Source organism: Helicobacter bilis, from assembly GCF_001999985.1.
In the GTDB taxonomy this organism is placed as follows: domain Bacteria; phylum Campylobacterota; class Campylobacteria; order Campylobacterales; family Helicobacteraceae; genus Helicobacter_A; species Helicobacter_A rappini.
This window is the reverse complement of record NZ_CP019645.1, coordinates 1,901,419-1,959,089: the sequence shown is the minus strand read 5'-3', so window position 1 is coordinate 1,959,089 and position 57,671 is coordinate 1,901,419. Positions and strand designations below refer to the sequence as shown.

The 57,671-nt window shown below is 36.0% G+C and carries 49 protein-coding genes and 2 pseudogenes (1 of these 51 running past the window's edge); 30 read left to right on the top strand and 21 right to left on the bottom strand.

What is annotated here, in order from left to right; genetic code table 11:
* Positions 1–362 precede the first annotated feature (362 nt).
* Complete coding sequence (locus XJ32_RS08900) at positions 363–1,106, top strand: portal protein (protein ID WP_254422337.1); 744 nt, start codon at positions 363–365, stop codon at positions 1,104–1,106.
* Between the two features lie 427 nt (positions 1,107–1,533).
* Here the strand turns inward: XJ32_RS08900 and XJ32_RS08895 are convergent, their stop codons facing one another.
* The gene (locus XJ32_RS08895; protein ID WP_167619998.1) at positions 1,534–2,247 is read right to left on the bottom strand and encodes a hypothetical protein; all 714 of its coding nucleotides are present in this window, start codon (positions 2,245–2,247) and stop codon (positions 1,534–1,536) included.
* A gap of 279 nt (positions 2,248–2,526) precedes the next feature.
* On the bottom strand, positions 2,527–3,654 hold the full coding sequence (gene alr / locus XJ32_RS08885) for an alanine racemase (protein ID WP_077389171.1): 1,128 nt from the start codon (positions 3,652–3,654) through the stop codon (positions 2,527–2,529).
* 176 nt (positions 3,655–3,830) lie between these two features.
* Here alr and nikR point away from each other — a divergent pair, with 176 nt between their 5' ends.
* Positions 3,831–4,301: a nickel-responsive transcriptional regulator NikR gene (gene nikR / locus XJ32_RS08880; RefSeq protein ID WP_077389169.1), complete on the top strand. Its 471-nt coding sequence runs from the start codon at positions 3,831–3,833 to the stop codon at positions 4,299–4,301.
* A 216-nt stretch (positions 4,302–4,517) separates the two neighbouring features.
* Here the strand turns inward: nikR and XJ32_RS08875 are convergent, their stop codons facing one another.
* The 5 genes and pseudogenes from XJ32_RS08875 to petA form a co-directional block, all read right to left on the bottom strand.
* Complete coding sequence (locus XJ32_RS08875; RefSeq protein WP_077389167.1) at positions 4,518–5,255, bottom strand: non-canonical purine NTP pyrophosphatase; 738 nt, start codon at positions 5,253–5,255, stop codon at positions 4,518–4,520.
* Between the two features lie 496 nt (positions 5,256–5,751).
* Positions 5,752–5,847 (bottom strand): annotated as a pseudogene (locus XJ32_RS13435) (cytochrome c1); the annotation flags it as partial.
* A gap of 459 nt (positions 5,848–6,306) precedes the next feature.
* A pseudogene (locus tag XJ32_RS13430) lies at positions 6,307–6,702 on the bottom strand (c-type cytochrome); the annotation flags it as partial.
* 83 nt (positions 6,703–6,785) lie between these two features.
* Positions 6,786–8,018 (bottom strand): cytochrome b, encoded by a 1,233-nt coding sequence (locus tag XJ32_RS08865; RefSeq protein ID WP_077389163.1) that lies wholly within the window; start codon positions 8,016–8,018, stop codon positions 6,786–6,788.
* 9 nt (positions 8,019–8,027) lie between these two features.
* Positions 8,028–8,543: a ubiquinol-cytochrome c reductase iron-sulfur subunit gene (gene petA, locus XJ32_RS08860; RefSeq protein WP_005217860.1), complete on the bottom strand. Its 516-nt coding sequence runs from the start codon at positions 8,541–8,543 to the stop codon at positions 8,028–8,030.
* A gap of 197 nt (positions 8,544–8,740) precedes the next feature.
* On the opposite strand from petA, the gene XJ32_RS08855 reads away from it, so the two are divergent.
* Positions 8,741–9,502, top strand: a complete 762-nt coding sequence (locus tag XJ32_RS08855; RefSeq protein ID WP_077389161.1) for an NAD+ synthase — start codon at positions 8,741–8,743, stop codon at positions 9,500–9,502.
* 112 nt (positions 9,503–9,614) lie between these two features.
* Here XJ32_RS08855 and XJ32_RS08850 read toward each other — a convergent pair whose 3' ends face one another.
* The 3 genes from XJ32_RS08850 to obgE form a co-directional block, all read right to left on the bottom strand.
* Entirely contained in the window at positions 9,615–10,190 is a 576-nt protein-coding gene (locus XJ32_RS08850; protein ID WP_077389159.1) for a toxin-antitoxin system YwqK family antitoxin, read from the bottom strand.
* Positions 10,165–10,725, bottom strand: coding sequence for a toxin-antitoxin system YwqK family antitoxin (locus tag XJ32_RS08845; protein WP_077389157.1), 561 nt, complete (start codon positions 10,723–10,725; stop codon positions 10,165–10,167). The genes XJ32_RS08850 and XJ32_RS08845 overlap by 26 nt, the downstream gene beginning before the upstream one ends.
* Before the next feature lie 161 nt (positions 10,726–10,886).
* Positions 10,887–12,116, bottom strand: coding sequence for a GTPase ObgE (obgE, locus tag XJ32_RS08840; protein WP_077389155.1), 1,230 nt, complete (start codon positions 12,114–12,116; stop codon positions 10,887–10,889).
* Positions 12,117–12,664: 548 nt separating this feature from the next.
* Between obgE and XJ32_RS08830 the strand changes: the two genes are divergently transcribed.
* From XJ32_RS08830 to prpD, 5 genes are all read left to right on the top strand, one after another.
* Positions 12,665–14,578 carry a propionyl-CoA synthetase gene (locus tag XJ32_RS08830; protein ID WP_077389151.1) on the top strand — a complete coding sequence of 638 codons (1,914 nt, stop codon included), beginning with the start codon at positions 12,665–12,667 and terminating at the stop codon, positions 14,576–14,578.
* Complete coding sequence (prpB, locus tag XJ32_RS08825; protein WP_077389149.1) at positions 14,575–15,450, top strand: methylisocitrate lyase; 876 nt, start codon at positions 14,575–14,577, stop codon at positions 15,448–15,450. Before XJ32_RS08830 ends, prpB begins: the two co-directional genes overlap by 4 nt.
* Before the next feature lie 30 nt (positions 15,451–15,480).
* Positions 15,481–16,635, top strand: a complete 1,155-nt coding sequence (prpC, locus tag XJ32_RS08820; protein WP_077389147.1) for a bifunctional 2-methylcitrate synthase/citrate synthase — start codon at positions 15,481–15,483, stop codon at positions 16,633–16,635.
* Between the two features lie 330 nt (positions 16,636–16,965).
* Positions 16,966–17,088 (top strand): hypothetical protein, encoded by a 123-nt coding sequence (locus tag XJ32_RS13230; protein WP_258554202.1) that lies wholly within the window; start codon positions 16,966–16,968, stop codon positions 17,086–17,088.
* Positions 17,085–18,539: a 2-methylcitrate dehydratase gene (gene prpD / locus XJ32_RS08815; RefSeq protein WP_077389145.1), complete on the top strand. Its 1,455-nt coding sequence runs from the start codon at positions 17,085–17,087 to the stop codon at positions 18,537–18,539. Before XJ32_RS13230 ends, prpD begins: the two co-directional genes overlap by 4 nt.
* Positions 18,540–18,759: 220 nt before the next feature.
* Here the strand turns inward: prpD and XJ32_RS08810 are convergent, their stop codons facing one another.
* The 4 genes from XJ32_RS08810 to trpA all read right to left on the bottom strand — a co-directional run bounded on the left by XJ32_RS08810 (position 18,760) and on the right by trpA (position 22,409).
* On the bottom strand, positions 18,760–19,530 hold the full coding sequence (locus XJ32_RS08810) for an FkbM family methyltransferase (protein WP_005218738.1): 771 nt from the start codon (positions 19,528–19,530) through the stop codon (positions 18,760–18,762).
* Between the two features lie 304 nt (positions 19,531–19,834).
* A complete protein-coding gene (gene aroC, locus XJ32_RS08805) occupies positions 19,835–20,920 on the bottom strand; it encodes a chorismate synthase (RefSeq protein ID WP_077389143.1) in 1,086 nt (361 codons plus the stop codon).
* Between the two features lie 19 nt (positions 20,921–20,939).
* Complete coding sequence (locus tag XJ32_RS08800) at positions 20,940–21,494, bottom strand: phosphatase PAP2 family protein (protein ID WP_077389141.1); 555 nt, start codon at positions 21,492–21,494, stop codon at positions 20,940–20,942.
* A 144-nt stretch (positions 21,495–21,638) separates the two neighbouring features.
* Positions 21,639–22,409, bottom strand: coding sequence for a tryptophan synthase subunit alpha (gene trpA, locus XJ32_RS08795; RefSeq protein ID WP_077389139.1), 771 nt, complete (start codon positions 22,407–22,409; stop codon positions 21,639–21,641).
* A gap of 255 nt (positions 22,410–22,664) precedes the next feature.
* Between trpA and hemE the strand changes: the two genes are divergently transcribed.
* Positions 22,665–23,690 carry a uroporphyrinogen decarboxylase gene (hemE, locus tag XJ32_RS08790; RefSeq protein WP_077389137.1) on the top strand — a complete coding sequence of 342 codons (1,026 nt, stop codon included), beginning with the start codon at positions 22,665–22,667 and terminating at the stop codon, positions 23,688–23,690.
* Positions 23,691–23,743: 53 nt separating this feature from the next.
* Here hemE and XJ32_RS08785 read toward each other — a convergent pair whose 3' ends face one another.
* Positions 23,744–24,517 carry a lipid A deacylase LpxR family protein gene (locus XJ32_RS08785; RefSeq protein ID WP_254422336.1) on the bottom strand — a complete coding sequence of 258 codons (774 nt, stop codon included), beginning with the start codon at positions 24,515–24,517 and terminating at the stop codon, positions 23,744–23,746.
* Positions 24,518–25,638: 1,121 nt separating this feature from the next.
* Between XJ32_RS08785 and XJ32_RS08780 the strand changes: the two genes are divergently transcribed.
* The 11 genes from XJ32_RS08780 (at position 25,639) to XJ32_RS08735 (ending at position 39,597) form a co-directional block, all read left to right on the top strand.
* Positions 25,639–27,612, top strand: coding sequence for a motility associated factor glycosyltransferase family protein (locus XJ32_RS08780; RefSeq protein WP_077390274.1), 1,974 nt, complete (start codon positions 25,639–25,641; stop codon positions 27,610–27,612).
* A 600-nt stretch (positions 27,613–28,212) separates the two neighbouring features.
* On the top strand, positions 28,213–29,781 hold the full coding sequence (locus XJ32_RS08775; protein WP_155761500.1) for a DEAD/DEAH box helicase: 1,569 nt from the start codon (positions 28,213–28,215) through the stop codon (positions 29,779–29,781).
* The gene (locus tag XJ32_RS08770) at positions 29,771–30,574 is read left to right on the top strand and encodes a pseudouridine synthase (RefSeq protein WP_077389135.1); all 804 of its coding nucleotides are present in this window, start codon (positions 29,771–29,773) and stop codon (positions 30,572–30,574) included. Before XJ32_RS08775 ends, XJ32_RS08770 begins: the two co-directional genes overlap by 11 nt.
* 388 nt (positions 30,575–30,962) lie before the next feature.
* On the top strand, positions 30,963–31,178 hold the full coding sequence (locus XJ32_RS08765; RefSeq protein ID WP_254422335.1) for a PBECR2 nuclease fold domain-containing protein: 216 nt from the start codon (positions 30,963–30,965) through the stop codon (positions 31,176–31,178).
* Between the two features lie 11 nt (positions 31,179–31,189).
* Complete coding sequence (locus tag XJ32_RS13225; RefSeq protein WP_302475931.1) at positions 31,190–31,318, top strand: hypothetical protein; 129 nt, start codon at positions 31,190–31,192, stop codon at positions 31,316–31,318.
* Positions 31,319–31,377: 59 nt separating this feature from the next.
* Complete coding sequence (locus XJ32_RS08760) at positions 31,378–31,608, top strand: hypothetical protein (RefSeq protein WP_077389133.1); 231 nt, start codon at positions 31,378–31,380, stop codon at positions 31,606–31,608.
* A gap of 11 nt (positions 31,609–31,619) precedes the next feature.
* A complete protein-coding gene (locus tag XJ32_RS12970; protein ID WP_254422334.1) occupies positions 31,620–37,316 on the top strand; it encodes a putative barnase/colicin E5 family endoribonuclease in 5,697 nt (1,898 codons plus the stop codon).
* A gap of 74 nt (positions 37,317–37,390) precedes the next feature.
* A complete protein-coding gene (locus XJ32_RS08750; protein WP_077389131.1) occupies positions 37,391–37,798 on the top strand; it encodes a hypothetical protein in 408 nt (135 codons plus the stop codon).
* 81 nt (positions 37,799–37,879) lie between these two features.
* On the top strand, positions 37,880–38,344 hold the full coding sequence (locus XJ32_RS08745; protein WP_254422333.1) for a PKD domain-containing protein: 465 nt from the start codon (positions 37,880–37,882) through the stop codon (positions 38,342–38,344).
* Between the two features lie 481 nt (positions 38,345–38,825).
* The gene (locus XJ32_RS08740; RefSeq protein ID WP_155761499.1) at positions 38,826–39,173 is read left to right on the top strand and encodes a hypothetical protein; all 348 of its coding nucleotides are present in this window, start codon (positions 38,826–38,828) and stop codon (positions 39,171–39,173) included.
* Entirely contained in the window at positions 39,124–39,597 is a 474-nt protein-coding gene (locus XJ32_RS08735) for a hypothetical protein (protein WP_167619996.1), read from the top strand. The genes XJ32_RS08740 and XJ32_RS08735 overlap by 50 nt, the downstream gene beginning before the upstream one ends.
* Before the next feature lie 194 nt (positions 39,598–39,791).
* Here the strand turns inward: XJ32_RS08735 and XJ32_RS08730 are convergent, their stop codons facing one another.
* The 4 genes from XJ32_RS08730 to XJ32_RS08715 all read right to left on the bottom strand — a co-directional run bounded on the left by XJ32_RS08730 (position 39,792) and on the right by XJ32_RS08715 (position 43,788).
* On the bottom strand, positions 39,792–41,156 hold the full coding sequence (locus XJ32_RS08730; protein ID WP_077389125.1) for a tetratricopeptide repeat protein: 1,365 nt from the start codon (positions 41,154–41,156) through the stop codon (positions 39,792–39,794).
* Positions 41,157–41,183: 27 nt separating this feature from the next.
* Positions 41,184–41,603 (bottom strand): YkgJ family cysteine cluster protein, encoded by a 420-nt coding sequence (locus XJ32_RS08725; protein ID WP_005218166.1) that lies wholly within the window; start codon positions 41,601–41,603, stop codon positions 41,184–41,186.
* A 188-nt stretch (positions 41,604–41,791) separates the two neighbouring features.
* Entirely contained in the window at positions 41,792–43,147 is a 1,356-nt protein-coding gene (locus XJ32_RS08720) for a UDP-N-acetylmuramoyl-L-alanyl-D-glutamate--2,6-diaminopimelate ligase (protein ID WP_077389124.1), read from the bottom strand.
* Complete coding sequence (locus XJ32_RS08715) at positions 43,144–43,788, bottom strand: hypothetical protein (RefSeq protein WP_077389122.1); 645 nt, start codon at positions 43,786–43,788, stop codon at positions 43,144–43,146. Before XJ32_RS08715 ends, XJ32_RS08720 begins: the two co-directional genes overlap by 4 nt.
* A 291-nt stretch (positions 43,789–44,079) precedes the next feature.
* Here XJ32_RS08715 and XJ32_RS08710 point away from each other — a divergent pair, with 291 nt between their 5' ends.
* The 8 genes from XJ32_RS08710 to XJ32_RS08675 all read left to right on the top strand — a co-directional run bounded on the left by XJ32_RS08710 (position 44,080) and on the right by XJ32_RS08675 (position 53,682).
* On the top strand, positions 44,080–45,012 hold the full coding sequence (locus tag XJ32_RS08710) for a ribose-phosphate pyrophosphokinase (RefSeq protein WP_005218173.1): 933 nt from the start codon (positions 44,080–44,082) through the stop codon (positions 45,010–45,012).
* A gap of 14 nt (positions 45,013–45,026) precedes the next feature.
* Complete coding sequence (locus XJ32_RS08705; protein ID WP_077389120.1) at positions 45,027–45,926, top strand: LPP20 family lipoprotein; 900 nt, start codon at positions 45,027–45,029, stop codon at positions 45,924–45,926.
* A 106-nt stretch (positions 45,927–46,032) separates the two neighbouring features.
* On the top strand, positions 46,033–46,698 hold the full coding sequence (locus XJ32_RS08700; RefSeq protein ID WP_174566018.1) for a Crp/Fnr family transcriptional regulator: 666 nt from the start codon (positions 46,033–46,035) through the stop codon (positions 46,696–46,698).
* A 28-nt stretch (positions 46,699–46,726) separates the two neighbouring features.
* Entirely contained in the window at positions 46,727–49,138 is a 2,412-nt protein-coding gene (gene hsdR, locus XJ32_RS08695; RefSeq protein WP_077389118.1) for an EcoAI/FtnUII family type I restriction enzme subunit R, read from the top strand.
* Positions 49,138–50,628, top strand: a complete 1,491-nt coding sequence (locus tag XJ32_RS08690) for a class I SAM-dependent DNA methyltransferase (RefSeq protein WP_077389116.1) — start codon at positions 49,138–49,140, stop codon at positions 50,626–50,628. The genes hsdR and XJ32_RS08690 overlap by 1 nt, the downstream gene beginning before the upstream one ends.
* Positions 50,629–50,637: 9 nt before the next feature.
* Positions 50,638–50,922, top strand: a complete 285-nt coding sequence (locus tag XJ32_RS08685) for a hypothetical protein (protein ID WP_077389114.1) — start codon at positions 50,638–50,640, stop codon at positions 50,920–50,922.
* Complete coding sequence (locus XJ32_RS08680; protein WP_077389112.1) at positions 50,912–51,172, top strand: type II toxin-antitoxin system RelE family toxin; 261 nt, start codon at positions 50,912–50,914, stop codon at positions 51,170–51,172. The genes XJ32_RS08685 and XJ32_RS08680 overlap by 11 nt, the downstream gene beginning before the upstream one ends.
* Entirely contained in the window at positions 51,169–53,682 is a 2,514-nt protein-coding gene (locus XJ32_RS08675; protein ID WP_077389110.1) for a restriction endonuclease subunit S, read from the top strand. Before XJ32_RS08680 ends, XJ32_RS08675 begins: the two co-directional genes overlap by 4 nt.
* Before the next feature lie 66 nt (positions 53,683–53,748).
* On the opposite strand, the gene XJ32_RS08670 is transcribed toward XJ32_RS08675, so the two are convergent.
* Complete coding sequence (locus XJ32_RS08670; protein ID WP_437339611.1) at positions 53,749–55,005, bottom strand: cation diffusion facilitator family transporter; 1,257 nt, start codon at positions 55,003–55,005, stop codon at positions 53,749–53,751.
* Between the two features lie 163 nt (positions 55,006–55,168).
* Positions 55,169–56,578 (bottom strand): Mur ligase family protein, encoded by a 1,410-nt coding sequence (locus tag XJ32_RS08665; protein WP_077389108.1) that lies wholly within the window; start codon positions 56,576–56,578, stop codon positions 55,169–55,171.
* Positions 56,579–56,701: 123 nt separating this feature from the next.
* Here XJ32_RS08665 and XJ32_RS13360 point away from each other — a divergent pair, with 123 nt between their 5' ends.
* Positions 56,702–56,839, top strand: a complete 138-nt coding sequence (locus XJ32_RS13360; RefSeq protein ID WP_004087262.1) for a hypothetical protein — start codon at positions 56,702–56,704, stop codon at positions 56,837–56,839.
* Positions 56,840–57,030: 191 nt separating this feature from the next.
* Positions 57,031–57,671, top strand: the beginning of a protein-coding gene (locus XJ32_RS13355; protein WP_367635180.1) for a type ISP restriction/modification enzyme. 2,365 nt of this gene lie beyond the right edge of the window; only the first 641 of its 3,006 coding nucleotides appear in the window; it begins with the start codon at positions 57,031–57,033; its stop codon lies beyond the right edge, outside the window.

Here is a 57,671-nt window from a genome sequence, read left to right as displayed (position 1 = left end):
AACACACAAAAAAACATGGTGCATAACAAAACTTGGTAAAAAGGCTTTTTGCGTGAATTTTACATGACTAGATAAGCTAAAAATCACAACAAAAGAATCCATTTTATTGCAACAAATCGAGTTTGTGAATAAAAAAGTGGTTTTTTTGGTATCGCCTTTGACAATTTTATTAACAATCACAAATATGGGTAGAGGGCATTTATATAGGTGCTTAAATAAGCTTGAAAAGATGAGGGTATTGCAATAACTGACTACCACAAAGATGCAAGAGAACAAGATTTTTTAGAAATTCACAACAAAAACAAAGCATAACGCAAACAAAGGATTATCAAATCAATAAGCAAAAATGCGATTTAGACTTAATGTGTGGAATATGTGCTGCTGAAGTATGGCTTAGTGAGAGTGAAATAGATAATGATTTAAAAATAACAATTAAGCATATACCAATAAATGCTTTATATATTGACCCTTATTCACAAAAAGAAGATGGAAGCGATTGTAAATACTATCATAAAGTGCTATATAACGATAAAGATGATATGATAGAGTTATATGGAAAAAGAGAATATGATATTATAAATAATGTAGGCATGAATGCTTACAGAGAAAGGGTAAGATACTTTGAAAGCTTTGTGCTAAATCCTAAGACACGCAAATATGATAGGTTTATATGGGATAAAACAGGCATTATGCAGACTGATACAAGCATATTTGACTTAAGACATTGCCCTATTGTGATAAGAAAGCTATATGTAGATTCTGCAAATGCCTTTTATGGAATCTTTAGGAATGTAAAGCCACACCAAGACTATGTAAATTTTGCAGAAAATAGAATGGCAAATATGCTAGGCTCTCAAAAGATACTCTATGAGATGAGTGCTGTGGATAATGCTGAAGAGTTCAGTAAGCATGTAAGCTTAGATAATGCTGTTGTAGGTGTGCGAGATGGGGCATTAAGTAGCTCTAAAATACAATTTCAAAATCACTCAAATGATGTAGCAAGTCTAAGCTCAAAGAGTAACGAGCATAGACAAATAGCAAGAATGCAGGCAGGTTTTAATATAGTCAGGCAATTGATTACCCTCATAACACTCTTTTGCTTCTAAAAACTCATTATAGCTTTCTTGTAAGAGATTGAGACTTTCTTTAAGACTTTGTAACAGCTTATCATGTGTTTCATTTGTTTTCATTCCGTATTAATCCTTTCTTTGATTAATATTCATCTTTGATTATACATTCATAAGATTAGCCTTTAAAATAGCTAGTCATTATCACTACAAGATAACTCCTAGCTATTTTAAAGGCTAAAACTATTAAAGCCATAATGCAACCTTAAAAATCTAGTTTGCTTTTTGCAAGGATTTATACCTTGCATTCCATTTTCCTTTCTCTGTTGTTATGTTACCATCTCTTGTCATGTTGCCTTTTCCCTTGTCATGTTGAGCGATAGCGAAACATCTAAACCTTATGCAAACTTACATAAAGGCTGCTAGACTTTGCAAAGCAATCCATTCACAAAAAGCAAAGCCGACATTAAGAAGCTTCAGTCCCATCTTCTTCATAGTCGTTATTATCAGTATTTATCGTATCACTATATCCTTGTGGCATACCTACACTACCTAACATAAGGGTATTACCACTACCCTCTAAGTTTGCTTCAGGTGTAGGCATACTACCTTGTGTGGTAGGATTAGAATCATTACTGCCATTACCTAAGCTTGATTGTGGCATATCTTCAATCCCTCGTGGCTTTGTGCTAGAGTTAACACCCATAACCATACCTTTCCCAGCACCCCCTTGTATCAATGCTCCACCATCGCTTTTATCTTGCACCATATCAAGCCCTTCGTGCTTCATTGGTCTATACTTTGAGTAATCTATCGTAGGGGCTACTTCACCACTACCACCCCAAGCTTTATCAACACTTGCGGCTAATTGATTATTAGCTAACTCATATTTTTGCTGCTTTTCTAACTCTAAGTTAAAATTCTTTTTAGCTAAAACCATTTGCTCTTTCATCTGCTTGTTTGCTTCTATAGTATTGTATATATCCATACCTAAACCAGCTACACTTGTTAAAGCTTGAACGGGTGCGGCAAACTTGCCTACCTTATCTAAACCTTGAGATAGCTTAGATACATCATTGGTTTTGTTACCAGCTTTTACTAGAGAATTCCAAACCTTTTGAACACTTTTACCAATAGATTTATAATCTTTATTATGTAGTTTTATATGCCTTTTAAGCACATAAAACCTAACTTTAAACATGAGTAATGTTTTTATGCGTCCTTTTTTAGAATACATTCAAAAAAAAATACACATAAGACGCAGACAAAAATGTGTTGGGTATATTATAAGGTATGCTTTGCATACAAATATTAACATGCATAATCTAACATCTATTCCCGCACACACTCAACAATCCAAACAGCATCAATGCTTATTTTGCAATATTTATTTTATTTACACAAACAACACATATTATTAATCAATCAATGCATGAGTTAATAAAGTAAATATCTTACACTATACATACACCCTTGCGACGCGTTTTGATACTGCACAAATAAGCTCATAATTAATCGTGCCTATGTGTGCGGCTAGCTCATCTACGCTAAGAATATTGCCAAAATCATCATAGCCAAACAACACAGCACAATCTCCCACTTTCACTTCTTCTATATCACTCACATCAACCATGCATTGATCCATGCAGATATTACCTATAACCCTTGCTCTTTTACCGCGTATTAGAACTTCTGCTTTATTAGATAAAAGTCGCATATATCCATCAGCATAGCCCACTGGTAATGTAGCGATTTTAGTTTTCTTATGTGTGATAAAAGTGCCACCATAACTCACACATTCGTTCGCATCAACCTCTTTGATATGCACGATATGCGCTCTAAAACTCATAACAGGTTTTAACTCTAAGCCTTGCATATCCACTGCAAAAGATGGCTTTAAACCGTAGGCAATGATACCAAGTCTTACCATATCTAAATGCGTTTTACTCGCATTCATGATACTTGCACTATTAGCACAATGTAGCAGTGTATCCTCATGCTTAGGAAGCAAAGATACAAAAGCACAAAATCGTTCATACTGCAGATTCAAATATCCCAAATCACAATCTGCACTCGCAAAATGCGTAAAGATACCACGTATAAAAACATTTGAGAGTTTTGCTATTTCATGGATTTCATTGAGACTTTTTGAATCGCATTGATAGCCAATTCGATTCATACCAGTATCAAGCTTGATATGTATTTTTGCTTGTTTATTCTGTCTTTTTGCACTTTTATTTAGCTCTCTTGCCATTTCTATATCATATACGCATAGCTCAATATCATGCTTAATCGCCTCATCAACGACAGAAGGTGGCGTATATCCCAAGACTAGAATCTTAGCCTGTGTTAAATGCTCTCTTAGCTCCATTGCCTCATCAAAAGTGGCAACACCTACTTGATAGATTCCGTGTGTTAGGGCGAGTTTTCCCAACTTTAATGCACCATGCCCATACGCATCAGCCTTTAAGACTAACATTAAATGTGTGCGTTGTGGCACATATTCGCGTATCAGTTTTAGATTATGTAGAAAATGGTCTGTATGAATATTTGCATAGACATAACGCTTTAAATCTTTATGTGCCATTGTGTTGCTTTCGTGGTTTGATAATATTTTGTAATTTTACTTAAAACTTTGCTAAGTGTTGTTAGCTTTTCATTTGTAATATAGCTATGAAATATTTAATTTATATAGAGTTTGCTATAATTATGCAAGTTTTTGAGTGATTTTATAAACTAGATTCTAAATAAAATGAGATAGATATGCGACAAGTAAAGAGTGAAAAAACACAAGAAAATAAAGATTCAATTATTCGTTTTTCTGTATCCCTACCATCTGGGTTGCTTGATGAGCTTGATAGTAAGATTACGCAAAATGGCTATACTTCGCGTTCAGAACTTATCCGCGATATGATACGCGAAAAGCTAGTCGATGAAAAATGGGATAAGGGCGAGAGTGAGGGGACAAAAGAGCATTTAGGCGTGTTGGTGCTGATTTATGATCACCATCAAAGAGGGCTAAATCAAAAAAAGAATGAAATAGAACATAATAATCATTTAGTGCAAATTGTCTGCACAACGCATGTGCATGTCGATCATCATAATTGCCTTGAAACCATTATCCTTAAAGGCAAGAAAGAAGATATTGAAAAGCTATGCATAGAGATTGGTGGATTACTTGGGGTTAAATTTGCAAAACTCACACGCACTGCAAGTTTTATAGAGCAAATGTAGTTTTTGTGTTGTGTATCTTTGTTTGCGATTCTGTATTTAAAGAGATAGCATATTATGGAGATATAGAAGTCTTGGAATAATAACATAAAACTAATCGAGATTCCATAAAGTTGTATCCCAGCATATCACAACCCATTGTTAAAATATGCAACTAGAATTCAGAAAATATACATTAGATTCCATAGCCTACTCAAAGATTAAGACAAAACTTTTAATCTACTGAAAACATGCCAAAAATGCTTTTAATAAGGATTGTATAGCTTGTCCGCGGTGTGAAATCTTTGTTTTTTGTTCTAATGGGAGTGTGGCAAGGGAGTGTTGCAAAGATTCTAAAATTGTTATTTTGTTATTAGTGTTATTGGTAGGCAATGTGAAGTCAAGCATTAGAATCTCATCTTGTGAGAAATCTCTATAAAACATAGAATCATATCCAAATCCATGCGTTCCGCTCTCTTTAATCGCTACAATGCCATGACATTGTCCGCTGACAACATTTTGTATATTTTTTTGCTTTGCTTCATCGTGTATAATGTAGGCAATGCTGCATTGAAAATAGGCTTTGCTACCCCAGATTCCATGCTCTTTTAATGCAGCTTTTAGGGCTTCTCTATTATCCGCATCACTTGAGTTTCCACATTCTGTATTGCCATTTTGCATATGTGCATATCGTGCAGAAAATATACCGGGCAACCCTTGTAGTGCTTCTATGCATAGTCCGCTATCATCAGCGATAACAATGTAGTGTTGGGGTATATTTGCATGTGTTTGTAGTATGTGATAGAGTGCTTCTGCTTTAATCATTGCGTTTGCTTCAAATGTCTCTCCGCACTCAATAGGATCAAAGTCTAATATACCCAAATCGTTTGGGGTTAGAATCTCTGTGTTTAAGGCATGTTTAAATTCTTGTTGTTTATGCTTATTATTTGTAGCTAATATTACATAGGGGATATTCATAGGGTTTTCCTTGCTAAGGCTATTATAGCCTTAGACTTAAGTAGGGATTAGTTGGATAGAATCTTAATTAGTGTAAGTCTCTCCAAATCTTGCTTTTCCACATATATGCAAGGGCTGAGAGTAATACAAAGAAGCCAATGATCCACAATCCAAGAGAATCTCTTTGAGCTTTTTTGCTATCGCCGATTGTCTCAAGGTAGTTTATAACTTGTGTTTCTGCCTCTTTTGTAAGACCTACTCTAGGCATTGCCTTACCTTGTGGCATTACGCCCATATCTTTTGCCATATTTGTGTAATCTTCAGCACTTTGCCATGAATCTTTCATAGAATTTTCAGGCAATTTAATACCATAATAAACTGCATCTCTAGCATTTATCTCTTTGATTTTTGCTTTTCTGTCATTCTCACTTAAATCAGCAGGCAATGCAGCTTTCTCTTCATCTTGCTTATTTTTTACCAATTTATTAATAATTGCTTGTTGAATGTCAATCAAAGGCACTTTTTGCGGATTATTAATAAATGCGGCTAACTCTGTGCGACCTTTTGCCCTAATCATCATGGATAAATCAGGTGGTGTATTGCCTAAATACGCCTTAATCATTTCAGAATCTGTTGCTGCATGAAGCCCTGCTTTATTAAAGCTAGATTCTAAAAGTGAAGCGTTAAGCACACTTAAAGCACCACCAAAGTCTTCAAAAGTCTTCGCGTTGATAGCGTCATTTTCATCATTAAGCTGGTCTTCACTCATATCTTTCTTTTCTTTTGCCTTAGCCATACCAAGCAGGGCACTCATAAACGCTTTGTCTTCATCATTAAGAGATTCTATGAAATCTGCTTCTTCTTTGCCTTCACCTTGTTTAATAAGAGATTCTATCTTTGCGTTATGGTTAGCAAAAAACATAGAATCATATTGATTCTTATCATACACAGCGCTATGACACCTGCTACATGCTTCTACAAACACTTCTTTATCGCTCAAGCTTTTAGGTGCGATCGACTTAAGATAGGCTACAACATCAGCGATTTCAGTATCACTTATCGCACCATTAAACGCATTCATAGGATAAGATTCTTTACCTTCATTAGATGCGTCGCATTTCTCGAGCGCTTCATTCTCTAAGCCATCGCATGAAACTGCAAACTTAGATTCCAAGCGTGTAGCACGCACTGGGTCTTTAATAAAATGTGCTAGATAAGTAGAATCATAAATAAGCCCTGCATTTGATAAATCAGGGGGCAATACACCGCCTTCGCCTACTAGCTGTAAAGTCTTTGGATTTCTTATATTAAGATCTGCATCTGGTTGTGAATTAAGAGTATGACAGCTCGTACATTGTGCTGCAAATACACTTTTACCATTCTCAACATTACCATTTGCTACATCTATATTACCAAGCTTTTCTAAATCTTTAAAAGCATAATCACTAGCCGCAGTGGGCGGGTGCATTGCATGGTGTGCTAAAGGCTCAACGCCATAATACATAACGCCTATAATAAAGGCAACTATAATAAATATCTTAAACTCTCTCATTATTCACCGCCTTTTTTATTTTCTGCCATAGTTACCATAGGCAATACGATAAAAAGCAACACAAGGAAGCTAACAGAGGCAACTAAGCCAATGTATTTTGCATTACCATCTGGTGGCAACTTCCCATATACAGTAAGCACTATCAAGTCAATGATAAGTAAGATAAAGAATATAAGGAATCCGGGTCGCTTATGTGCAGGTTTTACAACATTACTTCTATCAAGCCAAGGAAGTAGCAAGAATACAACTTGTGCGATACCAAAGAATACTAAGCCAAGATTCGCACTAAAGAAGATACCACGCAATACTTCATAACTCCATAAGAAATACCACTCTGGATAAATGTGGGCTGGTGTTGCCAACTGATTTGCACGCTCAAAGTTAATGGGATCCATAGCAAAATCAAAATGATAACAAGCTAGGGCAAAGAATAGAATCATAAATAGCGATATGATAAAAATATCCTTACATAAGAAATCAGGCCAAAAGCGGATAACCTTAGCTTCTTTCTTATTTCCTGCCATGTATTTTTCTGCTTCTGCTTCAAAGTCGATTTCTTCACCCTCTTGATTATTAACATGCGGTTTTCTCAACGCATAAAAGTGCATAGCAATAGCACCCATAATAACTACTGGCAATAAAAACACATGTAGCATAAAGAATCTTGTAAGTGTAGAATCTGCTACGACATAGTTACCACGCACCCATTCTACAACATCGCTACCAATTAAAGGGATACCACCAAAAAGATTTGTAATAACCGCAGCCGCCCAATAGCTCATCTGTCCCCATGGAAGCATATAGCCACTAAACGCTTCAGCAGAAAAGATAACAAAAAGCACCATACCGCTAATCCAAATCATCTCACGACCATTCTTATAAGAGCCATAATAAATAGCCACAAACATGTGAATGTAGATAATCACAAATACCATACTAGCCGCAACAGCATGGATATGTCGCCATAGCCAGCCAAATGCAACTTCCTGCATAATCGTATAATTTACAGAATCATAGGCAAGATTTTCATCAGGCTTATAATACATAAGCAAGAAGATTCCACTTACAACAAGCATGGTAAAAAGTGCGGTTAAAACCACACCCATAGCCCATAGCCAGTTAATATTTTTTGGAATCCAATATTTTGTCATCATTACTTCAATAAGCTTATTAGTCCCAAGTCTTTGGTCAAACCAATCAGCTAGATTTTTCGCTTTTTTTACTTGTGCCATACATTCTCCTTACGCATTACCTGAAGCTTTTAGCATTGCTTCATACTCTGTGCCACTCTCACCTAATATTAAAGTCGTATCGCCTTTAATCGCAAAAGGAGGAATGTCAAAAGGTCTAGGTGGTGGTGTCCCCTCGATATTCACACCATCACCGGTAAATTGTCCGCCATGGCATGGGCAATGAAAAAGATTCTCATTAGCTTTCCAGTTTGGAATACAGCCCAAATGCGTGCAAATCTTAATACCTATGCAATAATACTCACCAGCTAACTCAAAATCTCTAGCAGGTGAAATCTCATCGCCAGACTTCTTTTTCATAATATATACAGGCTTACCACGCCATTGTGTATCGCGTATCTCACCCTCTTGCATACCCGCAACATCAACGGTGGTAAAACCAGCTGAAACTACGCTAGGTAATGGATCCCAAGTTTTTTTCATAGCAACAAGTGCAGCGATAGCACCAGCACCAGCTACACCGCCAAGTGCCATGCCAAGGAAATCTCGCCTTTTCACATCAGCCATTATCTTCTCCTTCAAAGAAATAAACAAATCTCAAATTCTTGCCTTTGCGTAGAAAAAACGCAAAAAAACTCTAATATTCTAATAAAAAAACACTTAAAGCAATATTATATTCGCATACTTATTTGAGAAAAATTGTTAAAATGGCGTATTTCTTAACTTAAAATCATTTTCATTATTTATTACAATAAAGGATTTACATGCAAAAGCTTACACAAAAGACTCTAGATTCTATATTCACATTTTTACAAAATGAAGTTAGCAATCGTGGCTTTAAGCAAGTAGTTATTGGGCTTAGTGGTGGTATTGATAGTGCGGTTGTTACGCTTTTATGTCATAAGGCTTTGTGTGGTAATACTAAGGCTTTGCTTATGCCCTCAACAAGTTCTAGCAAGGAAAGCATTGAAGATTCTATACTTTTGTGTGAATCTTTTAAGATAGATTATGCCATTTTGCCAATTAAAGATTTTGATTCTCTTTTTTGTAATCTTTATAAGGATCACACAAGGCTATCTCGTGGTAATTTCTGCTCTAGAATGCGTATGGCAACACTCTATCACATCGCACAAATGGAGCAAAGATTAGTCATAGGCACAAGCAATAAGACAGAGATTATGCTAGGCTATGGCACGATATTTGGCGACTTAGCATGTGCGATAAATCCAATAGGCAATCTCTATAAAACACAAATCTATATGTTAGCAGAACTCTTAGAGATTCCAAGACAAATTATAGATAAAGCCCCAAGTGCTGACCTATATGCAGGACAAACAGATGAAAATGAGCTAGGATATAGCTATGATGAAATAGACCCATTCTTAGAATCTTATGAAAAAGTTAGGGGAGATATAACAAATCTCACACAATATAATAAAGACATGATTACTTCTTTACATAAACGCATACAAAATAATGCTTTTAAACAAAACATGCCTATGATTTTTAGGGATTTAGAGTATTGATATATGGCAGTTTTGTATTATAAAAACAATGCTAAAGCTATTTTGCTGGATATTTTATCATCGCAATTCATTCTCATATATGGCATATGAGTGGCTAAATGGATTACAAGGTTTATTGACAAAGAGTGTGCCAATTATTTATTTCATCTTTTTCGATGTCGTTTTTAACTTTTGTTAAATGTGAGTTTGTAAGAGCTTTACCACTCATACATTTTCCATTTACAAGTTTTCCTTTTTGAGCGGTGATTTGCCATAAAAGTTTATGTTCTGTTACATATTTCCCTTGCACGAGTTTATTTTGAAGGGTATAGTATTTTATGATTCCATTTGCCTTATCATCTAAGAATGGAATCTCAGCCACTAATTTTCCATTTCCATAATACCATTTTTGTATTCCTTGTTTTTTACCATTTGAGTATGTGGTTGCTAATTGAATGTTGCCATTTTCATAGTATTGCTTACTACTTCCATGAAGCCTACCATTTTTCCATGCTGCTTCCCACCAAAGCATACCATTTTCATAATACCATTTTTCTACGCCCTCCCTCTTATCATTTTTATATGGTCTTTCTGTTTCAAGATTACCATTTTCATAATACCGCCTTGATATACCTTCAATTTTTCCATTCTTATATGGCATTTCCCCTTCTACTTTTCCATTCTCAATAATATCTCTTATAAATACCATCAATATTCATATTACCATTTTTATATGGTGTTTGTGTTTTAATATTACCATTTTCATAATAATCTTTTTCTATGCCTTCTTTCTTACCATTTTTATATGGGATTAACTCGTAACTACCATTATAGCTATATATCTCTTTATACATACAACCCTGCATTCTCTCTTCTTCTGTTATACAAGTTTGTGTTTCTTTTTCTGTGTTGATTTCGTTATTTGTAGAATTGCTTATGGAATCATTTATAGAATCTTTTGTTTCACCACTTTTATTTGAATCTGTGGTTTCACTATCGCTATGACACATTTCGCTAACACCCGCTTTACATGCGTAGTAGTCGCCATTGCTTGAATCATGTATATTATAATAAAGTTTAGATAAAGTATTACATGCCTCTTTGTTTCCATTATCACAAAGCTTTGTTAAAAGTGTGTCATATCTTTTTAAACAACTCTCACCATAATCACACATTATCGCATCACTTGCTACATCAGCATAGCTAAATATAGCTAGACTTAAAAATATTACTACTCTTTTCATATCAGTCCCTTTAAAATTAGAATCTTTCAAATCTTGTTGTAATAATCTTACTAAATAAGACTAAGGCAACAAGATTCTATTGCAATCGACAGGAATTATATTATAAATTTTAGATTCTATTATGCCATATCTGCTTTACAACCCACACAAGATGACTAGCTTTACCCAATCCCCTGTAATGCAAAGTAAAGCAAAGTTTTTAGAGATTCTAAATTACAATGCGTAGCACTTGATATAGGCAGAATGAAAAGCGGGGGTTTTAGTGATGAGTTGCCTTTGCCTTTTTCATTATTGATACAATTTTCTTCTTTGCTTGTATCATCTTTTATAGAATCCATAGAGATTCCATTCTCTATAAAGTCAAGCAGTGGTTGTGAAATATAGGCTTTTGTTTGCAATTGTAAGTTTTCGTGTTGTTTAAAAGAAAAGTCGCAAAAACTCTCATATAACTCCACATCGCTTTTTGTAAAAGCTATCGCATAATATCTATTTGCAAGTTTTGGAGCGTAACATAAAAGCTCGTTGTAAAGCACACTAAATTGATTTAGCAAAGACTTATGTGCTAAGTCCCGTGTGGCAAATAAAGATTCTATATCAGAATCTTGTGGCATTGTTGTATCAATATCTTGTGCCATATTCATAGTAAAATATGAAGAATCAAGCATAAATAGTAATAGCTTTGTGCGTTCTATATGTTGTAAAAATTGTAAGCCAAGCCCTTTGCCTGTGCTAGCCCCCTGTATTAATCCCGGAATATCAGCGATAACAAATGAATGCAAATCGTCAATATCCACTACACCTAGATTTGGGATAAGCGTAGTAAAGGCATAATCAGCGATTTTTGGTCGTGCGTTTGTGATTGTGGAAATAAGGCTTGATTTGCCAACATTTGGGAATCCAACAAGGGCTATATCAGCGATTAATTTTAGTTCTAAACGCACTTGCAAGGATATGCCCGGTAGTCCTTTTTGTGCATAAGTTGGGCGTTGATTACTCGCATTTTTAAAGTGTGTATTGCCAAGCCCACCTTTACCGCCACTAAGTAATTTTACTTTCTCTCCATCTATGAGTAAATCAAGCAGTATTTCATTATTTTCTTCATTAATTATTTGTGTGCCGGGTGGGACTTTAATGACTATGTCTTTACCCTTTTTTCCATTGCAATTTTTACCCATACCGGGCATTCCATTCCCAGCTAAAAACTTTTTGTGTCCGCGAAATTTTGCAAGTGTAGTTGTGTTTTTATCCACTAAAAAATACACATCACCACCACGACCACCATCGCCACCATCAGGACCGCCTTGAATGACAAATTTTTCTCTTCTAAAGCTAACCGCACCAGCCCCACCATGTCCAGATCCAATAAAAATTGATACACTATCAACAAACATAAGTATTCCTTTTTTCTATATTGTTACAATATGTTACTATAAAATTTTACCTTTTATCACATAAAATTATATCCATTTTATATGTATCATTTGCAATGACAAATAAGGTTGTAGCGGTAATTTATCGCAATTTTCTTACAATATCTCTCATGGATAATTTTTAACAAATAAAAAATTTTATACAAAATAAAAAGCAATTATTGACAAAAATGTTAAAAATTAGATAAATTAGAATAAAGGCATAAAAAAGCAATAAAGTTATGAAAGTAGGAATATAAAGGACAGATATGTGTTGCATTTGTGTTTTAGATAGTATTTTTTGTAGAAAAATATTCAATACTTTAAGTAGAGCTTCTAATTTTAACCCACTTTATATTATAAAAATTTGTATCATAACTTTTTTATTACAAAATTCTTTCTCGCAAAATAAATTTTCTGTTAATCACCATTTTTCTTTACATAAAATATTTTTATTTGATAAGAATCAGTTTGTAGCCATGCTATCAAATCTGCGTAAAAACCTTTCATCTTACTTAAAGGAGATATAGATGTCGGTATATGAAGAAGTGTATAAACAATCCATTGAAAATCCAGAAGCCTTCTGGGCAGAAGCTGCTAAAAAAGTGCATTGGTATCACGAATGGGATAAGGTGCTTGATGTTGTGAATGATCATTATCGGTGGTTTGTCGGTGGGTGTATGAATACCTGCTACAACGCCCTTGATTTGCATATAGAAAATGGCAGAGGTGATCAAGTGGCTTTGCATTACGACTCGCCTGTAACGGACACAAAAAAGTCTTACACCTATAAAGAATTACGCAAAAGAGTGGCAAAAACCGCTGGAATCTTAGTCAATAAAGGCGTGGTAAAAGGCGATAGAGTGCTTATCTATATGCCTATGATTCCAGAAGCAGTGATTGCAATGCTTGCTTGTGCTAGGATTGGGGCGATTCATAGCGTGGTCTTTGGTGGATTTGCCGCACACGAGTTGGCAGCTAGGATTGAGGATGCAAAGCCACGCGTTATTATGAGTGCTTCTTGTGGTATTGAAGTCTCTCGCGTGATTAAGTATAAGCCAACACTTGATGAAGCGATAAAAAGCTCTAGCCATAAGCCTACCACTTGTCTTATTTGGCAACGCCCACAAGAGAGGGCGAATATGCTACCTTGGCGTGATGTGGATTGGGCAAGTGAAGAGGAAAAAACAGATCCTGTTGAGTGTGTGCCTGTTGATGCGACTGATCCGCTTTATGTGCTTTATACTTCTGGCACGACTGGTAAGCCAAAGGGCGTTATCCGCAGTAATGGCGGGCATTCTGTGGCGATGAAGTGGTCAATGGATAATATCTATAACGCAAAGCCCGGCGATGTATTTTGGGCGGCAAGTGATGTAGGCTGGGTTGTAGGGCATAGCTATATTGTCTATGGCACTTTGATGAATGGCTGCACGACTATTGTATATGAAGGAAAGCCGGTTAAAACGCCAAATCCGGGAGCATTCTGGCGAGTGGTGCAAGAGTATAAAGTCAATATTTTGTTCTCCGCACCAACGGCATTTAGAGCGATTAAAAAAGAAGATTCTAAAGGTGAATGGCTGAAAAAATATGATATTAGCTCACTTAAGGCAGTCTTTGTCGCTGGAGAGAGATGCGATAGCGATACGCTAAAATGGATTGAAAAGCTTGTTAAAAAGCCAGTGATTGATCACTGGTGGCAGACAGAAACCGGCTGGGCAATCGCGGCAAATCCGCTAGGATTAGAGCAAATGCCTGTAAAGCCCGGCTCTCCCACAAAGCCAATGCCCGGATTTAATCTCAAAGTCCTAGATGAAGAAGGTAAAGAGTGCAAGGCTGGTAAGCTAGGCAATCTTGTGATTAAGCTGCCCTTGCCCCCTGCGTGTCTAATGGGAATCTGGGGCGATGATACAAGGTATAAAAACTCCTATCTTAATCACTATCCGGGCTACTATCTCACCGGCGATAGTGGCTACATTGACAAAGATGGCTATGTGTTTGTAATGGGGCGAATGGATGGCGTTATCAATGTCGCAGGACACAGACTATCAACTGGCGGTATGGAAGAAGCCATTGCTAAGCACCCAGATATTGCAGAATGTGCGGTAATTGGCGTAAATAATGAGTTAAAGGGCGAGATCCCACTAGCCTTTGTCGTGCTAAAAGATGGGCTGGAAAGAGATACACAGAGCTTATGCGAAGGCATTGTGCAGCTTGTGAGAGAAGAGATTGGTGCGGTGGCTTCATTGCATATTGTAGCGGTAGTAGCACGACTACCAAAGACTAGAAGTGGTAAAATCCTGCGCGGCACAATGCGTGATATTGCTGATGGCAATGAATGGAAAATACCTAGCACGATTGAAGATTCTAGTGTGCTGCCAGAGATTGAGAAAGCATTGGCAAATCTTGGCTATCCAAAATCTAAAACCATAAAGGAGGCAAAATGAAAACAGCAGGACAAAAATTTAGAGAAGCATTAAAGGAAAATAATCCTTTGCAAATCATAGGTGTGATTAACGCCTACTCTGCTATACAGGCACAAAAAAGCGGCGCAAAGGCTCTTTACTTAAGCGGTGGGGCATTAGCGGCGATGAGTTTAGGTGTGCCTGATCTTGGCATTAGCTCACTAGAAGATGTCTGCATTGATGTGCGCCGCATTACAGCAGTGAGTGATTTGCCCTTGCTTGTAGATGCGGACACTGGCTGGGGTGGGGCATTTAACATCGCTAGGACGATTAAAGACTTAACGCGAAGTGGAGCAGCGGGCTGCCACATAGAAGACCAAGTCGCGCAAAAACGCTGCGGACACCGCCCAAATAAAGAGCTTGTAAGCAAAGAAGAGATGTGTGATAGGATAAAAGCGGCGATGGACGCAAAAATAGATTCTAGTTTTGTGGTAATGGCAAGGACTGATGCCCACGCAAGTGAGGGGCAAAACGCAGCGATTGATAGGGCGTTAGCTTATGTAGAAGCAGGGGCGGATATGATATTTGCTGAGGCAATCCACACGCTAGAAGAGTATAAGCAATTTACTGATGTGATAAAAGTGCCAGTGCTAGCAAATATCACAGAGTTTGGCAAGACGCCTTATTTCACAAAAGATGAGCTAGCAAATGTAGGAATCTCTATGGTGCTTTACCCCCTATCAGCAGCAAGGGCGATGAATAAGGCGGCATTAGCGGTTTTCAAAGATATTATCAACAATGGCTCACAGAAAAATAGCATAGATTCTATGCAAACACGCGATGAGCTGTATGAAATGCTTGGCTACCACGAGTATGAGCAAAAGCTCGATACACTCTTTAAAAGCAAAAAATAACCACACTAAATCTAAAGAAAAGGATAGAAAATGGCAGCACCAACGGAAAAAGTGGCAAAAAAAGTCGGCGGCTTAGCAGGGATAAGCGCAGGAGAATCCGCTATCTGCACTTGTGGCACAGGACACGGGCTAAATTACAGAGGATATGATATTTATGATTTAGCCGAGCATTGTGAGTTTGAGGAAGTGGCATATTTGCTATTAAAAGAAAAGCTTCCTAATAAGGCAGAGCTAGAATCGTTCAAAAAGGAGCTAATAGCCGCACGAAGCTTACCAAAAGAGCTAAAAGAAGTGCTAAAGCTTCTGCCAAAAGACGCACACCCTATGGATATTATGCGGACAGCTTGTTCTACGCTTGGCTGCTTAGAGCCTGAAGAATATGATGTATTTAAAGCATCTTTTCCAAATCAGCAGAGAATTGGCACAAGGCTTTTAGGGATTTTCCCAAGTGTGCTGACTTTCTGGCATCATTATCACACAAGCGGCAAGGAGATAAGCACAGAATCTAAGCAAGATTCTATCGCCGGGTATTTCCTAGAATCCCTGCACCAAAAAGAGCCAAAAGAGCTATGGGTAAAGGCTATGCACGCTAGTCTAATCCTGTATGCAGAACACGAGTTTAACGCCTCTACATTTACCGCAAGGGTGATTACTGCGACAATGTCTGATGTGTATGCGGGAATCACAGGGGCGATTGGGGCGTTAAGGGGACCACTGCACGGCGGAGCGAATGAAGCGGCGATGGATTTGATAGAGGAGTTTAAAACACCAGAGCAAGCAACGCAGGGGATTTTAGACAAACTTGCTAGAAAAGATAAGATTATGGGCTTTGGACATCGCGTATATGTGGAGAAAGACCCACGAAATGTGGTGATTAAGGCGTGGAGTAAAAAATTGAGTGATGATGTGAAAGACACAAAGGGGCTATACCCCATAAGTGAAGCGATAGAAAAGGTAATGTGGGAGCAAAAGAAGCTTTTCCCTAATCTTGATTTTTATAGCGCAAGTGCGTATCACTTTATGGGGATTCCCACGCCGTATTTCACGCCGATTTTTATCTTTTCACGCACGGCAGGGTGGCTGGCACATATTTTTGAGCAAAGGGGGAATAATAAGTTAATTAGACCTAGTTCGCAATACACAGGACCAGAAAACAAAGCGTTTATCCCTATGGATAAGCGTTAATCTTTTGCGTGCTTTTGCGGGAGTCTGCGGCGTGGGCTTGCTCATTACCACTCAAGGTAAATCCCTTCGCCCACGCCTTGACAACCCACAAAATCATCACAAAATCTTTAACGCTTAGGAGTGCGGTTTTGCTACTTAGATGGTTTGTATTTTGCCGAGTGGGAATCTAACTATTTGGCTTGGCAATCAGTGGCGGTGAATCTAGAATCTAGATTCTAAAATAACATAAATAGCAGAGTTATTTGATTTGAAAATTTTCTGCTACGCCTTGATTTTGCGAGGAAAAATCGTGGTTTTTGCGTTAGACGGGTTTGACTTCGTCTGCACCAAGTGAGCCAACGAGAAGCTACCTTAAGCGGTAGTGCCGAAGTTGGCGAACGCAGAATCCGCGATTTTAACCGCAAAGGCAAGGCGGACATAATTTTTAACTTTACTACAAGGAGAACACAATGAGTGCCGATATGGGAACATTGGATACCAAACGACCGGAGTTTGATGAGCTGCTAACAAAAATTGCGCGCTATGCGTTGGAGTATAAAATTAACTCCCCTTTAGCCTATGATACAGCGAGATACTGCCTTATGGATACCATAGGCTGCGGACTTTTGGCATTAAACTTTCCAGCTTGCACAAAGCTTCTAGGACCTGTTGTTGAGGGCGCGGAGTTTCGCCCTTTGGGAGCAAAGATCCCGGGGACTAGCTATCAGCTAGAGCCAGAGCGAGCGGCGTTTAATGTAGGAGCAATGGTTAGGTGGCTTGATTTTAATGACACTTGGTTAGCTGCAGAGTGGGGACACCCAAGCGATAATCTAGGGGCGATTTGGGCGGTAGCTGACTATCTAAGCCGCAAAAATATTGCTGAAGGCAAAGAGCCTTTGAAAGTCAAAGATGTGCTAAGTGCGATGATTAAAGCTCACGAGATTCAAGGTGTGTTAGCGTTAGAAAACTGCTTTAACAAAGTGGGGCTAGACCACGTGCTGCTTGTTAGGATCGCTTCTACTGCTGTGGCGTGTGCTATGCTTGGTGGGAGCTTTGAAGAAGTGCGAAACGCAGTAAGCCACGCATTCATTGATGGCGGGGCGTTGCGGACATATCGCCACGCACCAAACACAGGCTCACGCAAAAGCTGGGCGGCAGGAGATGCAAGCTCAAGGGGCGTAAATCTAGCCTTGAAAGCCTTAAGCGGAGAAATGGGCTATCCAAGTGCGTTGAGTGCGGAGTTTTGGGGATTTGAAGATGTGAAAATGAAAGGCAAAAAGCTCACTATCCCGCAAGAATTTGGCAGCTATGTAATGGAAAATGTGCTGTTTAAAATCAGCTTCCCAGCGGAATTCCACGCGCAAACGGCGGTAGAATGCGCGTTGAAACTGCATAATGAAGTCAAAGACAGACTAGATTCTATTGAAAAAATTGTAATCACCACTCAAGAATCTGGACATAGAATCATTAACAAAGTCGGCGAGCTTGCAAACCCTGCTGATAGGGATCACTGCATTCAGTATATGGTGGCTGTGCCGCTTGTGTTTGGGCGACTAACCGCTGAAGATTATGAAGACTCTGTGGCGAGTGATACACGCATTGACGCCTTGCGGAATAAAATGGTAGTAGAAGTCGATGATCGCTATACACGCGAGTATTTAGAGGCGGATAAACGATCAATCGCTAATGCGGTGCAGATTTTCTACAAAGATGGCAGCAAGAGCGAAAAGGTGGAAGTAGAGTATCCTATCGGGCATAAACGCCGAAGAAGTGAGGGTATCCCTGTGTTAGTGGCGAAGTTTGAACGCAATATCGCCCTAAAACTTAGCCCCAAAAAATGCGAACAGATTAAGGCAGTGTGTGAAAATCAAGCCAAGCTAGAATCTATGGCGTTTAATGAATTTAGTGATTTATTTGCGTTGTAGTTTTTAGCTGTTTTAGCTGAAGTTAATAGCTAGATTCTAAATCCACTTTAATGAAATAGAATCTAATTGGCAGGACAATAGAATCTCATATATTTTAAGAAGATTTTATTGCTTGTAAAAACTTTCCGTATCTAGTTTTTATAGTTTGGAATCTTAAAAGCTTTAATTGGTCTATTTTTGCCATGAAGGCAAAACATAAGAAAATACTAAAAGCATAGAATCAAATCCAATCCAAAAACACATTTTTTGCGGATTTTTCTTCTATGCTTTGTTTAAGTTTTGCTAGTTTTTCTTCCCCATCACTAAAGAATCTTTCGTGCGTCTCACAAGCAATGTAGCCTATATATTTATGTAAGTCTTGTCCTAGTAAAGATTCCATAATGTCAAATTCACTTCCCTCCACATCAAGCTTTAAAAAACTTATCTTGTTGTGCTTTGGCAGGATATGCTCTTTAATATATTGACTTAAGTCAATGACTTCTACTTCATAGGATTTTTGCGTATGATTCACGCTTTCTACAATGCGATTTCCCTGCGACAATTCACCACATTCATCAATCAAAAATTGCGTTTGGTAATTTCTATTTGAAACCGCTTGATTATGTAATATCACATTTGGGTTATCCCTATATTTGTTCTGTAAAAAAGCAAAAAGATATTTGTTTGGCTCAAAGACATATACAATCGCACCGCAATGCAGGGCAACATCTGTAAATACACCAATATGCCCACCACAATCAATGCAAATTTCCCTTTGTGCTATTCCATCGTTGCTGTAAGCATTGCCATACACATACATTTGATGAAAAATCTCCCAGTAATGCCTTGGCATATAGGCATTATGCATCATAGCATCAAGCTTTCCTAAACCATTTGGATCAGCTAAGGCACGCAAGATAAGCTCACTATAATCTTTGTTAAAGTCTATTAACTTCAAAATATCTTTTTTGCGTGCAGGCTTGTTGCGTTTGAGTGTATCTAAAAAACCCATAATAAAAACTCCTAAATTCAAAATTGCGTGATAATACAAAAAAAAAAAAACGATTTATTAACAAAAATGAATATTGTAAAAATTCGTTAATTGCGAGGATATTATTATAATTGTGAGAAGTAAAATGAGTAAAAATACATAAATTAAGACAAATAATGACAACATATAAAATTTAAATAAATATTCAAAGGATTGTTTATAAAAGATTTAAAATAGCTGCAGTATGGAGTATAACAAGACCTTACATGCTCCATAATCATATAGGGGCATGTATTTCGTGGAATAGTCGTTCAATAAACTAAACTCACCCATAAATCTTTTTAAGATTCTCTAGTTTTGCACTCATATTAAGTAGCAACATATCAGCCAAGACAAGGGCAACAATACTCTCACACACTACACTACCCCTTACACCAACGCATGGGTCATGTCTGCCTTGCAACTTTATATCTACTTCATTATTATATATATCTATTGTTTTTTGCGCACAAAATATGCTAGGCGTGGGCTTGAAATGCACTTTAATGATAATGTCATTCCCATTTGAGATACCACCTAAAATCCCACCAGAATTATTACTCATAAAACCATTTTTATCCATATAGTCATTATTTTGAGAGCCATACATCTTTGTAGATTCTATACCGCTGCCTATCTCTACTGCTTTTACCGCATTAAGCCCCATAAGATCCCTTGCAAGTATAGAATCAAGTTTATAGGAAAGCGGCTCTCCTAGTCCAATAGGCACATTAAAAACAGAGAATAAAGCACTTGCACCCACACTATCACCCTTTGCTTTTGCACTCAAAATCTCTTCTTGCATGGCTTCTTCTTTACTTTTATCAAGGGCGAATATAGCACTCTCTCTAGCACTCATAAAATCATCTCGACTAAAATTCTTCTTAGCTGTGCCTATGTTACCTACATGCGTAATACCACTTAGAATCTCAATATTAAACTCCCTTAAAAGCAGCTTTGCTAACCCACCAGCAAGCACTCGCGCTACACTCTCTCTAGCACTACTTCTGCCACCACCACGATAATCTCTATGTCCATACTTATGATAATAGGTAAAATCAGCATGAGATGGGCGAAACACATCTTTAATCTTTGTATAATCTTTGCTACGCACATTCATATTAGGGATAAAAAAGCCAATGGGAGTCCCTGTGCTTCTGCCCTCAAATACACCACTTAGAATCTGAAAAGCATCATCTTCTTTTCTTGGTGTTGCAAACTTGGACCCGCCCTTTCTTCTTGCAATCTCAGATTCTAAAAACGCATAATCAATAGTTATGCCAGATGGCATACCACTCACAATGCCACCAATACCCTCGCCATGACTCTCCCCAAAAGAGCTAAATTGAAATAAAATACCATTAGAATCCATAACTTTCCTTATATATTAATTACGCATTGCGAAAATATGGAATCTTTTGCAATACAACAAGAACGCTATAAGTTATAACTAAGCTAAAAATCCCACCAGCAATAACCTGTATAGTCGTATGCCATAGTGTTAGCACCCTTGATGGTGGCACTAAGATAGCAAGTAGGGCTAAAAATATAATCCATCTTTTGCTATAAAATCGCAAGGCAAATCCCACGGCAATAAATGCCGCGGCAGTATGTCCGCTTGGAAAACCATTATAATCATATATGCTAGGTGTCCCATTAAATGCGTATGGGCGAAGTGATATTGAAGCATATTCTGTATTATGAGATGCCAACTGCATAAACCCAAATTTTATCGCATAAACAACGCCAACAACAAAGGCAGCTGCAATAGATAGCATAATCACGCGTTTTATATTTTTTTCATACACTAAAATAATAATGCCCAAATAAAGTGCTAAAAATTGAAACACATCGCCATATAACTCCACATCATACACAAATAGCACACATGCTACAACTAGCACAATAAACATAAATTTGAGTTCATTATTTTTCTTTTCTGTCATTTCATATCCATTTTGTAGAAATTTGCATATTGTATGCTATTTGCGTAAATTATATAATAACTGCCGATTCAGCACCTCCAAATTCAAATAATTCATTTTTATTCTTCATCGTGCGGTGAAGATGCACTGCATAAAGGGATAGAACTACTCACACGCTAAAAGCTTTTGCGTGGAATCTTGTAAAATCTCCAAAAGATTCTCGCTATCTTGATTCTTATTAATAATATCAACAAAATAACTCCCCGCAACAACACCATAAACTTTATGTTGCAATAAGGTAAGCTGACTTGCATGATTAATACCAAAACCAACCATAATTGATTTTTCTTCTAATGCACAGATTTCAGCCACATCTTCTATATACTCAAGAACTTCCCTATTGATGAGTGTTTGACCCCCTGTTAATCCATTGCGTGCAATGACATAAAGAAATGGCGCGAGTGTTTGACTTGCGATTTCTCTCACACGCTTTTGTGATGTAAGCGGAGCGATTAACTCAATAAAATATATGTTGTGTTCCCTGCATAACTCCCTCATGCCAAAATCTTCTTCACCAAAGCCAAAATCTGGGATAATAACACCATAAGCACCACATTTTGCAAGATCACTCACAAACTCTTTTACTCCATACTGCAATACAATATTTGCATAAGTCATTGCAAGTATGCGCTTTGAAGTATTTTTCACAAGTGTATCAATAATGGTAAATCCATGCTGAGGGATAAATCCATGACGCAAACTATAATCACTCGCACTTTGTATTAATACGCCATCTGCATTACCATCAGAAAATGGAAACTGCACTTCCAAATATGTTGCACCTCCCCGCAAAATCCCCGTTGCCGCACGAATACATGAATGTGTGTCGGGGTATCCAGCGATAACATGCCCCATAAGTTCTAATTTTTGATTCACCTTGTTTCTCCAAGATTTTGTAAAATATCCGCGTATTATAGCAAATATTTTTGTATTTGTTACGATGTATTATCTATAGTATGCCTGCATTAAGATTTTTATCAATACTAGCAAATAGGTAAAGAATCCGATCGCTACCTAAGAGATATTTTATGAAGATTCTGATTAGTTGCTTGAAAAACAATGTCTATTATATTAACCGCCTACACATATTCACACATTACAATATGTCAAATGCTATACTAAGGATTCTAAATGATTTTTATTGACGCATGTTTGAGAAAAAAAACGCCCTATACACCTATATGGATGATGAGACAAGCAGGACGCTATTTAGATGAATACAAAGCGACAAGAAAGAGGGCTAAAAATTTTATTGATTTATGTCAAAGAGTGGATTTAGCCACAGAGGTTACACTACAACCTATCGATATTTTAGATGTGGATGCGGCGATTTTATTCAGCGATATTTTAGTTATTCCTTATGAAATGGGGCTTCCTTTAGAGTTTAAAGAGGGGTTTGGACCACAATTTTTACAAACAATTACTGATGAAGAGAGTTTAGGTATGCTAAAGTCAAACGCACATACTAGACTTTCCTATGTGTATGAATGCGTAGATTCTGTGCGAAAAAGATTAGCAAAAGATAAAGCATTGATTGGCTTTAGTGGAGCGCCATGGACCCTTGCTACATATATGATAGAGGGACATGGCAGTAAAAGCTATGAAAAAAGTAAAAAAATGTTGTATCAAAATCCAAAACTCTTACACGCTTTATTACAAAAACTCACAGATGAGATAAAGCAATATTTAAGTATGCAGATAAAAGCTGGGGCAAATGCAGTTATGCTTTTTGACTCATGGGCGAATGCGTTAGAAAAAAGCAAATATTTAGAGTTTGGCTGGTTTTATTTGCAGGATATTGCAAATTATCTTAAGGCTACATTTCCACAAATTCCACTTATCGCATTTCCTCGCGGTGTCGGTGCATTTTTAGAATCTCTTCACGGCAAGTTTGATGTATTAGGCATTGACTGGCAGATTGATATGAAAGAGGCAAAAGAAAAGGCAGGCGATCGCTTTGTATTGCAAGGTAATCTTGAGCCCGCAAGGCTTTATGACTATTCTTCTATGAAGGAGGGGGTTATCTCTATCCTTGAAGTTATGCGTAATTCTGGGCATATCTTTAACCTTGGACATGGCATGATTAAAGATTTACCGCGTGAGAATGCAATATCCTTAGTGAAACTTGTAAGAGAACTATCGAGTAAATATGCCTGATGAAGATCCTATGATAGAGAGTTTTTGAGAAAAAAGCTTTATATGTAAAAGTTTTACAAAAAGAATCTAAAATCATCATTCAAACTCATTGAGCCTATATGATTTGAAGTAGCTTTTTGTATTCCAAAATCCCCATGCAAACCATAACCAACACGCATTTTTGCACCAAGCTCTAAATGCGTATTTGCATTACCAAGGGCTATAACTCCATAGGGCAGTATATCAAAAATATTTGAGATAATATCAAAGCGATACATTGCTTTATAATACGCATTCAAGACAAATTCATTTCTAACCTGATGATCCCAACCTGCTAAAGGATAATAGTTGATTAATTCATGTATTAAATCCTGTGCTTCTTTACCTAGCGCAGCCTTGCCCACCATGCCGATATTTAACTCAAGCTGTTCTAAAAAATTATCTGTGCGATTTTGTATCATGGTGTTGAGATAGAGATAGCCGCCATAAGGGGCGTCATTTGCAGGTGGATTTAATGCAAAACGGGCGGAGGGCGTATAGACTTCTTGCCCTATGCCAATGCTAAAAGAGCTTGCCAAATCTTTCTTAAAAAGCCTAGAAAATAATGCAGTATATGCAAGCGGACTATTCTGCCATTCTTTTGAGGTGTAACTAAGATTATGCCCAGCTGTATAGTATCTATCGTAATTTGTAGGCTCAAAATATGCGTCATTATCGCTTGATAGTGCAATATGATGTTTATTGTAAGCAGCAATTTCTCTAGCATATAAAGTAGCATTCAGCATATATATAGCACTTATAAGCATAAATGCGGTTTTATAGTTTCTATTTTGAATGTGAAAATACATGATTTCCTTTCATTAAGGTTTAGTTATTAATTAAAGTTGGCTTTAAAATAACCCTGCCATCAATCAATACTATGGATAAAACTCACAAGATTCTAAAACTTTTACTATTTTTAGAATCTATGAAGGCTATTAAAGTGAATGCTTTTACTCGGTTTGTTTTGTGTGTTTCGGTGAGGTTATATGCGATATTTAAATACGGCCTCAAAGCGTAAATGCAGTGCGTTTATCTTTTGTGCTGCTTTTTGCGGATTCTGCACTCAAAGCCGATCATGTATGTATAATACACTCCCTTCGCTTTTCGTTCGAAAACCGCAAAAATTCATCAAAAATCTTAAACACAGGGGTATAGCCTAAATTTCAAGTTACCGCACAGAGAGTCGGCTTGTCGTTTTGAGGCTTTAGCCGAAAAATCTAGCTTTATGCAAGTAGAGATGTTTCGCTACGCTCAACATGACAATAAGGGGCAACATGACAAGGGAATGCAATGCGGCAGTATTTTTGATTGAATTTAAGTGTTGTTGAGTTTTTTTGTGAGGGAGTGTATATATAATACATGACCGAAACAAAAACTCACTTAAAAGCAACAAAAAGACAACGCATATAACCGATATTTTAGAATCTATATCACAGCTTATGTGCTTAAACAACAAAATATAAACTAGATTCCATGTTTGAAACGACAAAAAGTCAAAATGGGATAAGAGTGCATAAGCTATCATTAAAAGCCTATATTTGATAATCTACAAAAATATATTATAATATCATCTTGTTTTATCATAAAATCATGCAATGAGGAAGAGATGGCAAAAAAAGGGCAAACAAAAAACACACAAGACACACAAAAAAGCACAAAAAAAGAAGTGCAAAACAAGACAACACAAAACGCTAAGGTGCGGACAAATGAGCTAAAAACGACCAAAGCACAAAATAGCGAAGTAAAAACGAGTGAGTCAAAAAAAGGTGGGCTAAAAACAAATAAATCACAAAAAAGTGAGTTAAGAGCGGCTAAAACACAAAAAGCTAAATCACAAACAAATGAGCTAAAAACAAATAAAACACAAAAAAGCGAAATAAAAGAAACTGAATTACAAGAAGCAGCATGCAAACCACTTAGCACAATCATGCAAGATTCAGAGCCACAAAAAGCACAAACACAGATTAATGAAAACTCCATTTATGAGAGAAACCTGCACGCATTAAGCATGCGAGATCCGCTTCTTTTCTACAATCTCTTAAAAATAGAAACAAATACGCAATATGAAGTCTTTATGGGAAATGATAGTGCGAACTTTAATATTGTTGAATTGCAAAATAATATCCCGCTTTATAAAGGCGATCCCTTGCAAGAGAATCTAGAGGTGTTAAAAAGCTATGAAATATATCGCTATTATCCCTATTTATACGCCTATGGTTTAGGGAATGGAATCTTATATCGCATGATGCTTGGCAGCGAGATTCTAAAACGCATTGTAGTGATTGAGCCAGAATTAGAGATTATTTGTATTGTGCTAAATCTCATTGATTTTAGTGAAGAGATTCTAAGTAATCGACTGATTTTACTTCATTCTCCACAATGTAATTTCAATATGATTAACTCCCTTTTTGATATGGATAAATTCTCTAAAGTGTATTCTAAAGTCTATGATTTGTTGCTACCAAATGGCTATTATGAAAAATATAGCGAAGAGATTCTAAGAATTAATAAGGACTTTGTAGCCGCCATCGAGCATGGTGTAATAAGTGTAGGCAATGATACAAAAGATGCTATCGTTGGGATAAAGCAGCATATTGAAAATATGAAATATTCACTCTATGCCCCAAGCCTTGTAGAAATCCATGGTAAGCTTAAAGGCAGAGATACAGCCATCATTGTCTCCACAGGACCAAGCCTTTATAAACAGCTTGATACATTGAAAGAAATCGCTCCTTATGCGACACTTTTTTGCATTGATGCGAGTTTTCCCGTGCTTACAAAGCATGGTATAAAGCCAGATATTGTGTTCTCTTTAGAGAGAGTGAAAGAGAGTGCGAAATTCTACACAGATACACCTATGGAGGCACAAGAAGATGTGATTTTCTCCCTTACTTCAATCGTGCATGAGGACACTATACATGCGATACAAAAAGGCACAAAGCAGTTTAGCTTCCGCCCATTTGGTTATACGACACTTTTTAATTTCTATGAATATGGCTATCTTGGCATTGGCATGAGTGCGGCAAATATGGCGTATGAATTAGTCGTGCATTCGCAGTTTAAACGCTGCATTATCATAGGGCAGGATTTAGCCTTTGGTGAAGATGGCTCAAGTCACTCTAAAGGTGCGGTATATGGTGAAAATGAGATTAAACCCAAAAAAGATAAAATCTATGTGGAAAAATATGGCGGTGGTGGTGTAGTAGAGACCACAGAAGTGTGGAAACTCTTTTTAAACTTCTATGAAAAAGACATAGCAAATACACCTTATAAAATAGAAGTGATTAATGCGACTGAAGGTGGAGCAAGGATAAGAGGGACGATTGAAATGCCTTTTAAAGAAGCTTGTGCTTTGGTGCCAAAGGTAAAGAAAAAGCCACTAAAGCTTAAAGCCCCGAGTAAAGCACATGCAAAAAAGAATATGGAAAAAGCCATTGAGATTTGTCAAAATTGGATTGATTATGGCGAGTTACAACAAGAAAAAGTTGAGAGTGTATTCTTAGAATTAGTCGAGTTTTTACAAGAGATAGAAGAGCTAAATCGCAAGAATGAGCTAGAAAAATTTAACTATAAAACAATGGATAAATTAATAGATTCTATAGATGAGATTAAAGATATTTTTAACTCAAGAGTGTTTCATGACTACTTCACAGATGCCTTGCAATCCTATATTTTTCATCAAGAATTAGACATAGCACAGCTTCTAGTGCGACCTATTAATAACGAAGATGATAAAAGGGGCAAAGAGCTAGAATGGCTATATCATCATAGATATTGGCTATTTAGCCTTGCAGGTGGCATTGACACGGTTGTAACCGTCGTGCGTAAAGCTTTAGAATATCTAAGTGGTGAAAAATACGAGAGCCTAAAGGATAAAGAGAAAAAGGAAAAAGCAAAGTAAGGTTAAATTTTTATTGATTTTGGGTTTGAATAATGAGATGTGGATTATATCTTTACTTTCAAACACTCTCTAAACATAGTTGCACGCATAAACTTCTTAAATGAGGCTTTGTAAATACCAATTTATATTTGTGGAAATTTATAGGCTTCAAACATACCAACAACGCTTTTAATTATTTAAATGAAAGGTTGCTTTGCATTAATATCAATCAGTTCATGCCAACAAAATGTCTATGCTATATGCCCTCTTGTCATGAGTTTGTGTTGAAGTATAATTATATGGTATAAACTAGTTGTATCTAAGGTAAGTCAAAAATTAACAATTCATTATTTAGAATTTAATTCTTTAAGGTTGAATCTAGATTTTACGTAGCATACATGCCACTGCTTGTTTCTATGAATAAATGGTTATGTTTTAGTTAGATTCCATCCTGGCTTACCACGCACTACTTATGCACACCTTTCTGCTATTTTCAAAGCTAAAAGTTTTACTTGTAATTTCTCGCACACAGCACATTCAAGCACAATAACAAATAACTACACTATATATTGTTAAGAAACAATGCTATAATTACGATTTACTTTACAAAAAGAGCGTTTAATGAATAAAAAAGAGACAAAAGCACAAGACAATACACAAGATAAATTGAGTGTGCTAGATTCATTTCGAGCTTTAGGCTTGAAAGACAAAGTGTTAAAAGGCATTAAAGAGGCAGGTTTTACTACACCAAGCCCTATACAAGAGAGAGCTATCCCACCCATACTTGAGCGTAGAGATGTTATCGCACAAGCCCAGACAGGCACAGGCAAGACCGCAGCGTTTGCCCTGCCTATTCTCCATAGTTTGAAAAACGATAGCTCCATTGAAGCCTTGGTGATTACGCCTACACGAGAGCTTGCTATGCAAATTAGCGATGAAGTCTTTAAGTTAGGCAAGTTTTTAAAGACAAAAACAGTGTGTGTGTATGGCGGACAAAGTGTTAAAAAACAACTTGAATTGATAGAGAAAAAGCCACAAGTCCTAATCGCAACGCCGGGTAGATTGCTAGATCATTTAAAAAATGAGCGACTAAAAAACTTCGCACCAAATGTTGTGGTCCTTGATGAAAGTGATGAGATGCTTGATATGGGTTTTATCGATGATATTGAAGAGATATTTCAATATATTCCAAATAACGCACAAACCCTGCTGTTTTCAGCCACAATGCCAGCTAGAATCAAACAATTAGCAGATAAGATTCTCTATGATCCCGTGCATATTAAGATTCAATCAAGTAGCACGACAAATTCAGATATAGCACAACGCTACTATATCATCAATGAAAATGAACGGAATGAAGCCCTAACAAGGCTAATAGATACAGAATCTCCAAGCAAAAGTATCATCTTTATCCGCACAAAAAAAGAAGCCGATGAAGTCAATAGCTACTTGCAAAATAAAGGCTATAAAAGCACTGCATTACATGGCGATATGGACCAACGCATGCGTAGAGATTCAGTCCAAGCCTTTAAAGGTAAGGAAGCAGACATTCTAGTCGCCACAGATGTCGCTGCAAGGGGGCTTGATATACGCAATGTAAGTCATGTTTTCAACTATCATATACCTTTAAATATAGAATCTTATGTGCATAGGATAGGACGCACAGGCAGGGCTGGTAGCAAGGGTGTTGCCATTACTCTTGCTACACCGCTTGAGTATAAAGATTTAAAGAAGATACAGAATGAAACAAACGCAAAATTTGAGCTTTATGAAGTGCCAAGTGTAAGCAGCGATGTGATGATAAACACGCTTTTAAACACAAAGGTATCAGATGAAGCGATAAATCTTTATGAGAGCATAAAAGATAAGACAGATTCAGCCCAACTCATTTTAAGACTTTTATCTGTCTATCTACGAGAACATGTAAAAATAGGACTAACAAAGCAGGAAGCCCTAGAAGTCCAAAAACAAGAGATTCTAGAATCTAAAAAGGAAGCGAAAACAAAAGGTAACAAAGGCACAAAAGGTAAAACTCTAACTAGAGATAAAAATCCAAAATCAAGCACAATAGACGCACTAATAAAGAGAATCTATCAAAAAACACACGACCAAGCAACGCCCAAGAGAGAGCTAAAAAGCAAAAAATGCAAAGTCAGCAAAAATACTATAAGGGATAACTTTGCGACTTAATCATTTTATCGCACTACACAGCAAATATTCGCGTAGAGAGGCGGATAGGCTAATAATAGAAGGTGCAGTAAAGATTAATCATGCTTTAGCGACAACAAAAACTCTAGTCCCACAAATAGCCCTGCAAAATCCACATGCCGCCATGAAAGAATTTAAGATTTTCATACATGGAAAAATGCTGCATTATGCCAAAAAGCAAAACTACACGGCAATCGTGTATCACAAGCCAAAGGGTGAGATTGTAAGTAAAAAAGATTCTTATGGGAGAAAGCTTATCTATGATAGCTTAAATGCTAGATACGCACATTTTATGCCTGTTGGTAGGCTTGACTTTGCAAGTGAGGGGCTTTTGATATTGAGTGATAGCAAGGAAGTTGTAAGCAAACTCATGCACTCAAACCTGCCACGCACCTACATTCTTAAAATAGATTCTCATATTACAAAGCAGATGATAAAGGCAATGGAAGAGGGCTTAACATTGCAGAATGCAAAGGCAGGGGGGCATAGACTAAGCAAGATAAAGACAATGGGGTTTATGCCTATGGAATATGAGATTATAAAAAGCGCTTCAATCTCAAAGCTAAAAGTGCGTATCAGCGAGGGCAAAAATCGAGAGTTGCGTAGATTTTTCGCACATTTTAATGCGAATGTGCTGGACTTAAGAAGAGTTAGCTATGGGTTTATCAATCTAAACGCACTGCCTGTTGGCAAAACCCGCTTTTTCACAAAGCAAGAATATGATGACTTGCATAAGTTTATGAGTGAAAAAGATTCTAATAGAAAAGATTCTTAATTGTGAGGTTAAGGCGTAGTGGTATAGAATCTTTTTGCTAGATATTAAGTTATAGTCGTGTCAGCAGAATATTGCCCTTTAACTGAATATGGAGATTAGAAATAGCTTGTTATAATGTTTAATAGAAAATAGATAAAAGATAAATTAAAGACAACTTAAAGATTTTTTGGAATGATAGCTTTGTCTTTGCAGATTGTATTTTATGCAGTCGCTTTGTATAAGCTAATCGGTTAAGACTTCTGTTTTCAAACCCTTTTAAAAGAAAACGAAGGGGGGGGGGGGGTGATTAACTTATACAATGTTTGTATTCTATCATAAGTTTGAAAGGATTTGGTTATGGATGTGAATTTTGTTTTGATTGTGATTTTAGCGGCTTGGGTTGGTGTTAGTGAATATAGAAAAAGGTAGAGAAAAATATATACCACAAATAAAAGAGACTTTAGAGAAACCACAGATTGCAATACAAGATGAAAGCGAGTTTATTTTTGCTAAACAAATAAAGGATGATTTATACCTCACGAGTATAGGAAAAGATTTTGATACACATATAACTATTATTAGCAACTCACCAAAAAAACCGATAAAACAATACAAAATAAGCTAAAGAATGGAAAAGTGATACATGAAGCAAAAAATGCGGAAGCCTTACCGACAACTGGGGCATTCACAGAGACAAATCAAGTGCCGTTCTCTAAGGGCATTATACCACAAAGCACACAAATAAAGAATATAAAAAATAATTAGTCGAGCTTAAAAAATCCAAGTTAGCATACGAAAAACATTTAAAAAGCCTTGAAAGAAAATTGGATAATTTAACTAATCTTGAAGCAATATTAAAGAGCAATGATTATTCCTTAGAACAAGCTTTAAGAGTATCTAAAATAACACAAGGACTACAAGAAAAAGCTATCATAGAAAGTGAATCTTTCCTTAAAAAAGTTTTTGAACTAGATGAATTTGCAAAATGTGTAAAATCATTGCAGGGGACAAGTTATGCCTATAATACAGATAGTAACATAAAAATTATTTTATAATAATAGCAGAAATGACAGATTCTATCCCAGCATTTAAAAAAAATCTGCTAACCAAGCTAAAAACCCCGCAAGAAATAGTTAAACAAGCACGAAAAAGCGGAAAAAGTGTAGGTGAAACAAAGGAATTACTACAAAGACATAAAGAAATAGAATCTAAGCAAACTAACCAAAAAGACCCTATAACAAAACAACAACTAGACGAATTTCAAATATTACAAGAAGCACAAAGGGCTTATGACAAGCTAACAACAATAAAATATGCAAACAAAGATATACAAAAACTTAAAGAGAGTCTAGAACAAGCAATAAAGGCAAATGATAAAGAACTCATAAAAGATAAACACGCACAAATCATAAAGGAAGAAAAACGACTAGCAAAAATACAGCAAGAAGCAAACGAGGAATTACAAGAATTGAAAGAATTAGGAATCTCTTTAGAAAATCCGCTTAATCTAAAAACTACACCAATGCCAGATACAAAAAGGGCGGAAGTGAAAGCAATTTATGAAAAATATATGCCTACCATAGAATTTATAACTAAACAAATTGAGAATGCAAAAACACAAAAACAAAAAGATAAATTATATAAACAAAGAGCAGATATAACACACAAAGCCAATAATGAAATGAACGCATTTCTAAATGACTTTGACCAATTAAAACAAGTATTAATGAAGCAAAACCTATTCGCAGAAAAAGACGAAATAAAAGCACTTAAAGAAGCAGATTTTGACTTTGAAAATCCTTTTAGCTTTCATAATGTAGATAAAACTCGTTATAAGCAATCGTGGGGCAGTGTAGATACAAAAGAAAAAGAATACACAAGGAAACTCATACAAACAAGATTATTATTTGATAGATTTGACCCTGTTATAAGATGGAATATTAAAGGGAAAATATATAATATTGATTCTTTTAACAAAGGCATAAAAGATGATGAAATTTTGGCTTTACCGGGCGACCTTAAATCTATTAGAGAAGATATAGAGATTCTATATGATATTAAACCCATAAAAGAATTTGGCACAAACTATGCAGAACATTATCACAGCGGCGAGACTGCTATACAAAAACTCATAAATGAAGCACAAGCACATAAAGAAAGCGGAGCTAAGGGCGAGTATAAAGGACAAGTTGCAGGGGCATTTCATCGTAAAGAATTAGGGGATATTGATTTAGTTTGGGGAGAAGTAACAGGCAAAGGCAAAGAAGCTAAAGGCTGGGGACTTGCTAAGATTATTGAAAAGCATGGCGATGAGTTTGAGGACATGGCAAAAGAGCTGGATAAGATTATACAAGATGGGGAAGTAGTAAAAACGCATAATGGCTATAATATCACTTTGGGAGATTATAAAGTAGGCTTAAATATAGGTTGGAATGAAAATGGTGTAAAAATCGGTGAAAATAAATGGGTAGTAACTGCGTTTGATAATTCTAAATTGCAGAGTGAGAAGCAAGGTAGCAACTCTGCTTCTTTCACAAAAGGCGAGACTCTGCCTTTAAACTCTAACAACATTATACCACAAACAAAACCATACGAAGTAAATGAGAATGGCAGAAAATACATAGAAATCCCAGATGATGAACTAGCAGATTTTGAAAAGCCTATCAAAGAAGCCTTATTACTTGAGCCAAGACAACAAGAGCTATTAAAAAAAATCAATGCAGATTCCAAAGATATAGACAGCTATGCAGAATTTATGACAAATGAAAGAAAGATTATGAAAGGACATGAATTTACCTTTAATCAACAGCAAGAGGGATTAGCAGATAGATTTTTAAACATGGCAAATTCACTAGAAAACCCAAGAGATAGAAACCACTATGCAGAAAATATACTGGCAAATATGAAACATGATATAGAAGAGGTATATAAAAGCAATGCTACAGAGTTTCTAGCAAGGGAAGCAGAAAAGCCATTTTATAAGCAAATGGATAAAATACGAAAGGAAACAGGCGAGATAGTAGAAGCATTAAATAAAGAAAGAGACAGACTGCACGCAGAAAAAGAGACACAATTAAAAACACAACAAGAAACAGAGAAAGCCGCAGAGATTGAGAAAATTGCAAACTATGATTTAGAAACAGCATATAAAGAAAAAGCACATTTAGAAAAGATTATGCAAAGTAATCGCAATGATTACAGCCCTTATAGTTTTAGCCCCGCACATAATAGTGAATTTTTAGATAAGTTGGATTTAGTAGAACAAAGAATAAGGGATTTAAAAAATCAATTACCAAATAAAACCCCACAAGAAAATAAACCAAGCAAAGTAGAAGCCCTAAAAGATTTTATAGATAATGCAAGATTTCAAGTCGATTATGCAATAAAAGCTAAAGGGACAGATACAGCCTTGAAGCTTATACAACAAATGATAAAGGATACAAATAACACTTATGAAGCCAAGTTTTTATATCGTTTGAAAAATGAAATATCTAGTGTTAAGGAATTGCCAACAAAAAGCAATTTAGAAAAAGATTTAACACAGCAAGAGATAAAAGAAACCATAGATAAGTGGGATTTAACTAAGCCAAATGCAAATGATAAATTAATAATCTCAAAAGTAGAGCAAGATGAGCTAGAATTGCTTAAAAAAGACTTTGATTTTAAGGGTAATTATGCAGTAGTAAGAGAAATTGACGCCGAGCATTTAGCACACGCATTAAATCGCCATAGTGATGAAGCAGTAGAGACTTCACGCAATCAAATTCCTATTACAAAAGATGAAGTCCTAGACTATCAAAGCATAATCAAAACACACGATACACGAGAGGTAAGCGGAAATCATATTGTTTATAAAAAGCAAATTAACGGGCATTATGTCGCAGTGGAAGAAGTGCTAACAGGTAGAAATAAATTAAGATTTGTAACAATGTGGAAAAGTAGGGGAAATATCACGACCGCCCCTACGCCTTCCTCTAAGGGATACGACTTAGACCGAACTCTAAGCGGCAGTTATGACACCGACATTATACCACAACAAACACTAGAATCTACCATGCAAAAGTTTAATTACGATGAGAAAAAGGCAAAAGATTTACTAGAATGGCATAAAGATTCTAGCCCTTTAACAAAAGATGAAAATGGACTGCCTAAAGTGTTTTATCATGGCACAACACTAAGCAGTATGAAAAGATTGCATAATAAAGAACTTAAAAAACCTTTTGAAGTCTTTAATACTAAAGATAATTCAGTTTCTAATTTTAGCATAGGCAATTGGTTTTCCAATGATAAAAACCTTGCTAAAAACTATGCAGATGATGATGAAGGAAACTTTATATATGAAGTATTTTTAAATATCAAAAAGCCCTTTATTATGGAAAAAGAGCTTACACAAGAAAAAATAAAAGAGATTGATAAAATTTTTAAATTCACTAAAAAAGATAAAGAAAGGGGATTAAGGGCAATAGAAAATCTAAAACAAGCAAAAGCAGAGTTAAAAGAAAGCGGCTTTGAGTTTTTGCAATATGACAGAGAAAGCGTTAAGATAAGGCATATAGAAAGTGGTAAAGAGTTTAGCACACCGCTTTATAATCTAAAAAAGGAAAATTTGCATGAGAGCATAAGAGCTTACGAGGCAGATTTAAAACATAATCCTAATTTAGATGAGAGTTTGCAAGAGTTAAAAGAGCTTGATTCTCTCTTAAAAAAAGATTCGCCCACATTATATGAAGCTGGGTTTGAAAAAGAATTTTTTAAAAATGAAACCGAGCTTTATATCCTAGCCGCTGCAAGAGAGAATGAGAAATTACAGGAAGTAGTGGGCGGACACTATGGTGTATATGGCGGTTATGGAAGAATGTATCAAACAGCTAGAATCTATCCATTGCAACAATTTTATAAAAAAGCAGGATATGATGGTATATTGTTTAATGATAGAGAAATAGTAGCATTTGATTCTAACCAAATAAAACATATTGACAATAAAGGAAGCTATACAGATACAAAAGGCAATATCACTAAGACTAAACCAAAAAATAAAGAATCTACACATAAATATTTTAATGAAAATAGCCCTAATATTATGTATTCTAATCCACAACATTTAGGAGCTGGAGTCTTAAGTGGCAGTGTAGCAGGAATTGAAACTGATGAGAATGGAAACATTGTAGGATTTAATCCTGCTAAGTTTGCCGCTGGATTCTTAGGTGGGGCGGTAGGAAGTAAGGCGGTAGCAAAAGGCTTAGAATGGAGAGCAAACAAAGTAGCTAAGAGTTATCCAAATATAGCTAAAGACAATCCAGCTTTAATGAGTGAAATAGCTAAAAGAGATTTGCAAACTTATGCAATGACAAATACACATAATGCCTTAACACGCTTTTTAAATAACAATAAGCTTTTAGATGTAAATCCACAGCTATTCGCAGGGGAAAAGGCTTTAGTAAATGAAGCCTATGCACCACACAAAGCAAGGCTAGAGAGGGCAAAAGAGTTAGAATCTAGTGGGGCAGATGAAATAGAGATATGGGAAAAAACAGGCTGGTATAAAGACAAGGATAAAAAATGGAAGTTTGAGATAAGCCAAAGTGGCGGGGAGCTTGATTTTAGTGGGCTAGAGTTTTATACATTTTCTAGGGATAATCGTGTAAAATTATCTAGGATTTTAAAAGATGATGAGCTTTTTACAGCCTATCCAAGTCTTAAAAATTTAATTGTTAATTTTGATTATGGAATGAACGACTATAACTTAGGGTCGTATGCGAAATATACAAAAGAGATAACCTTAAATGCTAAACAATTAAGAGATAATCAAAGCAGATTATCTACACTCTACCACGAAATACAACACGCAATCCAAGATATAGAGGGCTTTGGTTTTGGCTATAAAGAAGCGGAAAATTTAACGGGAATATCGCAAGAAAGTGTAGAAAGATACGCAAAACAACACGGAGAAGTGGAAGCAAGGAATGTGCAAAATAGGCTTGATGATTCTTATATTGGGGACATTTATACAAAACAAAGCTTAAAAGATGAAATACAAAAACTTAAAGATGTGCGACTGAGTTTGCAAAAAAGCGACCCCGATTTAGCAGAAGTACTTGACAGGAGAATTAAGGAGTATGAGAAAAATTACAAAAATCTAGGAGAACACGACATTTACAATACAAGAAAACACCCTCACAAAACTATGGATACAAATATAAAAGACACTATCGCAGAAGCGACAATGCACGGCGAAGCGTTAAGCAAAGAGCTAGAATCTAGCTTTTTAGATTCTAGCGGGAAGATAGATTATAAGGCGTTGGAATCTTTTGCAATACCTTTACCTAAACAATTACGCTATAAGGATTTTATAATGCAGTTTAATAATAGTAAAAAAGCAACAATACAGACACCGATTAAAGAATTAGAGATAAATCCAAAATATGCGTTTTATCATTTAATGAAAAATGGAAAAATGGGTAATAAGAAACAAGACAGATTGACACTAAATGGAGGCATTTTAGAAACATTGCAAAAACCATTATTTATCACACAAGACACAAGGGGAAGCTATTATTTTTATAAACCTTTTAAAGATGAAAAGGGTTTAATCCATTTGGTTAGCGTAGAAGTAGATAAGAATAATAAATTGTTATATAAAACAAGTTATGAAGCAGATGATGATAGAATGGAAAAAATGATAAAAAAATATAAATTGCTCTATTTTGCAGGGGAAAAGCCAACCCAAAATACTCGTAAGAGGGCGGATAGCATACTATCATAGCAAGAATAACTTGCTGAACTTTTTTAAGCCACCAATAGAGCCACGACATTATACCACAAAAAAAAGGATTTAACATGTTAGACACAAAAAATCTCACTCTAAAGAAATTCCAAGAGAATTTCGACTTTATAGAAGCTAAGATGAAAGATGGTCAAATATATAAAGACGCATTAGATAGCTTTGTAAAATATATGCCAAGCTATGCTTTTACAGACGACCAAAAAGCTTTAGCTTATAGTGATTTTATGGCTAAAACATTTTTAGGAGTATTTCAAAGTGCAGTCCAAACCGCATTAACCATAGACCAAAACGAAGTGGCTACAAGAGACGCACAAAATCAAAGTGCATTAGGCATACTAGGCAAAATAACAATAAAAGAAAAAAGAAGTAGTATGCTATCAAATCAAGTGAAAGAAAGCTTTTTTAAGATACAAGCAAGTAAAATGCAAACAGCTCAACTTCAAGCTCAAGCCAAATATTAACATGAAAGAGAAGATAAAATCAAGGCAGAAGTATTACATAAAAGTGCCAATGATAACGCACAGATAAATAAAGCAAATTGTATGGTAAGTTATCAAAATGTCCTATCAAATGCAAATAAACCAGACTTGCTTAAAAGCTATGATATGCAGCAAACTACCGTAAATGCACTTAAAGCAATAGGTGAAGCTCCAATCAGTGATTATACAGATGAGTGGAAAAAGGTGCAAATACCTGACTACAATACAGACTTTGATACTACTATTTTAGAGATATATGCTACTAAAAGCGTGATAGCTATTGATGAAGTGATAGGATTTCATATTGTTACTTCCATAGAGTTAGTAGAAGTTGAATGGGATTTTGGTGATGGCGAAGTGAGTAATCAAAAGGATAATATACTAAAGTCTTTTAATAAAGAAGGCTCGTATAATGTAAGATTAAAAGCTTTAGTAGAAGTTGAGAATAAAGATTATGTCAATGATAAGAGTCAAGATAAATTTGTGATGAAAGAATACTTTAGGGATTTAGAGATATTGGTGTGTTAAGGGTTTAGTTTTGCATTGATGCCTGAGTGTTAGTTTGTGTTGTGGAATCTTGTTTTATATGTTTTTGTTAGTTTCTTGTTGTTTTATGTTTCTATTTGTATTCTTTCTTTTAAAGCTCTGTTTGCGTTTCTTTGTGCTTTGTGAGAAGTGGGGGGGGGGGGGTCATGTTGTTTGTGGCTAGTTTCTATCGTGCTTAACACATTAGACTTATGTTACATGTTGACCTTTTTAATGCTTTTAGAATCTTATATTGTTTTATGCATTGTCTAGGTGTTAGGTTTTGTATTTTTACCATTTTACACCTTATAATCCTGCCACACACATAAGGAGCAGAAACTGGATTTCTACATTTTATTATTTCTATACAAATACACACTTCTATTGCTTATACATTATTCATAATCTCTAAAATACCCTTGAATTGTTTTTTTTGTGGAATCCATCGCGTTTTATCATGCAAGATAAAGCTAAATGTTTTTTCATGGGAGAAGTTAATATGGGTTTTAGGAAAAAGATTTCACCTGGTGTTATAAGTGCGGTATGTGTGTTTGCTTTTGTAGCATGTGGTGATAGTAAAGGCACACCAAAGTGTGATGACAAGGAAGTGCAAAAAGAACTTGGCATGAAGTTTGTAAAAATATTCGGTATGGGATCAGATATGTCTAAAGATATAGACAAAAAGGATGTAGAAAAGTTTGTAAAAAGTATCGAGTTTCAAAATACTATTACAGAAAAATTTGATGAAGCGCAAAAAAGCTACTTGCAAGACAAAAATACAAATGGATCTCAATGCAGTAGAAGATTTTATGTATCTAACAATGGGGTATAGTGAAGAATTTACAGATGGTATTGTTTTAAAGCCGGGTGAAAGACTAACAAAAGATAATATCGAACAAATAACGATGAAAACACTTGACGAGCAAATAAAACAAATGGATAAAGAATATAAGGAAGGAATGAAACAGAGGGATAAAGAACACAATGAAAAAATGAAAGCAAAGAGTGGTGAAATGGATGAGATGGATAAGACTATGGAAGAGGAATGGCATAAGGCTATAGAAGAGGGACTATATAAAGCAATGAAAAAAGAGCAAGAAGAGGGGAGAAAAAAGGTGAAAGCACAGGTACAAGAAATGAAAAAGTCTTTAGATAATTTAATTGGTGAGTTGGTGGATAGTATGGAAAAAGAAGAGTTAAAATACACTGCCCAAAGAACAGATGATGGGAAACTCATAGTAGAACCACTGGACTAAAATGATGAGTAAAAACATATTCTAACTTTTTAAGATTCTCTTATTTAGAATCTTAACCAATTTTATCCCTCCAAAAAATCTACACCCAACTCAAAGTGGTGCAAAATCTATATCATCACACATTTAAAGATCCTTAATAAAATCTTATAGCTTCAATGCGCATGTTTTACGCAATATAGCCCAACATGTCATATTTAACGACATTCTCTAATCGCCTTGCTATGCTCTATAAGCTCTGGTATATCCTGCAACTTATCTGGTGAGATGAGTTCAAATGTCTCTTTAGCCTGTTTGCAGTCCCCTTTTTTATAGAATCCCCAAGCTAAACTATCCAAATATTCAATAGATGTTGGCTCGATAGCAAGGGCTTTGCTTACATATTGCATACCTTCATCAATATTAAAATCATGGATAATCATCAAATATCCCAAAAAATTATAAAAAAATGCGTCATTTTTGCTGAGATTCTCTTTTGCCTCTTTTAGCTCTTCTGTGCGTTTTGTAAGCATGTCTTTAAGCGTATTGATGATTGGTTTTAGAGTTTGTTTATTTTTCGATTCTATCGCCTCATATTCATATACCGCACTAAGCCCTAATAATTCTGCTTTTTTTGTCTGTGCGTATAGCTTACTTGCTATTTTAGAAGCACTCTTAAAATCCCCATATTCTGCATAAACTTGCATAAGCATTTCTTCGCCATCATTGCCAAGCAAAGATTCATTTTCTCGCAATAGTTTTATTGCCTCATCATAATGCTTTAATTGCACTAGAATTGCTACAAGCATACGCACATTTTCTAAGCTTTTATCATCATGGAATCTTTTTGCAAGATTCTCTTGTAGCATATCAAGTTTATTAGCCTTTGCATAGATGGGAAAAAATGTCTGTAAATTTAGGCTATATTCATTATCTGCGATATACATATTGAGATAATGTAAAGCATTATCTATCTCTTTAAGCTTTAAATAGATTGCTACAATTTGATTGAGTGCTTCTAGTCTTAGTTTTGTCCCAGAACTCATGGGATCATCATATACACTTATAAAATGCTTCACAGCCTTTTTAGGCATATTTTCTTGCAAATATAAATTACTCAAAACATAATGTGTATGCAAACTCGGATTTATAGCTATATTCTTTTCAAGCAAAATAATTGCTAGATTATATTGCTTTTTTCGTATGTGATCTTCTGCAATGATGAGATTTGTATCCACATCATCTAGATTTTTACTTAAAGTTTGATATTGCTTTGCTGCTTCCACTGCCAACTCAATGCTTCCAGCTTGACTTTTAGCTAATGCGATTTGTTTTAAAAAATAAATATCTTTTGTTTGCTTATAAAGCCTATCGTATATATCAGCAGCTTCTAAAAAAAGTTCTTGATTCATGAAGTCAGCGGCTTTTAGCATGAGAAAATCAGCGCCAACATCTGTATTATATGTCTGTGTGTTTTGTATATTTTGACCTAATTTTCTCGTAGTATCTGCACAACTTATATGCAACATTGCAACACATGCTAGGCTTATACGGCAAATTAATGCAAAAATATTTGTTTTCATAATCACTCCAACCTCATATATGCTGTGCTAAATAATAACACCTATACAACGGCTTACTAACTCATTTTTATCCTCTTTATACATGCTCCAAAAAGGAAAGGTTTGACATTGCTTTGGTCTAACTTCATAAATGGAGCATTTTAAACTTTTTTCATCAAAAAATACACAACTTATGCCTTTTTCTACATCATCGCATTTTTTTTCAATAAGAGAGAATCTTGTGCCTACTTTCTTAATATAACGCAAACAAAAATCCTCAAAAGGTATATTTAAAAAAGCACTAATTCTTTCTATCTCTGCAATACTTGCAAAAATATAACCACTCTCACCATAGCAACACTTCCCCCCACATTCACTACACTTTCCTGTGTTAAACGCAAAGTCAAAGCCATCTTTTTTTATTATGCTTTCTTGTGTATGTTTTTTAGAATCTACTTTATCTTGCATATTGTTTCTACTTGTTTTTTATTTTGATTGTGATTATTTGTAAATAAACTGCATTATTGTAGCAATTTATGCTTAATATATGAAATGATAATCTATCGATATATGACTTTAGAATCTAGAACAACCCTACTATAACTTTCACATTCTCACTAAAAATCATTACAATGTAAAAGTTTCTAAAATCAACCTTATTTATCTTTAAGTATCTCTTGCACGCATTCCTTATCGCTAAAATGTATTTCATTATCTCTAAATATCTGCACACTCTCATCGCCTTTGCCTAGCACAAGTAAAACCCAATCTTTTTGTAATTCTCTTAAAGCGAGTTTGATAGCTTCTTTTCTATCAAGGATAATTTGCATAGTAATAGCAGCATTACTTGATTTAATCTCATAAGAAGTGTTTTCTTTAATCTCTATATCTGTTTCATTAAGGCTTTTTGCAAACACACCTTTTGCTATCTCTTGTGCGATACTTAGCGGATTTTCACTTCTTGGATTATCATTTGTGATATAAATCTTTTTTGCATAGAATCTAGCACAAGCCCCCATTTTCTCACGCTTACTCTTATCTCTATCTCCACCAGCCCCAAACACAACGCTTATATTTTTTGTCTTAAAAGATTCAAAAACCTGCTTCATACCATCAGTTGTATGGGCAAAATCAATGATTACTAAAGGCGTTTTACTTACAATCTCCATGCGACCAGACACACCGCCAAAGTTTTTCACACACGCACAAATGCTTTGTATATCTTGCTTTGTGATAGCATGTATTGCAAGTGTTGCTGCCATGAGATTATAGAGATTGAAAAGACCAAAAAGACTAGATTCTATAACGCATTCTTGCATAGAATCTTTTTGCAATCGCAAACTCATCTGTGCGAAAATCCCATCTTGCAAACCATAGGCATTCACAAATAAATGCCCCTTAGATTCCACACCATAGGTAAGGACATGCGGATAAAAACGCATACTAGCACCACTTTTATCATCAAGATTAATAATCTTTATACACTCGCCACTTTGCAGGAACTGCATTTTAGTCTTAGCATAATCTTCCCAAGTCTTATGATAGTCTAAATGATCGCTTGTGATATTTGTGAGAATCTTAAGGCAGAACTCTAAACCATAGATTCTCTCCTGTTTAATCGCATGAGAGCTAACCTCCATGACAAAGAAATCGCAACCCATATTTGCCGCCATATCTATATCTTCATATAGCTCTAAAAGGCTGGGTGTCGTTAGCCCCTTTGGCTTTGTTCGTGTGTCATTGATAAACATACCACGAGTGCCAAGCAGGGCGACTTTATAACCCATATCAAGCAGCACAGAATATATAGCCGCTGCCGTTGTTGTTTTGCCATTTGTGCCTGTAATGCCAATTAGTTTAATATTTGTATTGAAATACTCTTTTAGCTCATCTCTTTCTAAAATGCGGATATTTTGCGGTAAAGATTCTATAAAATGTGCGTTTTGCGGGGTTTTAAGAAAGATAGAATCTTCTCTTAGCTTTCTTGTATCATCTGTAATGTGTGGTTTCATTTTGATACTTTTTGTTGTTTTTTAGCTTTATTTTTTTTGAGTTTATTATTTGCCGCTTCAATTAAGGGTATAAGCTCCATATCATATCGTGGCAATGAGTCGATATAATGCAGTAATGCTTCAACATAATCATTCTGCACGAGCAAGGATAAAAACTCATAAAAATCCCCTTTTTCTCCAAATACTAGCTTTGTGTTTATGGGTAATCCGCTGTAAATCTCTTTAAAATCCTTTGTCTTTAATAAGGCTTTAATATCTGCATAACTAATCGCATCATAGCTATCCATTGCCTCATTTTTACTTCTTTGCATAGCCTTTGAAAGCTTATGTGTTTTATTGTCAAAAGCTTCAATGAGAGAAAGTATCATGCGTTGAACTCTATGTTTATTTGAGCGTTTTTCAGCTGCGAGTATGCTTTGATAAAAATCATAAATGCCAATTGCCTCTTGTCCAAAATCCATACCCATATCAGCAAGATAAAGCCCGATTCTAGAATCTAAATCATGCATATCAAGCCAAAATGCACTCTCAAATAGGTAAAATGCGCCTTGAAAATTACCATTAAGCAATGCTTTAGCACCCTTTTTTTGCAAAAGCTTTTTTGTCATTATATTTGTTTGTTGTAATTGAATAGTCTGCATGATTATCCTTTTACCTTAGCCATTTGTCTTTGTGTAATTCATTTTATACATCGATTTATTCTAGCATAGTTTTATTAATTTGCAATCGTAATAGAAATTTGTTTCATATACTTCATTGCATAATTTGCATTAAAATATTGTCGAGACTAAAGAGAGTTTGATATCGCATAGTTTGTGGAGTCTAAAATATTTAGCAGAATATAAGCTTTACATATTGTATTCTCCAAAAAGTTTAGCTAAGATTTTAAATTAACAAATTATAATTGACACACATTTAAAAAAGGAATGGCTTTGAAGGGCTTTAAAATTTTTACAGGAAATGCACACCCAGAGTTTAGCAAAGAGTTAGCAACCCACCTTGACTGCTCACTATCAAAGGCTCTTTTAACGCGTTTTAGCGATGGCGAAATTAGCGTGCAAATCAGCGAATCTGTGCGTGGAAAAGATGTCTTTATCGTGCAACCAACCTGCTCTCCAACAAATGATAATCTTATGGAATTGCTTATAATGGCTGATGCATTTAAGCGTAGTAGTGCAAACTCTATTAATGCTGTGATTCCGTATTTTGGCTATGCAAGACAGGATAGAAAAGCAGCCCCGCGAGTGCCAATTACTGCAAAGCTTGTGGCGAACTTAATACAGAGTGCGGGTATAAATCGTGTTATCACTATGGATTTACATGCCGGACAGATTCAAGGCTTTTTTGATATTCCAGTGGATAATCTCTATGGGGCGATTATATTTAGAGATTACATACGACATAAGAAAGAGTTGAAAAATCCAATCATTGCAAGCCCGGATATTGGCGGTGTAGCACGGGCTAGATATTTTGCAAATCAGTTGGGACTAGATTTAGTTATCGTTGATAAAAGAAGAGAGAAAGCAAATGAAAGCGAGGTGATGAATATCATCGGCGATGTAGCAAATAAAGATGTCATTTTGCTAGATGATATGATTGATACCGCTGGGACGATGTGTAAAGCAGCCAAAGCATTAAAAGATAGGGGTGCAGCGAGTGTCATGGCGGTTGGCACACACCCGGTTTTAAGTGGTGGTGCGTATGATAGAATCAATGAAAGTGTGCTAGATGAAGTGGTATTAAGCAATTCTATCCCATTACAGCAGACAAGTCCAAAGATTAAGATTCTATCTGTCGCACCGCTTTTTGCTGAGGTCGTGCGTAGGATTTATCACAATGAAAGTGTAAATTCTTTATTTATTTAAAAAGTGGAGGCAATATGCAAAAATATTTGCGATCCCTTTGCATTTTCATCTACACTTTGATATGTATCATGCTATTTGGTTTGCATGGTTGTAGTCATGCAAAAGATACAAGCTTTCATAAGGATAAAACAAACAAAGACTATATCTATGGTGAAGGCTCTGGTCCTAACTTTGATATTGCAAAGCAGAATGCCTTGCAAGATCTTGCGACAAATTTGCAAGTAAGTATTAAATACTCAACACAACAAAATATAAATCAAAAAAATGATACATTACAAACAAGCGGTATGACTAACACATTTTTAGAATCTAAGATTAAGGATATACCATCAGTAGAAGTTGAAAAGACAACAAAGCAAGGCAATAAAGTGAATGTGCGTGTGAGAGTAAGCAGAGAAATATTGGAAGGCTCTATTGCAAATCGCATAACCCAAGCACAAAGCGAACTATCTACCTTGCTTAAAACTTGCAATCAAGTCTCTTTCTCACAATATAAAAAGTTTAAAGAAATATTACACGCATTAAAAGAAGATATTGTGCTTTATCAAGCTCTAACAAAAAATATGAGTTATGGAAATATTATGCTTTTAGAATTTCAAAATAGCATTTCAACACTTCCTAACTACGCTTTACACTGGGAGCTAGATAGTTTGCATAGCCATAAACAAGAAGCACAAGCTATCTTTGCAGCTGAATTAAGCAAATTCATCAAAATTGACCCAAAAGCCAAACAAACACTACATATAAAAGTAAGCAATAATAATCCATTGCAATTTTTACTAGAATTTTATGATTGCAAAAATAACCTAGAAAGCACGATACAAATTAACACTCATGCAAATCAGCATGACATACTACAAGGTTCAAAAAAATCCCGTTTTGGTGCAATAGTGTATAAAGCGATTGATGAGTAGTATTGCTAAAATTCGCATAAAACTTAAGCTTTCATATAAATTCCACAAACCCCAACACTAACCTTTTTAAGTTATAATTCAAGCGATTTTATCACAAAAGGAAAATATGCAACCACTATCTAAAGACACCTTAACGCAGATAAATACCACAATATGTGGCGATGAGAGAAGCCTTGAAGTGCTGCAAAATAAGGGCATTGTAAAAGCCTACACAAAGGGATATAGAATCTACCCTGATAGCGATGAGTTGCTAGGCTTTTTGTATGTTTTAAGCGGGAAAGTTCGCTTTTTTAGCGTATCAAGCAATGCTAAGGAAATCACCATTTTTACCATCGCTACAAATGAATGCTGTATCATCTCTACAAGCTGTATTTTATCAAACATTAAGGCTGATGTGGTGCTTGAGTTTATGGCAGATTCTAGCGTGTTTATCCTACCAAATAAGATTTTTGAGACACTCACACAGAGTAATGAATCTATTATGCGTTTTAATCTCTCTTTAGTCTCTAAACGCCTAAAACAAGCCTTTGACACCATTAATGATGTAACCTTTAAAAGTCTCAAAAATCGCATAATAAAGTTTCTGCTAAGTAACGCTAAAAATAACCGCGTAGAAGCAAGTCAAGAAAGCATAGCAAACAATATCGGCAGTGCCAGAGAGGCAGTTACAAGAGTGATAAAAGAGCTAAAAACACAAGGGCTAATTGAGACAAATCGCAATGAGATTGTGCTTAAAGCTGGGCTGTATGAGCTAGGCGAGGCAGAATGCTAGATAAGAATCTTAGACAAAGGGGCAAATAATGGATAATGTAATACTTAGCGAAGAAGACACCAAAAAGCGTTATATTGAACCTGCTTTAAGCAAAGTGGGCTGGGATTTTGAATCCATTAAAATGGAATATGGAGTAAAAGCTAAAGATTATGAATTTAGCGAGGGCAAAATTGACATCAAAACAGGCAAAAGAGATAAAAGCACTATAAAAAAGGCTGATTATGTGCTTTTTCACAATGGAATCGCCCTTGCAGTGTTAGAAGCAAAAGCCTATAAATACGAAGATAGTGAGGGGATAGAACAAGCAAAAGACTATGCCAAAGCACTTAAAGCCCCCTTTGCCTTTTCTAGTAGTGGCAAGGGCTTTGTAAAATACACGCTTACAAAAGATTTTAAGGGAGTAGAAAAAGAGAATTTATCCCTTAATGCCTTCCCAAGCCCAAGGGAGCTGTATGAAGCCTACAAAAAGTGGCAAAATCTCACAAATGATAATCTTTTACAAACGCATTGTGATTTAAGCCAAACAACACCGCGTTATTATCAAAACAACGCCATAAACGCCGCCCTAATCGCCGCACAAAAAGGACAAAACAGAATCTTACTCGTCCTTGCCACAGGCACGGGCAAAACTCTCATCGCTTATCAAATCGCCCACCGCCTTTTTAATCAAACCCTGCCAAATGGCAAAAAGATAGAGAAAATTCTCTATCTAGCTGATAGAAATGAGCTTATAAACACCGACACCACAAGGACTTTTAAAAGCTTTACCAAAGGCATTTATAAGATAGAAAATCGCGATTTTAAAAGCGGATATAGTTTGTATTTTGGAATCTATCAGCAATTTATCAGCGGTAGCGAAGAAAATAATGATAAAGTAGAGCATTATAAAGCCTTAAGCAAAGACTTTTTTGACCTTATTTTTATCGATGAGTGCCACAGGGGCAGCGCTAGGGCGGATTCTACTTGGCGTGAGATTTTGGAGTATTTTAACTCCGCACTGCAAATTGGTATGACTGCCACGCCTAAATATAATAAAGAGCAAAGAGAGAGCCAAGAAGCAGGCGAGTTAGAAAAAAGAGATGATGATAATATAGACTATTTTGGCGAGCCGGTGTATCAATACAGCTTAAAACAAGGCATAGATGATGGCTATTTAGCCCCTTTTTCTGTGGTAGAAAATTTGTCAAATATAGAAATGCAAGGCTACACACCAGAACTAGGTAAGCGTGATGAAGAGGGCAGAGAAATCCCGCAAGAAACTTTTAACTCCCCAGATTTTAACCGCACAATTTATCTCAAACCTCAAATCCGCTTCGTTGCCAAAGAAGTGAGCAAATTTTTGCACCACACTCTAAAAAATCCTTACGCTAAAACTATCATTTTCTGCGAAGACCAACGCCACGCACAATTGATGAAAGATGCCCTGCAAGACTGCGATGAAAACAAACAAGAAATGGCAAAAGATTCTAACTACATCACACGCATAACAAGCGATGATGATAAGGGCAAAGCCCTGCTAGATAATTTTAAAAGCGTAAGCAAACGCTATCCAGTCATCGCCACAACCTCCCAGCTTTTAAGCACAGGGGTAGATACGCAAATGGTGCAAGTCATAGTCATTGATAAAATCGTGCGTGATAAAAGCCTATTTAAGCAAATGATAGGGCGAGGCACAAGGCTTAATGAAGTCTTAGAATCTAGGGGCAAAACGCATTTTTATGTGCTAGATTTTAAAGGCATTGCAAAAGAGTTTTTAAACGACCCAGATTTTGATGGTGAGATAGAGTTTATCGGCACAGATGAGGTAAGAGAGCGAGAGAAAAAGCCAAAGCCACCAATCATAAAAGAACCACCAGAACCACCGATAAAGCACACCATAGACGGCGAAGAAATACAAGTCTATATGCAAGATAAATCTGTCATCATCTTACGCAATGTTAATGGCGTTTTGACACCTATCACACAAAGCCTAGAATCTTTTAGCGGTGAAAAGCTTCAAAACACTAAAGCTTTTGAATCTTACCTTGACACCCTACGCACAGGTGATAAAGCCACGCGTGAAGAGCTTTTAAACAAGCTTGAAGAAAAGGGTATTTTTATCCAAGAGTTAGGGCAAATGGATAAATTTCAAAACTGCGATGAATTTGACATTTTACTCTCCCTTGCTAAAGGCACACAAGCCCTAAGCCGCACACAAAGGGCAAAAAAAGCAAATAAATTCCTAGAATCTTTACAGCCAAAGGCTAGAGAGCTTTTAGAACTCTTACTTGAGAAATACGCACAAGGGGGCATTAACGAGCTAGATTCTAGTGTATTTGTCAATGAGCCTTTTGCTTCAAGGTATAATCTCGCCACAATCGCACAAATTTTTAAAGAATATGGCGGAGTGAATGCTATACTACAAAATCTTAAAAACGAACTTTATAAGGAGGTAAGCTAATGCTAAATATCAAAAAACTTCAAAACATTATGCGTCAAGACGCAGGAGTGAATGGCGATGCACAAAGAATGGAGCAAATCGCGTGGATTTTATTCCTAAAGCTTTATGATTATTATGAAAAAGAATGGACTGCCCTAAATGAGATGAATGGCACGGAGTATCACTCTATAATCCCAGAGCATTTGCGTTGGGAGTCTTGGGCAGTGGGTGAAAAGTCCCCCACAGGCGAACCCTTACTCACATTTATCAATAATGATCTTTTCCCTACGCTAAAAGCCCTAAATATCACAGAATCCACTCCGTTAAATCAATCCATCGTGCGAAAAGTTTTTGAAGATTTAAACAACTATATGAAAGATGGCTATCTTTTACGCGAAGTGATAGATGAGATAGAATCTAGCCTTAAGATTCACAATAGACAAGATTTTAAAGAGCTTTGCAAAGTCTATGAAAGCTTTTTAAAAACCTTGCAAAGTGCAGGAAATGCCGGCGAGTTTTACACACCGCGCGCCGTTACGGAATTTATGGTAGAAATGCTTAGTCCAAAGCTAGGTGAGAGTGTGGCGGACTTAGCTTGTGGGACAGGGGGCTTTCTCATTTCAGCGGCACATTTTTTAGAAAAGCAAGTAAATCTTACAAATGATAGAAAAGTTTTTGAAACAAGCTTTTATGGTGTAGAGAAAAAGTCCTTGCCCTTTTTGCTTTGTGCGACAAATTTACTCATTAATGGCATAGAAAATCCAAACCTAAAGCACGGCAATGCCTTTGAATTTAGTAATTTTGAAGACTTTGATATAAATCTTACAAAATACCCCAAATTTGACATTATTTTAATGAATCCCCCTTATGGTGGTAATGAGCGTGGTGATGATATTAAACACTTCCCCCAAGAATACAAAAGCAGTGAAACAGCAGATTTATTTATGGCACTCATTTTGCACAGACTATCTTTCAAGGGTAAGGGTGCAGTCGTGCTACCTGATGGCTTTTTATTTGGTGCTGATAATGCAAAAATTAATCTCAAAAGAAAGCTTTTAAGCGATTTTAATCTCTATCTTATTTTGCGTTTGCCTAAAAGCGTTTTCGCCCCTTATACGAGCATTCCCACAAATTTACTTTTTTTCAATGCCGACCCACAAGGCACACAGCACACCCACTTCTACCGCCTTGATATGCCAGAGGGTATAAAATCCTTTGGCAAAACGAAGCAAATGAGCCTAGAGCATTTTGAGCCATTTTTGCAGTGGTGGGAAAGTGATAGACACAGCTTACAAGATGAAAGCGGGAATTTCAAAGCAAAATCCTACACCAAAGAAGAACTTGAATCTAGGAATTACAACTTTGATTTATGCGGCTATGTAAGCGAAGAAGAAGAGATTCTAGAGCCTTTAGAGCTTATGGAGCAAATCAAAACCGAGAGAGATAAGCTAAACGCCACGCTAGATTCCATAATGAAGCAAATTTCTACTATAATTAAAGAAAACGAATAAGGAGAAACTATGCTACTAGAAGTGAGTATCGATAAACACAACAAAGACGCCATCATTTCAGCGATAAACCTTATCAAAGGCGTGGAGCTTGTAGAAGTGCTAACACAAGCAGATGACTATGATGACACCATTATGACAAAAGAGGATTATGAAGCGTGGGTAGAAGCGCGTAAAGACTTAGCAGAGGGCAAAACCATAAGCCACGAAGAGCTAAAAAGGCTTGTAAGCCAAGAGAATACCCAAGAGAATAAAGCGGTAAATACAACAGAGCAAGGCATACAAAATGCCCTATAACATAGAGTATCACAAGGATTTTATAAAGTTTTTAAAAAAGCACCAAGATATACAAGCCAAAGTTTTTGCAAGCTTTGAGACAATCGCGCAAAATCCTTATGAAGCGAAGCTAGATATTAAAAAACTGCAAGGCAGGGCAAACCATTACCGCCTAAGAATTAGCAAATACCGCTTTTTATACGAAGTGTTAGAAAGCGAGATTTTAATCTATGCTTATAAAGCAGACTCAAGAGGCGATATTTATAAATGAAAACAGATACCTTAAAAAAGTCCTTGCTAGACTATGCCATTAAAGGCAAACTTACCGCTAGATTCCGCCGAGAAAACGCAGGGCTTAACGCCTTTGATGAAATCAGCACTTACAACGATAATATAAAGCAAAAACGCAAAGATTTAGAAAAAGAGTTAAAAAAATGTGAAAAAGAATTAAAGCTTGAAAAAGACAAGGATAAAAAAGCCTTTTTTAAATCTCAAATTCAAAGCCTTAAAAAAGAAATTGTAAAATGCAAAGAAATCACGCCGCTATTTTGTCAAGAATCTAGATTTTTCGCTAACGCTCAAAATGACAAAAAGGCTTGTCATACCGCCTCCACTTGTCATACTGACCTTGAGTGTAGCGAAAGGGAAGTATCTAAAAACACAGAATCTCAACTTGTCATTTTGAGCGAATGCGAAAAATCTAATACAGAATCTAAAAGAGATTTTTCGCCTACGGCTCAAAATGACAATCCACACACCCCACCCTTTGAAATCCCTAGCACTTGGGCGTGGGTAAAACTCGGGGATATTTGTGAGATAGTGAGCGGAGGCACACCTTCAAGGGATAAAATAGAATATTGGCACAACGGCACAATCCCTTGGGTAAAAATAGCCGATGTAAAAAATAATGTTGTCAATCAAACGCAAGAATTTATCACGGAATTAGGACTTGAAAATTCATCGGCAAAAATTTTTAAAAAAGGCACTTTGCTTTATACGATATTTGCAACGCTTGGCGAAACTGCGATTTTAAATATAGATGCAGCGACAAATCAAGCCATAGCTGCCCTTATAGAAACCTACGACTACGATACTAAATTTTTAATGTATTGCTTAATGTCTATGAAAGATTATGTTAATAGTTTAGGCAGAGGCGTTGCACAAAATAATATTAATCAAACAATGTTAAAAAACTTCACTATCCCACTGCCGCCGTTAAAGGAACAGCAAGAAATCGTAAAAAAACTTGATTTGCTCGTTTCACTCGCAAATGATTTTGCTATAACTAAAGAGAATTTAAAGAGAATTGAAAAGAGAATTGAAAAGAGTTTGCTTAAACTTGCCCTAGAGGGCAGTTTAAGCAAACTTTATCGCAGAAGCTCCCCTACACTCTCCGCCTTTAATGAAATAGCCACTTACAACGATGAAATAAAGCAAAAACGCAAAAATTTAGAAAAGAAGCTTAAAACCCTAGAATCTACACTCAAAAAAGTAGAAAAAAAAGATTTTTCGCCTGTTTCACAGGCTCAAAATGACAAAAACGCTACTTACCATACCGCCTCCACTTGTCATACTGACTCCCCTTGTCATACTGACCTTGAGCAAAGCGAAAGGGAAGTATCTAAAAACACAGAATCCACAAAAGAACTAAAGCAGAATCTAAAATCCCAAATCCAAATGCTAAAAAAAGAACTTACAAAATGCAAAGAAATCACGCCGTTATTTTGTCATACCGCCTCCACTTGTCATACTGACCTTGAGCAAAGCGAAAGGGAAGTATCTCAAAACGACAAGCAATCCAGCATTGCCCTAAGCCACAATCAACTGAGCTTAGCCAAATATCCAGCCTATGTTTATATGATGAGTAATGCCACCAACTCCACGCTTTATATAGGTGTTACAAGTAATTTGCAAAAACGCATTTACGCACATAAAAACAAACTCATAAAAGGTTTTACAGAAAAATACAACTGCACAAAATTGGTGTATTTTGAAGCCTTTGAAAACATCAACAATGCCATTGAACGAGAAAAATATCTCAAGGGCAAAAAGAGAGCATTTAAAAATGCACTTATAGAATCTATAAATCCGCAATATGAAGATATGAATGCGTATATTGGTTTGGATTTTTCGCCTGTTTCACAGGCTCAAAATGACAAAAACGCCACTTACCCTACTGACTCCACTCGTCATACTGACCTTGAGCAAAGCGAAAGGGAAGTATCTACAAGCCACCAAACCCCACCCTTTGAAATCCCAAATTCTTGGGCGTGGGTCAAACTTGGGGATATTTGTGAGATAAATCCTAAAAATGATATAAGTGATAATGTAGAAATATCCTTTATCCCTATGGCACTTATAGCCGATAGCTGTCAAAACACCTTTACTTACGAGCTAAAATTATGGAAAGAAGTTAAAGGCGGTTTTACGCACTTGTGTGATAATAGTGTAGCGTTTGCAAAAATATCGCCTTGTTTTGAAAATGGCAAATCTTTCGTTGTAAAAAATCTTAAAAATGGCTATGGTGCTGGGACAACGGAACTTATCGTTCTTCTTCCCTATAACCCATTATTGAAAGAATATGTTTTTTATTGTGTAAATTCTGCCTTTTTTGTCAATCAAGCGTTAAAAACTTTTAAAGGCACAGCAGGACAACAACGATTAAATATGGACTTTGTGGAAAACTTCACTATCCCCCTGCCGCCACTACAAGAGCAAGAATATATCACTCAAACTTTAGACACCCTTTTCACACTCAAAAAGGGCTTAAGGGTAGAGTAGATTCTAGCTTTCCGTTGTGATTTAGGCTTGAATCTCACATTTGAAATTGCATAAATATAAGCTATCCTACAACCACTTCGCATTCCCTGTAAAGCTTACAGATAGCCAAATCTTATAGCTTGGAATATCAAGGGATTTTTCAATCCTATCACGCACAGAATCAAACTCCGCTACCGAGCTAATCTTGCAATTTTTATCTATTAAGATATTCACTTCCACCATATAGAATCGCCCCGATTTCGCCACGTGCGTATCATAATCGCTAAAGCCAAAATCTTTACTCAAAGATTCCATAATTTGCGTGATTTTAGAATCAATCTCACTTGGGGCGACCATAATCAAATCTTTAAAATTCGCAATAGCTATGCGGATAGGCGAGACACACAGCATTAACGATAGCACCGCCAACAGCAAGGGATCAACATACATCGCTAAAGCACTCTTAGGACTAAGCATAAAATAAATCACACCAAACGCACTCAACGCACCCAAATACAGCACGCAGTCAATCTTCCACTCCGTATTATCCACTTTAATCAAATCAGATTCTAAAAGACGCGTATAAAACAGCGTATAAACAAACAAAATCGCACAAAACACAAACGCACACAGACTATACGACACCGCCCCGCCAAGCTCCACTGCATAGCCGCCGTGAATGATACTCTGCAAAGCGTTTATAAAAGCATACACGCACACAAAGACTAGCACAAGGGATTTAAAGAGATTTACCATCGGCTCAAAGCGGACATAGCCGTATTGAAAAATATCATCATCTTCTTTATAAATGTAGCGAGAAGTAATCACGCTTAATGCCCCAAGCCCCACGCTAATGAGAGCTACAAAGCCATCAAAAATCACCGCCATAGATTTGACAAAGATTCCAAAGCTAATGCCAAAAATCGCTAGGATTAATGCGCTATACATTGAGACTTTAAGGACAAATTGCTCTTTTTGTGCCGCTTTTTTAGAATCTGTCTTAAGGGCGTGTTTTAAGGCTAGAATCTGTGCTTTATGCTTGTCTTGATTCTGTGTTGCGGGGTGTTTAGATTCTGTGTGGTTAGAATCCATAGGGGTAGATTGAGTGGTTTTTGTAGCGGTGGATTCTATGTGATTAGAATCATTCATAAAGCTAGAATCTAAGCTAGATTCTATGGAATTTATGGGGTTAGGTTGTGCTGTGTTAGATTCTAAAGGTTGCTTAGAATCTTGTGCTTGTTGTGTTGGGTGTGATTGCTTAGAATCTTCTTGCATAGTTTTAGATTTTCGCACACTTGTGCCATAAGAGCGGCGGTTGTGTGATGTATCTTGCTGTGTAGTCATTATGTAGCCTTTTAGATTCTGTATTTATGTAGTTTTAGCTGACTTGAGATTATAGCTAAATATGAGATTTAATATTTTATAATTTTTGCAACCCATTAGATTCTATGCTATATCGCACACCTTAAAGTAAAGTGTAACGCTTCAAAATAGCTTTTATGTAATTTTATCCAAACACCTTTTCTATCAGCATGTTAAACCTATCACCCCTTTCCTTATATGATGAATACTGATCCAAACTAGCACATGCAGGGGATAGCATAATAATGGGCTTATTTGTATCACTACAGCATGTTTCTATATCTTTTATAGAATCTAGCAAGTAGTCTTCACGCAACTTAGAATAGATAGATTCCATAGCTTTATCTAAGCTTACGCACTCTTTTACCCATATATTTTTTGCCTTGCATTCATCTGCTATCATGCCTCCATCTTTTCCTATGCTAAAGACTTTTACTCCATTTTCTTGCAAAAATGGATATAGCATATTCATCTCTGCCCCTTTAGAATCTCCCCCTAAAATAAGATAGATTCTATACTGCTTATAGGTATGCAATGCAGAAAGGACTGCATGTGGATTTGTCGCTTTAGAATCATTTATGAAAAGTAAGCCTTGTCTCACATGCTCTTCCATGCGATATGCACCGATTTTATACTCTAAAATATTATTTATTTTAAAGTCAATATTGCCAAAACGCATACCACTAGCAGCCACGAGAAAATCGAGTCTAAAAGGCTCTTTAAAGCATTCAACATACTTCTTTTCACATTGCAAATAAGAGTAAAGCATATTAGAATCTGTATAAAGCATAACATTTGCTTTTGTGTTGTTTATAATATCTTTTGCTACTTCATATTGCATGAGTTCTTGCGGGATAAGGGCGTAATGCTTGCTTGGGTCTTTTGCGTCATTGATGTATTTAAGCGGTTTTAATTTATCGGCGATATAGGATTCAAATCCGCCATGCCAACTTATATGATCTTGACTTAAAGGTAATAAAATATAGATATTAGGCAAGGCGTAATGTGTGTAATGCAGAGTAAATGAGCTTGTCTCAAGCACCCATACAGCTTTAGAATCTTGCTTTGATACCACATCATAGACTTGATTTTGCACTCTATTGCATTGTGCTACATCAATCTGTGTGTCGTTAAAGTCCTGCATAAAAAGTGTCGCAAGGGGTGTGCCGATATTCCCACCACTCTTTGCATGTAACATACATGATAGCATTTCTGTTGTCGTTGTCTTGCCATTTGTCCCACTTATCCAAATGCTATATATCCCTTTTTTTATATGAAAAATAAAGTCATATTCACTCATAATATTCTTAAAATAGCTAAGAAAAGTAGAATCTGGGGCTATCCCCGGACTAATAATTGCTAAATTTGTATCACCATTTGGATTTTTTGTGCGAAGTGTCGCTACTTTTTTAAATGACTGGTAACTATTCCCTATAGAATCTATCTCATCATTTTCATACCTATCATCATAGATATGACAGATTATATTGTGCTTATTTAAAAGTGTAACTAATGCTTTATTAGTGATACCATAACCTAGAATGTTAATATACATACCCTACCCTTAATGCGTTAAGTTTTTGCAATTATAGCAAATCTAAGCGTTGCCTAATACATAAAATACTCTTGCAATTTTCACAAAAGCATTATAGAATCTAATCGTTAAATAAGGAAAGACATGCAAGAGATTCTAAAAGCTTATTTACTAGCAATAAAAGATATAAAGGAAAGTGATAAAGAACACACTTATCGCCCACATTTATACAATTTTCTAACTGCAATTAATGGGGGGGGGGGGGTAAATCTAGCTCCCTAGAATCTAAAAACAATATTTATATAACCCACGAGCCAAATAATGATAAAGAAGGCAGAGGCGCGCCAGATTTTTTAATCACAAAAGATTCTCTTACACTTGGCTATATTGAAAACAAACGCATAAATGCCCCTTTAGATGAAATCGCACAAAGTGATCAGATCAAAAAATACTTCCGCCTAAGCTCAAATATTATGCTTACAGACTATCTTAGATTCTGTCTTTTACACCAAGATGAAAAGGGCAAAATAAGCATAAAGCAAGAATGCAGAATCTGTGAGCATTCACAGCTAAAAGCCCTAGCTAAAAATCCCAAGATTTATGATGTAGATTCTAAAGCAAGAGAGCTGACCGAGCTTTTTACACTCTTTTTCTCTCAAAGTCCAAGCCCCATAAATACAGCTAAAGAGTTTGCAAACGCCTTGGCTCAAAGGACTAGAATCCTAAATTACGAGATTATACGCAATGAACACAACGATTCTATTCAAGATATGTTTAAGATCTTTAAGGTATCTCTTTATAAAGATTTAGAGTTTTTAATCTTTGCTGACAACTTCGCACAGACGCTGACTTATAGTCTATTTCTAGCAAGGCTAAATAACACTACAAATGAAAAAATTAATTTAGACAATGCCTATAATTTTATCCCAGAATCTTTTCCTTTAATCCGTGCAATGAGTCGCTTTTTAAATATTCTAAAAGAATTAGAAAGACACAATAATTTAAAAAAAATGACCCCTACTAGCTATCTACTAGAAGAAATTATTGAAATTATCAATCATATTGATATAAGTAGAATTATACAAGACCTTAATGCAAGTATGCAAAAAGATTT

Coding starts and splice junctions, on each gene's coding strand:
- XJ32_RS08900 (WP_254422337.1), top strand. CDS start 363: ATGTGTGGAATATGTGCTGCTGAAGTATGGCTTAGTGAGAGTGAAATA.
- alr (WP_077389171.1), bottom strand. CDS start 3,654: ATGGCACATAAAGATTTAAAGCGTTATGTCTATGCAAATATTCATACA.
- nikR (WP_077389169.1), top strand. CDS start 3,831: ATGCGACAAGTAAAGAGTGAAAAAACACAAGAAAATAAAGATTCAATT.
- XJ32_RS08875 (WP_077389167.1), bottom strand. CDS start 5,255: ATGAATATCCCCTATGTAATATTAGCTACAAATAATAAGCATAAACAA.
- XJ32_RS08865 (WP_077389163.1), bottom strand. CDS start 8,018: ATGGCACAAGTAAAAAAAGCGAAAAATCTAGCTGATTGGTTTGACCAA.
- petA (WP_005217860.1), bottom strand. CDS start 8,543: ATGGCTGATGTGAAAAGGCGAGATTTCCTTGGCATGGCACTTGGCGGT.
- XJ32_RS08855 (WP_077389161.1), top strand. CDS start 8,741: ATGCAAAAGCTTACACAAAAGACTCTAGATTCTATATTCACATTTTTA.
- XJ32_RS08850 (WP_077389159.1), bottom strand. CDS start 10,190: ATGGTATTTATAAGAGATATTATTGAGAATGGAAAAGTAGAAGGGGAA.
- XJ32_RS08845 (WP_077389157.1), bottom strand. CDS start 10,725: ATGAAAAGAGTAGTAATATTTTTAAGTCTAGCTATATTTAGCTATGCT.
- obgE (WP_077389155.1), bottom strand. CDS start 12,116: ATGTTTGTTGATAGTGTATCAATTTTTATTGGATCTGGACATGGTGGG.
- XJ32_RS08830 (WP_077389151.1), top strand. CDS start 12,665: ATGTCGGTATATGAAGAAGTGTATAAACAATCCATTGAAAATCCAGAA.
- prpB (WP_077389149.1), top strand. CDS start 14,575: ATGAAAACAGCAGGACAAAAATTTAGAGAAGCATTAAAGGAAAATAAT.
- prpC (WP_077389147.1), top strand. CDS start 15,481: ATGGCAGCACCAACGGAAAAAGTGGCAAAAAAAGTCGGCGGCTTAGCA.
- prpD (WP_077389145.1), top strand. CDS start 17,085: ATGAGTGCCGATATGGGAACATTGGATACCAAACGACCGGAGTTTGAT.
- XJ32_RS08810 (WP_005218738.1), bottom strand. CDS start 19,530: ATGGGTTTTTTAGATACACTCAAACGCAACAAGCCTGCACGCAAAAAA.
- aroC (WP_077389143.1), bottom strand. CDS start 20,920: ATGGATTCTAATGGTATTTTATTTCAATTTAGCTCTTTTGGGGAGAGT.
- XJ32_RS08800 (WP_077389141.1), bottom strand. CDS start 21,494: ATGACAGAAAAGAAAAATAATGAACTCAAATTTATGTTTATTGTGCTA.
- hemE (WP_077389137.1), top strand. CDS start 22,665: ATGATTTTTATTGACGCATGTTTGAGAAAAAAAACGCCCTATACACCT.
- XJ32_RS08785 (WP_254422336.1), bottom strand. CDS start 24,517: ATGTATTTTCACATTCAAAATAGAAACTATAAAACCGCATTTATGCTT.
- XJ32_RS08780 (WP_077390274.1), top strand. CDS start 25,639: ATGCAAGATTCAGAGCCACAAAAAGCACAAACACAGATTAATGAAAAC.
- XJ32_RS08775 (WP_155761500.1), top strand. CDS start 28,213: ATGAATAAAAAAGAGACAAAAGCACAAGACAATACACAAGATAAATTG.
- XJ32_RS12970 (WP_254422334.1), top strand. CDS start 31,620: ATGACAGATTCTATCCCAGCATTTAAAAAAAATCTGCTAACCAAGCTA.
- XJ32_RS08750 (WP_077389131.1), top strand. CDS start 37,391: ATGTTAGACACAAAAAATCTCACTCTAAAGAAATTCCAAGAGAATTTC.
- XJ32_RS08745 (WP_254422333.1), top strand. CDS start 37,880: ATGGTAAGTTATCAAAATGTCCTATCAAATGCAAATAAACCAGACTTG.
- XJ32_RS08740 (WP_155761499.1), top strand. CDS start 38,826: ATGGGAGAAGTTAATATGGGTTTTAGGAAAAAGATTTCACCTGGTGTT.
- XJ32_RS08735 (WP_167619996.1), top strand. CDS start 39,124: ATGGATCTCAATGCAGTAGAAGATTTTATGTATCTAACAATGGGGTAT.
- XJ32_RS08730 (WP_077389125.1), bottom strand. CDS start 41,156: ATGAAAACAAATATTTTTGCATTAATTTGCCGTATAAGCCTAGCATGT.
- XJ32_RS08725 (WP_005218166.1), bottom strand. CDS start 41,603: ATGCAAGATAAAGTAGATTCTAAAAAACATACACAAGAAAGCATAATA.
- XJ32_RS08720 (WP_077389124.1), bottom strand. CDS start 43,147: ATGAAACCACACATTACAGATGATACAAGAAAGCTAAGAGAAGATTCT.
- XJ32_RS08715 (WP_077389122.1), bottom strand. CDS start 43,788: ATGCAGACTATTCAATTACAACAAACAAATATAATGACAAAAAAGCTT.
- XJ32_RS08705 (WP_077389120.1), top strand. CDS start 45,027: ATGCAAAAATATTTGCGATCCCTTTGCATTTTCATCTACACTTTGATA.
- XJ32_RS08700 (WP_174566018.1), top strand. CDS start 46,033: ATGCAACCACTATCTAAAGACACCTTAACGCAGATAAATACCACAATA.
- hsdR (WP_077389118.1), top strand. CDS start 46,727: ATGGATAATGTAATACTTAGCGAAGAAGACACCAAAAAGCGTTATATT.
- XJ32_RS08690 (WP_077389116.1), top strand. CDS start 49,138: ATGCTAAATATCAAAAAACTTCAAAACATTATGCGTCAAGACGCAGGA.
- XJ32_RS08685 (WP_077389114.1), top strand. CDS start 50,638: ATGCTACTAGAAGTGAGTATCGATAAACACAACAAAGACGCCATCATT.
- XJ32_RS08680 (WP_077389112.1), top strand. CDS start 50,912: ATGCCCTATAACATAGAGTATCACAAGGATTTTATAAAGTTTTTAAAA.
- XJ32_RS08675 (WP_077389110.1), top strand. CDS start 51,169: ATGAAAACAGATACCTTAAAAAAGTCCTTGCTAGACTATGCCATTAAA.
- XJ32_RS08670 (WP_437339611.1), bottom strand. CDS start 55,005: ATGACTACACAGCAAGATACATCACACAACCGCCGCTCTTATGGCACA.
- XJ32_RS08665 (WP_077389108.1), bottom strand. CDS start 56,578: ATGTATATTAACATTCTAGGTTATGGTATCACTAATAAAGCATTAGTT.
- XJ32_RS13360 (WP_004087262.1), top strand. CDS start 56,702: ATGCAAGAGATTCTAAAAGCTTATTTACTAGCAATAAAAGATATAAAG.